This window comes from Streptococcus oralis subsp. dentisani, assembly GCF_007475365.1.
Lineage (GTDB): Bacteria > Bacillota > Bacilli > Lactobacillales > Streptococcaceae > Streptococcus > Streptococcus mitis_AX.
This window is the reverse complement of record NZ_CP034442.1, coordinates 342360-400030: the sequence shown is the minus strand read 5'-3', so window position 1 is coordinate 400030 and position 57671 is coordinate 342360. Positions and strand designations below refer to the sequence as shown.

Annotated in this window: 54 protein-coding genes, 1 tRNA gene and 3 pseudogenes (2 of these 58 cut by a window edge); 9 read left to right on the top strand and 49 right to left on the bottom strand. The window is 40.9% G+C overall.

The genetic code is table 11. The annotated features are described in order from the left end of the window. Positions 1-451 carry the start of a CPBP family intramembrane glutamic endopeptidase gene (locus EJF26_RS02145; RefSeq protein ID WP_000792129.1) on the bottom strand. It extends 503 nt beyond the left edge of the window, so 451 of the gene's 954 nt are visible here — the first part of the coding sequence; it begins with the start codon at positions 449-451; its stop codon lies beyond the left edge, outside the window. A gap of 163 nt (positions 452-614) precedes the next feature. On the opposite strand from EJF26_RS02145, the gene EJF26_RS02140 reads away from it, so the two are divergent. The 3 genes from EJF26_RS02140 (at position 615) to zwf (ending at position 4440) form a co-directional block, all read left to right on the top strand. Continuing rightward, on the top strand, positions 615-2063 hold the full coding sequence (locus EJF26_RS02140) for an amino acid ABC transporter substrate-binding protein/permease (RefSeq protein ID WP_000726980.1): 1449 nt from the start codon (positions 615-617) through the stop codon (positions 2061-2063). Then, entirely contained in the window at positions 2063-2803 is a 741-nt protein-coding gene (locus tag EJF26_RS02135; protein ID WP_001096336.1) for an amino acid ABC transporter ATP-binding protein, read from the top strand. Before EJF26_RS02140 ends, EJF26_RS02135 begins: the two co-directional genes overlap by 1 nt. 149 nt (positions 2804-2952) lie before the next feature. After that, entirely contained in the window at positions 2953-4440 is a 1488-nt protein-coding gene (gene zwf / locus EJF26_RS02130; protein WP_000096109.1) for a glucose-6-phosphate dehydrogenase, read from the top strand. Between the two features lie 44 nt (positions 4441-4484). Here the strand turns inward: zwf and ftsY are convergent, their stop codons facing one another. The 3 genes from ftsY to EJF26_RS02115 are packed head-to-tail and all read right to left on the bottom strand — an operon-like array spanning position 4485 to position 7393. Further along, complete coding sequence (ftsY, locus tag EJF26_RS02125; RefSeq protein ID WP_000522292.1) at positions 4485-5780, bottom strand: signal recognition particle-docking protein FtsY; 1296 nt, start codon at positions 5778-5780, stop codon at positions 4485-4487. 3 nt (positions 5781-5783) lie between these two features. After that, on the bottom strand, positions 5784-6602 hold the full coding sequence (locus EJF26_RS02120) for a Cof-type HAD-IIB family hydrolase (RefSeq protein ID WP_000763428.1): 819 nt from the start codon (positions 6600-6602) through the stop codon (positions 5784-5786). Beyond that, complete coding sequence (locus EJF26_RS02115) at positions 6602-7393, bottom strand: Cof-type HAD-IIB family hydrolase (protein ID WP_004246017.1); 792 nt, start codon at positions 7391-7393, stop codon at positions 6602-6604. Before EJF26_RS02115 ends, EJF26_RS02120 begins: the two co-directional genes overlap by 1 nt. 205 nt (positions 7394-7598) lie before the next feature. Here EJF26_RS02115 and EJF26_RS02110 point away from each other — a divergent pair, with 205 nt between their 5' ends. Beyond that, entirely contained in the window at positions 7599-8294 is a 696-nt protein-coding gene (locus tag EJF26_RS02110) for a VIT1/CCC1 transporter family protein (RefSeq protein WP_000137595.1), read from the top strand. A gap of 41 nt (positions 8295-8335) precedes the next feature. On the opposite strand, the gene EJF26_RS02105 is transcribed toward EJF26_RS02110, so the two are convergent. Further along, on the bottom strand, positions 8336-10324 hold the full coding sequence (locus EJF26_RS02105; protein ID WP_000489348.1) for an FtsX-like permease family protein: 1989 nt from the start codon (positions 10322-10324) through the stop codon (positions 8336-8338). Position 10325: 1 nt separating this feature from the next. Beyond that, the gene (locus EJF26_RS02100; RefSeq protein ID WP_000173369.1) at positions 10326-11084 is read right to left on the bottom strand and encodes an ABC transporter ATP-binding protein; all 759 of its coding nucleotides are present in this window, start codon (positions 11082-11084) and stop codon (positions 10326-10328) included. Positions 11085-11497: 413 nt separating this feature from the next. Here EJF26_RS02100 and EJF26_RS02095 point away from each other — a divergent pair, with 413 nt between their 5' ends. Both EJF26_RS02095 and EJF26_RS02090 read left to right on the top strand, forming a co-directional pair. Continuing rightward, a complete protein-coding gene (locus EJF26_RS02095) occupies positions 11498-13492 on the top strand; it encodes a DUF1430 domain-containing protein (protein ID WP_000832036.1) in 1995 nt (664 codons plus the stop codon). Between the two features lies 1 nt (position 13493). Then, the gene (locus EJF26_RS02090; protein ID WP_000571614.1) at positions 13494-14144 is read left to right on the top strand and encodes an ABC transporter ATP-binding protein; all 651 of its coding nucleotides are present in this window, start codon (positions 13494-13496) and stop codon (positions 14142-14144) included. A gap of 104 nt (positions 14145-14248) precedes the next feature. Here EJF26_RS02090 and EJF26_RS02085 read toward each other — a convergent pair whose 3' ends face one another. From EJF26_RS02085 to EJF26_RS02075, 3 genes are read right to left on the bottom strand one after another with little or no spacing between them, the layout of a single operon-like run. Beyond that, on the bottom strand, positions 14249-14521 hold the full coding sequence (locus EJF26_RS02085; RefSeq protein ID WP_001092789.1) for a PspC domain-containing protein: 273 nt from the start codon (positions 14519-14521) through the stop codon (positions 14249-14251). A 59-nt stretch (positions 14522-14580) separates the two neighbouring features. After that, entirely contained in the window at positions 14581-15024 is a 444-nt protein-coding gene (locus EJF26_RS02080) for a SprT family protein (protein ID WP_001054537.1), read from the bottom strand. Continuing rightward, on the bottom strand, positions 15011-17140 hold the full coding sequence (locus EJF26_RS02075; RefSeq protein WP_000359164.1) for a Tex family protein: 2130 nt from the start codon (positions 17138-17140) through the stop codon (positions 15011-15013). Before EJF26_RS02075 ends, EJF26_RS02080 begins: the two co-directional genes overlap by 14 nt. Before the next feature lie 136 nt (positions 17141-17276). Between EJF26_RS02075 and EJF26_RS09990 the strand changes: the two genes are divergently transcribed. From EJF26_RS09990 to EJF26_RS02060, 3 genes are read left to right on the top strand one after another with little or no spacing between them, the layout of a single operon-like run. Further along, positions 17277-17408: an SPJ_0845 family protein gene (locus EJF26_RS09990; protein WP_000268701.1), complete on the top strand. Its 132-nt coding sequence runs from the start codon at positions 17277-17279 to the stop codon at positions 17406-17408. Continuing rightward, positions 17409-18314 (top strand): permease, encoded by a 906-nt coding sequence (locus EJF26_RS02065; protein WP_000151881.1) that lies wholly within the window; start codon positions 17409-17411, stop codon positions 18312-18314. Continuing rightward, positions 18311-19129, top strand: coding sequence for a TIGR03943 family putative permease subunit (locus EJF26_RS02060; protein WP_000617740.1), 819 nt, complete (start codon positions 18311-18313; stop codon positions 19127-19129). The genes EJF26_RS02065 and EJF26_RS02060 overlap by 4 nt, the downstream gene beginning before the upstream one ends. Before the next feature lie 683 nt (positions 19130-19812). Here the strand turns inward: EJF26_RS02060 and EJF26_RS02055 are convergent. The 40 genes and pseudogenes from EJF26_RS02055 to truB all read right to left on the bottom strand — a co-directional run. Beyond that, positions 19813-20423: pseudogene (locus EJF26_RS02055) on the bottom strand (tetratricopeptide repeat protein). A gap of 17 nt (positions 20424-20440) precedes the next feature. Further along, positions 20441-20656, bottom strand: a pseudogene (locus tag EJF26_RS09985) (hypothetical protein); the annotation flags it as partial. Between the two features lie 186 nt (positions 20657-20842). Continuing rightward, positions 20843-21256 carry a type II toxin-antitoxin system death-on-curing family toxin gene (locus EJF26_RS02040; RefSeq protein WP_000219493.1) on the bottom strand — a complete coding sequence of 138 codons (414 nt, stop codon included), beginning with the start codon at positions 21254-21256 and terminating at the stop codon, positions 20843-20845. Beyond that, positions 21253-21489: an AbrB family transcriptional regulator gene (locus EJF26_RS02035; protein ID WP_000260599.1), complete on the bottom strand. Its 237-nt coding sequence runs from the start codon at positions 21487-21489 to the stop codon at positions 21253-21255. Before EJF26_RS02035 ends, EJF26_RS02040 begins: the two co-directional genes overlap by 4 nt. Positions 21490-21571: 82 nt before the next feature. Beyond that, on the bottom strand, positions 21572-21991 hold the full coding sequence (locus EJF26_RS02030; protein ID WP_080563330.1) for a restriction endonuclease subunit S: 420 nt from the start codon (positions 21989-21991) through the stop codon (positions 21572-21574). A gap of 739 nt (positions 21992-22730) precedes the next feature. After that, positions 22731-23045 carry a TfoX/Sxy family protein gene (locus EJF26_RS02020; RefSeq protein ID WP_001001834.1) on the bottom strand — a complete coding sequence of 105 codons (315 nt, stop codon included), beginning with the start codon at positions 23043-23045 and terminating at the stop codon, positions 22731-22733. 63 nt (positions 23046-23108) lie between these two features. After that, positions 23109-23537, bottom strand: a complete 429-nt coding sequence (locus EJF26_RS02015; protein ID WP_001033927.1) for a VOC family protein — start codon at positions 23535-23537, stop codon at positions 23109-23111. A 26-nt stretch (positions 23538-23563) separates the two neighbouring features. Next, on the bottom strand, positions 23564-23845 hold the full coding sequence (locus EJF26_RS02010) for a CD1845 family protein (protein ID WP_001267287.1): 282 nt from the start codon (positions 23843-23845) through the stop codon (positions 23564-23566). 125 nt (positions 23846-23970) lie between these two features. Further along, a pseudogene (locus tag EJF26_RS02005) lies at positions 23971-24579 on the bottom strand (type I restriction-modification system subunit M N-terminal domain-containing protein); the annotation flags it as partial. A gap of 192 nt (positions 24580-24771) precedes the next feature. After that, a complete protein-coding gene (locus EJF26_RS02000) occupies positions 24772-25698 on the bottom strand; it encodes a bifunctional riboflavin kinase/FAD synthetase (RefSeq protein ID WP_000633639.1) in 927 nt (308 codons plus the stop codon). Between the two features lie 143 nt (positions 25699-25841). Further along, a complete protein-coding gene (smc, locus tag EJF26_RS01995) occupies positions 25842-29381 on the bottom strand; it encodes a chromosome segregation protein SMC (protein ID WP_000280901.1) in 3540 nt (1179 codons plus the stop codon). Then, entirely contained in the window at positions 29372-30070 is a 699-nt protein-coding gene (gene rnc, locus EJF26_RS01990; RefSeq protein ID WP_000661467.1) for a ribonuclease III, read from the bottom strand. The genes smc and rnc overlap by 10 nt, the downstream gene beginning before the upstream one ends. Before the next feature lie 170 nt (positions 30071-30240). After that, positions 30241-30312, bottom strand: a tRNA-Arg gene (locus tag EJF26_RS01985). 67 nt (positions 30313-30379) lie between these two features. Then, positions 30380-31366 (bottom strand): GMP reductase, encoded by a 987-nt coding sequence (locus EJF26_RS01980; RefSeq protein ID WP_000931168.1) that lies wholly within the window; start codon positions 31364-31366, stop codon positions 30380-30382. A gap of 276 nt (positions 31367-31642) precedes the next feature. Continuing rightward, positions 31643-32365 (bottom strand): hypothetical protein, encoded by a 723-nt coding sequence (locus tag EJF26_RS01975; protein ID WP_000732828.1) that lies wholly within the window; start codon positions 32363-32365, stop codon positions 31643-31645. Positions 32366-32431: 66 nt separating this feature from the next. Next, positions 32432-33595, bottom strand: coding sequence for a TPM domain-containing protein (locus EJF26_RS01970; protein ID WP_000976313.1), 1164 nt, complete (start codon positions 33593-33595; stop codon positions 32432-32434). Positions 33596-33605: 10 nt separating this feature from the next. Further along, positions 33606-34691 carry a TFIIB-type zinc ribbon-containing protein gene (locus tag EJF26_RS01965; protein ID WP_000774772.1) on the bottom strand — a complete coding sequence of 362 codons (1086 nt, stop codon included), beginning with the start codon at positions 34689-34691 and terminating at the stop codon, positions 33606-33608. 48 nt (positions 34692-34739) lie between these two features. Beyond that, positions 34740-36056: an SPFH domain-containing protein gene (locus EJF26_RS01960; protein WP_000522980.1), complete on the bottom strand. Its 1317-nt coding sequence runs from the start codon at positions 36054-36056 to the stop codon at positions 34740-34742. Positions 36057-36774: 718 nt separating this feature from the next. Continuing rightward, entirely contained in the window at positions 36775-37554 is a 780-nt protein-coding gene (locus EJF26_RS01955) for an L-threonylcarbamoyladenylate synthase (RefSeq protein ID WP_000160498.1), read from the bottom strand. Positions 37555-37579: 25 nt separating this feature from the next. Next, positions 37580-38173, bottom strand: coding sequence for a 3-isopropylmalate dehydratase small subunit (gene leuD / locus EJF26_RS01950; protein WP_000410646.1), 594 nt, complete (start codon positions 38171-38173; stop codon positions 37580-37582). A 9-nt stretch (positions 38174-38182) separates the two neighbouring features. After that, a complete protein-coding gene (gene leuC, locus EJF26_RS01945) occupies positions 38183-39565 on the bottom strand; it encodes a 3-isopropylmalate dehydratase large subunit (RefSeq protein ID WP_000907571.1) in 1383 nt (460 codons plus the stop codon). A 3-nt stretch (positions 39566-39568) separates the two neighbouring features. Next, positions 39569-39838: a DUF1294 domain-containing protein gene (locus EJF26_RS01940; protein ID WP_000700087.1), complete on the bottom strand. Its 270-nt coding sequence runs from the start codon at positions 39836-39838 to the stop codon at positions 39569-39571. After that, entirely contained in the window at positions 39835-40872 is a 1038-nt protein-coding gene (gene leuB / locus EJF26_RS01935; protein WP_000162511.1) for a 3-isopropylmalate dehydrogenase, read from the bottom strand. Before leuB ends, EJF26_RS01940 begins: the two co-directional genes overlap by 4 nt. Positions 40873-40883: 11 nt before the next feature. After that, positions 40884-42446 carry a 2-isopropylmalate synthase gene (locus tag EJF26_RS01930; protein ID WP_001261077.1) on the bottom strand — a complete coding sequence of 521 codons (1563 nt, stop codon included), beginning with the start codon at positions 42444-42446 and terminating at the stop codon, positions 40884-40886. A 314-nt stretch (positions 42447-42760) separates the two neighbouring features. Beyond that, a complete protein-coding gene (locus tag EJF26_RS01925; protein WP_000461560.1) occupies positions 42761-43417 on the bottom strand; it encodes an MmcQ/YjbR family DNA-binding protein in 657 nt (218 codons plus the stop codon). Positions 43418-43460: 43 nt separating this feature from the next. Further along, complete coding sequence (locus tag EJF26_RS01920; protein ID WP_000638768.1) at positions 43461-44093, bottom strand: copper homeostasis protein CutC; 633 nt, start codon at positions 44091-44093, stop codon at positions 43461-43463. Positions 44094-44186: 93 nt separating this feature from the next. Continuing rightward, positions 44187-44546 (bottom strand): YbaN family protein, encoded by a 360-nt coding sequence (locus EJF26_RS01915; RefSeq protein WP_001211119.1) that lies wholly within the window; start codon positions 44544-44546, stop codon positions 44187-44189. Between the two features lie 105 nt (positions 44547-44651). Continuing rightward, complete coding sequence (gene topA, locus EJF26_RS01910; RefSeq protein ID WP_000179672.1) at positions 44652-46739, bottom strand: type I DNA topoisomerase; 2088 nt, start codon at positions 46737-46739, stop codon at positions 44652-44654. A gap of 117 nt (positions 46740-46856) precedes the next feature. Further along, positions 46857-47705: a DNA-processing protein DprA gene (gene dprA / locus EJF26_RS01905; protein WP_000705337.1), complete on the bottom strand. Its 849-nt coding sequence runs from the start codon at positions 47703-47705 to the stop codon at positions 46857-46859. Between the two features lie 80 nt (positions 47706-47785). Beyond that, a complete protein-coding gene (locus EJF26_RS01900) occupies positions 47786-48409 on the bottom strand; it encodes a hypothetical protein (protein WP_000734758.1) in 624 nt (207 codons plus the stop codon). A 150-nt stretch (positions 48410-48559) separates the two neighbouring features. Further along, a complete protein-coding gene (gene lepA / locus EJF26_RS01895) occupies positions 48560-50383 on the bottom strand; it encodes a translation elongation factor 4 (RefSeq protein ID WP_001047159.1) in 1824 nt (607 codons plus the stop codon). Positions 50384-50461: 78 nt separating this feature from the next. Beyond that, a complete protein-coding gene (locus EJF26_RS01890; RefSeq protein ID WP_000133318.1) occupies positions 50462-51190 on the bottom strand; it encodes a metallophosphoesterase family protein in 729 nt (242 codons plus the stop codon). A 1-nt stretch (position 51191) separates the two neighbouring features. After that, positions 51192-52859: a DNA repair protein RecN gene (gene recN / locus EJF26_RS01885; protein ID WP_000923605.1), complete on the bottom strand. Its 1668-nt coding sequence runs from the start codon at positions 52857-52859 to the stop codon at positions 51192-51194. A gap of 6 nt (positions 52860-52865) precedes the next feature. Then, positions 52866-53297 carry an arginine repressor gene (locus tag EJF26_RS01880; protein ID WP_001034389.1) on the bottom strand — a complete coding sequence of 144 codons (432 nt, stop codon included), beginning with the start codon at positions 53295-53297 and terminating at the stop codon, positions 52866-52868. Continuing rightward, complete coding sequence (locus EJF26_RS01875) at positions 53290-54105, bottom strand: TlyA family RNA methyltransferase (protein WP_001041050.1); 816 nt, start codon at positions 54103-54105, stop codon at positions 53290-53292. Before EJF26_RS01875 ends, EJF26_RS01880 begins: the two co-directional genes overlap by 8 nt. After that, positions 54098-54973 carry a polyprenyl synthetase family protein gene (locus tag EJF26_RS01870; protein WP_001231199.1) on the bottom strand — a complete coding sequence of 292 codons (876 nt, stop codon included), beginning with the start codon at positions 54971-54973 and terminating at the stop codon, positions 54098-54100. Before EJF26_RS01870 ends, EJF26_RS01875 begins: the two co-directional genes overlap by 8 nt. Further along, positions 54970-55182, bottom strand: a complete 213-nt coding sequence (locus tag EJF26_RS01865) for an exodeoxyribonuclease VII small subunit (RefSeq protein WP_000043226.1) — start codon at positions 55180-55182, stop codon at positions 54970-54972. The genes EJF26_RS01870 and EJF26_RS01865 overlap by 4 nt, the downstream gene beginning before the upstream one ends. Next, positions 55160-56500, bottom strand: coding sequence for an exodeoxyribonuclease VII large subunit (xseA, locus tag EJF26_RS01860; RefSeq protein ID WP_000417474.1), 1341 nt, complete (start codon positions 56498-56500; stop codon positions 55160-55162). Before xseA ends, EJF26_RS01865 begins: the two co-directional genes overlap by 23 nt. A 128-nt stretch (positions 56501-56628) precedes the next feature. After that, positions 56629-57267: a uridine kinase gene (gene udk, locus EJF26_RS01855; RefSeq protein ID WP_001181368.1), complete on the bottom strand. Its 639-nt coding sequence runs from the start codon at positions 57265-57267 to the stop codon at positions 56629-56631. A 114-nt stretch (positions 57268-57381) separates the two neighbouring features. Beyond that, on the bottom strand, positions 57382-57671 hold the 3' end of the coding sequence (gene truB / locus EJF26_RS01850; protein WP_001013289.1) for a tRNA pseudouridine(55) synthase TruB. It continues 589 nt past the right edge of the window; only the last 290 of its 879 coding nucleotides appear in the window; its start codon lies beyond the right edge, outside the window; its stop codon occupies positions 57382-57384.

The window sequence follows — 57671 nt, the reverse complement described above, 5'->3', positions numbered from 1 at the left end:
TGGATTCCAAACGATATTGCCCCAAGGCCACCAAACCTAACAAGGTCAGAAGAAAAAGTGCCAAACCTAGGCCAAATCCTTTCAGAAGACTGCTGAGGAAATTTTCTCTATAAAATCCCAAGGTTCTAATAGATCTTTTCTCAACTTTTTTAGTCCATCTGAACACAGTGTTGAGAATAAAACCAAAGGACAGCAATGCTAAAATTAAACGAAAGTCACTTGTTTTATCCGTCAAGCTCTCCTGTAAGGTTTGCAAGTAGGTTGCAAGATTTTGACCAGCCTCTCCAAAATTTCTAGCAAGTCCAATGAGAGCTAACAAGCTAATACCATACAAAGTATATGCAACAAACTCTCCTATAAAGACAAAAACAAAGGCTAACAAAGGACTTGTGTAAATATTTAAACTCATTTGGGAAGATTGGAAGTCTTTAAATATTCTTTTATTCTTCATGTTCCTGCCCTCATTTCTTCTATTATTATAGCACTTTGTAGTGGTAATTCAAGAAAGAAATAAAGGGTTTGTATGTTATATCTTCTAACATAGAAATCCTTAAAATTTGCCTTTTCTTCTTTTTTCTGATATAATGGGAAAATATTCGGAAAGGAGACTTAAAATGAAGAAAAAAATCCTAGCATTTTTGCTAATTTTATTTCCCATTTTCTCATTAGGAGTAGTAAAAGCTGACACAGTTAAACCTAAGTATGTTATTGCCAGTGATTCATCTTTTGCTCCCTTCGTATTTCAAAATTCAAGCAACGAGTACACTGGTATTGATATGGACTTGATCAAGGCTATTGCCAAAGATCAAGGTTTTGAAATTGAGATTACTAACCCAGGATTTGATGCAGCCATTAGCGCAGTTCAAGCGGGACAAGCTGATGGTATCATCGCTGGAATGTCTATTACGGACGCTCGTAAAGCAACGTTTGACTTCTCAGATTCCTACTACACTGCTAATACCATTCTAGGTGTAAAAGAATCCAGTACTATCGCTTCTTATGAAGACCTCAAGGACAAGACAGTTGGTGTAAAAAACGGGACTGCTTCTCAAACATTCCTTACTGAGAACCAAAGCAAATACGGCTATAAGATTAAAACCTTCGCAGATGGCGCTTCTATGTATGACAGTCTGAACACTGGCTCTATAGATGCTGTGATGGATGATGAGCCAGTTCTCAAATATTCTATCAGCCAAGGGCAAAAATTGAAAACGCCAATCGCTGGAACTCCAATCGGTGAAACAGCCTTTGCGGTTAAAAAAGGTACAAATCCAGAATTGATCCAGATGTTCAATAACGGACTTGCGAACCTCAAAGCTAACGGAGAATTCCAAAAGATTCTTGACAAGTATCTAGCTAGCGAAACTTCAACTGACTCTACAAGTACGGTTGACGAAACAACTATCTGGGGCTTGCTTCAAAACAACTACAAACAACTTCTTAGTGGACTTGGAATCACTCTTGCTCTAGCTCTTATCTCATTTGCAATTGCCATTGTCATCGGGATTATCTTCGGTATGTTTAGCGTTAGCCCATACAAATCTCTTCGTCTGATCTCTGAGATTTTCGTTGACGTTATCCGTGGTATTCCTTTGATGATTCTTGCAGCCTTCATCTTCTGGGGTATTCCAAACTTCATCGAGTCGATTACAGGCCAACAAAGTCCAATCAATGACTTTGTAGCTGGTACTATTGCCCTTTCACTTAATGCGGCAGCTTATATCGCTGAAATCGTTCGTGGTGGGATTCAAGCTGTTCCAGTTGGGCAAATGGAGGCCAGTCGCAGTCTTGGTATCTCTTATGGAAAAACCATGCGAAAGATTATCTTGCCACAAGCGACTAAATTGATGTTGCCAAACTTCGTCAACCAATTCGTTATCGCTCTTAAAGATACAACCATCGTGTCTGCTATCGGTCTGGTTGAACTTTTCCAAACTGGTAAGATCATCATTGCCCGTAACTACCAAAGTTTCAAGATGTATGCAATCCTTGCTATCTTCTATCTTGTAATTATCACGCTTTTGACTAGACTAGCGAAACGCTTAGAAAAGAGGATTCGTTAATGGCAAAACTAAAAATTGATGTAAATGATTTGCATAAGTATTATGGAAAAAATGAGGTTTTAAAAGGCATTACTACTAAGTTCTATGAAGGAGATGTTGTCTGTATCATCGGTCCTTCTGGTTCTGGTAAATCCACTTTCCTTCGCAGCCTTAACCTTCTCGAGGAGGTAACGAGTGGCCACATCACAGTGAATGGTTATGATTTGACTGAAAAGTCAACCAATGTCGACCATGTTCGTGAGAACGTAGGAATGGTCTTCCAACACTTCAACCTCTTCCCTCACATGTCCGTCCTAGAAAATATCACTTTTGCACCTATTGAACACAAACGGATGACCAAAGAAGAAGCTGAGAAATTGGGAATGGAACTGCTGGAGAAAGTCGGCCTTGCGGACAAAGCTAAGGCTAATCCAGATAGCCTTTCAGGTGGTCAGAAACAGCGTGTAGCTATCGCTCGTGGACTTGCCATGAATCCTGATATCATGCTCTTTGATGAGCCAACTTCTGCTCTTGACCCTGAAATGGTTGGAGATGTACTGAATGTTATGAAGGAATTGGCGGAACAAGGCATGACCATGATCATCGTAACCCATGAGATGGGATTTGCACGTCAGGTGGCCAACCGCGTTATCTTTACAGCTGATGGTGAATTCCTGGAAGATGGAACTCCAGATCAAATCTTCGACAACCCGCAACACCCTCGTCTAAAAGAGTTCTTGGATAAGGTATTAAATGTATAAAACAAAACTGTAAGGTTCTCCTTACAGTTTTTTAATTGCGTATTGGATTTTTTGATTTTTTTGAAAATTATGATAAAATAAAAACTATGACAATGAGGAAATCTCATCCCTAGTCCAACTAGGAAAAAATATAGAAATTAGGTAGCTAGATGTCATCAAAGGTTATTGTTACAATTTTCGGTGCGAGTGGAGATTTAGCTAAACGCAAACTCTACCCTTCCCTTTTCAGACTCTATAAATCAGGCAATCTCTCTGAGCATTTTGCAGTCATCGGAACAGCTCGTAGACCTTGGAGTAAGGAATATTTTGAATCTGTAGTTGTCGAGTCCATCCTTGATTTGGCAGATAGTACCGAGCAAGCCCAAGAATTTGCTAGCCACTTCTACTATCAAAGCCATGATGTGAATGATACGGAACATTACATTGCTTTGCGTCAATTACAAGCTGAGCTGAATGAAAAATACCAAGCTGAACACAATAAGCTCTTCTTCTTGTCTATGGCACCTCAGTTCTTTGGAACCATTGCCAAGCACCTCAAATCTGAAAACATTGTCGATGGTAAAGGTTTTGAGCGCTTGATCGTTGAGAAACCATTTGGTACAGACTACGAGACAGCTAGCAAACTGAATGAAGATCTCCTTGCGGCTTTTGATGAGGAGCAAATCTACCGTATTGACCATTACTTGGGGAAAGAGATGATTCAAAGTATCTTTGCGGTTCGTTTTGCCAACATGATCTTTGAGAATGTTTGGAATCGCGAACACATCGATAATGTTCAAATTACCTTTGCGGAACGTTTGGGAGTTGAGGAACGCGGTGGCTACTATGATCAATCTGGTGCCCTTCGTGATATGGTGCAAAACCATACTCTCCAACTTCTCTCTCTTCTAGCCATGGACAAACCAGCTAGCTTTACAAAAGATGAGATTCGTGCTGAAAAGATAAAGGTCTTTAAAAACCTCTATCATCCAACTGAGGAAGAATTGAAAGAACAGTTTATCCGTGGTCAGTACCGCTCTGGTAAAATCGATGGCATGAAATACATTTCCTATCGAAGCGAACCAAATGTCGATCCTGAATCTACAACAGAAACCTTTGCATCTGGTGCCTTCTTTGTAGACAGCGATCGCTTCCGTGGTGTTCCTTTCTTCTTCCGTACAGGGAAACGTCTGACTGAAAAAGGAACTCATGTCAATATCGTCTTTAAGCAAATGGACTCTATCTTTGGAGAACCATTAGCACCAAATATCTTGACCATCTATATCCAACCAACTGAAGGCTTCTCTCTCAGCCTCAATGGGAAGCAAGTCGGTGAAGAATTCAACCTGGCACCAAGCTCTCTGGATTACCGTACAGATGCTACTGCTACTGGAGCCTCACCAGACCCATACGAGAAATTAATCTACGATGTTTTGAACAACAACTCAACCAATTTTAGCCACTGGGATGAGGTAAGTGCTTCTTGGAAATTGATTGACCGTATCGAAGAGCTCTGGGCAGAAAACGGTGCTCCACTCTACGATTATAAAGCTGGAAGCATGGGACCACAAGCTAGCTTTGACTTACTTGAAAAGTATGGAGCCAAATGGACCTGGCAACCAGATATCGCCTATCGTGAAGATGGTCGTTTAGAATAGCAAAAATATCCTGCAAGTCAATCTTGCAGGATATTTATTTTGTATTAAATCAAGCCTTCTAAGAGACCCTTCATAAAGTTTTCGGAGTTGAATTCACCGATATCATCGATTTTTTCACCAAAACCAATCAATTTTACAGGGATATTGAGTTCTTCTCGAATTGCCAGAACGACACCACCACGGGCAGTTCCGTCAATCTTGGTCAATACAATACCGGTAACAGGGGTAATTTTCGAAAATTCTTTAGCTTGTACTAAGGCATTCTGCCCAGTTGATGCATCAAGGGCCAGGAAGGTTTCATGAGGTGCTTCAGGAACGACACGTTTGATAATACGGCCAATCTTTTCCAACTCGGCCATAAGATTGTCCTTGTTTTGCAGACGACCTGCTGTATCAATCATGAGAATATCAATCCCTTCGGCTACGGCGCGTTCCATCCCATCAAAGACCACACTTGCTGGATCAGCTTTTTCTGGTCCCGTCACAACAGGAACATCCACACGACGGCCCCATTCAGCTAGCTGGGCCACAGCACCCGCACGGAAGGTATCTGCCGCAACCAACATGACTTTCTTGCCAGCTTGTTTGTAGCGATGAGCTAGTTTCCCAATAGAGGTTGTTTTCCCAACACCATTGACTCCGACAAAGAGCATGACTGTCAAACCATCTTGGAAGTGGATTTGTTCATCGTAATTGCCATCCTTCTCATAAAGTTCAACCAATTTCTCGATAATGACTCGACGGAGTGCGTCTGGTTTCTTAGCGTTTTCGAGTTTAGCTTCATAACGTAGTTCTTCTGTTAAGTTTGAAGCGACCTGCACACCGACGTCGCTCATGATGAGCAGTTCTTCCAATTCCTCGAAGAACTCTTCATCGACTGAACGGAAGTTAGCAAAGAAGGCATTCAAGCGAGCTCCGAATCCTGTACGCGTCTTTTTGAGACTGCGGTCATATTTTTCCTGTACGGTTTCTTCAACCTGAGGAAGTTCTTCTTCTACAACTTCAGAAGCTAGCTCTTCTTCGAACTCTACAGTTTCTTGGTTCTCTTCTTCTAGAACTTCTTCTGCTTCTTGGAATTGTTCCAATTCATCAGATTCTAGCTCAAACTCTTCCTGAGAAGTTTCCTCGACTGCTTCTGGTTCAATGGCCTCATCTGTCGTAACCTGAGGAATTTCTTCTTGAGCAAATGTTTCTTCCACTTTGTCCGTCGCTGTTTCTTCGACTGCCGCTTGGCTTTCTTCAACCTCTTCTGACAAATCAAGATTTTCCAGAGCTTCTTTTACAACATCTTCGATTTTCGGCTCTTCTTTTTTCCCGAATAAACGGTCAAATAATCCCATATTCTAATTCTCCTTTAGCACGTATTCTTCGATAGCCCATGCAACGGCTTCCTCGTCGTTGGTCATAGGGGTAATCACATTGGCAACTTCCTTAACAGCAGGAACTGCATTTTGCATGGCAACTCCTAGACCTGCCCACTCAATCATGGAAAGGTCATTGGCCTCGTCCCCACAAGCCATGACTTGACTTTGGTCGATGCCTAGATGTTTAATTAATTTTGCTAAACCTGTTGCCTTGTGGACGTTTTTAGGGGACCATTCCAATAGCATTTCACGCGATTTGAAGATTTCATATTGGTCAAACAATTCTGGAGAAATCTGTTGAATCGCTGCATCCAAAGGTTCTTGGGCAAAAGCAGTCACACATTTATTATACGTCATCTGACTAGATAGATCTTCAAAAGCGATAGGCACGAAAGTCAAGGCAGGGTTGAACTGAGCATAGAGACTTTCTTGGTCCGACTGGATTTGATAGACTGTACCTTCTGAAATGGCATCTAAGGGGATTCCTAGTTTTTCAGTTTCTTCATAAATACGTGTCACATCATTAATTGAAAAGACTGTTTTATCAAGAATCTCACCTGTATTTTTCTGAACCAATCCACCGTTGAATGTGATAGTATATTCGTCATCATGGCCGTCTGTCCCAAGCTCTTTAAGGAAGAAATCCATAGCCTTGAGGGGACGTCCAGTTGTCAGTACTACTTTGACACCTTGTTCACGCGCAGCTTTTAGCACCGTCTTAGTACGATCTGTTAGCTTTTTATCCGTTGTCAGTAAGGTACCATCCAAATCAAGTGCAATCAATTTAATATCTGCCATTACAAGCCCTCCATATAAGCCATCACTGACTGGTCCTTGTGGTGACCAATCACTGTCTCTGCTAATTCTAATATCTCTGGTCGCGCATTTTCTGGAGCGATAGGGTGTCCTACAACCTGCATCATGTGAAGGTCATTGAGATTATCGCCAAACGCCATAACCTGATCCATGCTAAGACCAAGTTTTTTTGCCAGCTCAACAATAGCCACACCCTTATCAACATAGTCCAAGACAATATCGATGGATTCAAAACCTGTTGTCATGGCTTTCACACCAGGAACATTCTCGTTGACCCAGGCCTCTCCAGCTTCTATCGTTTCTTCAGTAAAGTTAGTAGTGAATTTAAAAATCTCATCTGTGATATCTTCTAAACTCGCTACTTTTTGAATGTTTTCATTGTAGTGACGACTAAACATCAGATAGGTCTCATCCACTGTATCCAAAACATAACAAGCTTTTTTCCCAGTCAGGAGCATTTTGCTTTCATCAAAATAAGGAGAATTCTTTAAAGCTTCAAAAGTGCTCAAGTAAAAGTCCCGAGACATAGTAGCCTCGTACATATCCTCTCCATGAAACTCAACATAGCTCCCATTTTCAGCTATAAAAATCACTTCATCACGCACATCCGCAAACAACTTTTTCAGGGACAGAATACCACGACCTGAAGCCACAGCAAAATAAATCCCCTTTTCCTTGTAGGAAACAAGCAAGTTTTTGAGGCGTTCCATATCAAACTGACCCTCTCCGTCAAGAAAGGTTCCATCCATATCGGTTGCTACAAGTTTAATCATAAAATCCTTCATACTCCAATTGATAAATCTACCTTCTATTATACCATAGATAAGCTGAAAAAGGACTAGTACAGTAGGATAGCAATACTTTTTCGGAGAAACTTCAAAGCGCTTAAAAATTAGAATCGTAGAACTTTTTTCAGATAGTTTAAAAAGTTTGTATTCCCCTACTCTTTTCTCTATAATGGAGAGAAAGGAGATGACTATGACAGAATTGAAACATGAAATTGATGCAAACTTTGCAGGACGACTCAATATCCTGCGTGCAGGTGTTCTCGGTGCCAATGATGGGATTATTTCCATCGCTGGAGTCGTTATCGGTGTAGCGAGTGCGACGAGCAATATCTGGATTATCTTTTTATCAGGATTGGCCGCTATTCTCGCTGGTGCTTTTTCTATGGCCGGTGGCGAATATGTCTCTGTATCCACTCAAAAAGACACGGAAGAAGCCGCTGTTGCCAGAGAACAGTTGCTCTTGGATAAGGACATCGAATCTGCAAAACTATCCCTCTATGCTGCTTACCTTCAAAATGGTGAGTGTGAAACGTCCGCCCAACTTTTGACCAACAAGGCCTTTTTAAAAAATCCACTCAAAGCCCTTGTCGAGGAAAAATACGGTATCGAGTACGAAGAATTTACCAATCCTTGGCATGCTGCTATCTCTAGCTTTATCGCCTTTATATTAGGAAGTCTTCCTCCTATGCTTTCGATTACCGTCTTTCCAAGTGACTATCGGATCCCTGCTACTGTCTTTATCGTAGCCCTTTCTCTTCTCATCACAGGCTATAGCAGTGCTAAACTAGGCAAGGCTCCTACGAAAACTGCTATGATCCGTAACCTCTGTATCGGACTTCTCACCATGGGTGTAACCTTCCTCTTGGGACAACTCTTTAGTATCTAAGATAAAAGAAATACCTCGACAAATATCGAGGTATCTTTTTTTTACATTTGCACAATCTTGCGATAGCTTCTTGAGGTAATCATAAAGATCAAGACGTAGACGATGAGGAAGATGGCGCAAATGGAAAGTGTAACGGTCAACATCATGGTCGCATCTAGTACCCCAATGACTTTTAGGATGAGGCTAAGCATATGATAGGCAAAGGCAAGGTGTAGGAAGGCAAATAGCAAGGGGAGGAAGAAAACAGTTAGGACCTGTTTATTGATGGTTTGCTTGATTTGCTTTTGATCAAGTCCGACCTTTTGCAAAATGATGAAGCGTTCACGGTCTTCATAACCCTCAGAGATTTGTTTGTAGTAGATAACGAGCACTGTTCCCACCATAAAGATGATAGAGAGGAAGATACCGATGAAGAAGACTCCACCATAGAGGGCACTGATTTGTGCACTGCTATCAGCCAGATTGCTTCCGTATACATAGCTTCCCTCTTTGTTTAATTCTCTATTAAAGTTATTAAGAAATTTTGAAAAATCGTCAGCGAGTTTGAGCTGTTCTTCCTCACTAGCTGTTACATTCATACCACCATAAAGTTGATCAAAGAGAGAGGAATCAGGATATTGATCAATAAAGGCTTGCAGATTAGGCACAACAAGATAATTGTAGTCAGATGTGAGGATGTTAAACTGATTTGGCACATGTTCCAGAACGAAATCATTTTTAATTTCTTCTTTAACAGTGTAAGTCTGGTCATTTAAAGTGAGTTCTTTCTGCCCTTCAAGTACCTTACTCTTGGTAAACAATCCAACTTCATTACCTGAAAGGGAGAGTTTTTGACCAGTCATGATTTCATAGTCTTTTTGGTCAAAGACCATGAAAATGGTTTTTGGTTGGACAAAGTTATTCCCCTTTTTAAAGATACGGAGTTTGGTTCCATCTTGACTTTCAATGCCAAAATTGCTGTGACGAAAGACTTCTTTTTTGGTGACAGTTAATCCCTTATCGCTAGCATACTGACTCAAAAGTTTATCTAAATCTTCTTTTTCGACATTTCGCCCTGAAATTCCAAAATCATGTGGATTCATGAATTTCTTGAAGGTTTCTGAAGCCTTGAAGATACTCGTTGCTGCAGACATGGTCACCAAGACCATGGTTGAAAGAATAGCAATCGTCGCAAGACCAACCGCATTTTTCTTCATACGAAAGATGAGATTGGATACAGAAATCATGTTGTTGGGTTGGTAATAATAACGCTTGTTTTTCTTCAAGATTTGTAAGAAAACTGTGATTCCTGCATTAAACAAGAGATAGGTACCAAGGATTACCAGCAAGACCGCTACAAAGAAAATCAGAACAGCAGAAAGTGGATTTTCAACTGTAACTGCTAGGTAATAACCAGCTCCCATACTAACCAAACCTAGAATAGTTTGAAGACTTAAGAAACGTCCTTTTTTCTCACCACTGGCCTTCTCACGAGAGAGCTGGAGGGCATTCATACGTGCAATCCGAAAGGCATTGATAAAAATCAAACCTAGGAAAATAGCTCCAAAGATAAGGATAACTAGGATAAAGACGGTTGGTTGGAAGGTTGCTACGAGCTCCACCTTCATATTCATCAGCTTCAGAAGCAGAGCAAAGATTAGCTTATCAAAGAGAGCTCCTAGGCCAAGTCCAGCTGTCAAGGTTAGGGAGCCAAAAATAAGAAGCTCCTTAAAGACCATACTGATCAAATGGCGCTTTTCGAGACCCAGCATACCGTAAATCCCTAGTTCTTTGGAACGGTTTTTCATGACGAAACTATTGGCATAAAAGACAATGATAGCTGAGGCAATAGTGACAATCACCATACCGAAACCAAGCGTCATGGAGATAGTTTCTCCCCCTCGAATCTTGCCAATATTGGGGTTGAGTGACAAGGAGTAAAAGAGATAAGTAATGGTCACAGCTAAGAGAACAGCTAAAGCAAAGGGATAGTAGAGTTTGCGGTTTTTGATTAAGTTGGACACCGCTAACTTATTGGTCAATCGGAACATACTAATTCACCTCGCTTGCCATGACAGTCAAGGTATCAGAGATTTCTTGGAACATCTGACGTTCTGTCTTGTCTCCACGGTAGATTTGGTTGTAGAGAATCCCATCCTTGATGAAAAGGACACGCTTGGCCCTGCTGGCTGCCGCGGTTGAGTGAGTCACCATGAGAATGGTTTGACCACGCTCATTGATTTCATCAAATACATCGAGAAGAGCTGCAGATGACTTGGAGTCAAGGGCTCCTGTTGGCTCATCCGCAAGGAGAATTTCAGGTTCAGTGATGATGGCGCGTGCTACTGCTACCCGCTGCTTTTGACCACCTGAGATCTCGTAAGGGTACTTCTCTTGCAATTGGTTGATACCCAAATTTTCAGCTGTCACTACCAATTTTTTCATCATCTCCGTGATGGGTTTTCGAGATAAAACTAGCGGAAGCAAGATATTGTCCTTAACAGACAAGGTATCTAGTAAGTTAAAATCTTGGAAGACAAAGCCCAACTTCTCACGACGGAAACTCGAAGCCTGTGAATTTTTAATAGTGGCTGTGTCTGTTCCGTTTAGGTAAACCTGCCCGCGAGTTGGTTTATCCAGCATAGCTAGGATATTGAGCAAGGTTGATTTACCAGAACCAGACTCACCCATGATGGCAACGTAGTCACCCTTTTCCACGGTAAAGTGAATATCTTTGAGTGCCTCTACTTGGTTGCCTTGAAAACGTGTTTTATAGATTTTTTGAACGTGTTTTACATCTAAAAGTGTCATGATTTTCTCCTTCTTAATATCCCATCAATTGAAACTGTGCTTGCATCATAGCGCATCCCAGCTGAACACGCTCGATATCTTTTTGACCTGGTTTTCTTCTTTTCTTTTGTAAGATTCTTTTCATGTTTTTGCTCCTTTGTTCTTTATGAGTCTAGTTTATCGCAAAAAAAGGCGGCCTGCCATAACCTAACCTTACAAAAGAGACTTTAATCTTACATTTTTGTAAGATTGAAGAATTTTTTTGAAAATAGCTACTATAAGAAGTCCTGTCATTGCTTGTTTTATTCTTAAAATAATAGTAAAATTAAATTATGAAAAGGCTTTCTGCTAATTATTTTTAAAAGTGCTAAACTATCATTCGTATCACTGCTATAAGGAGGGAGGTTCAGCCCCTCTTTTAGAAAGAGGTTCCTATGAAACGTGTTTTTCTCTTCATCAGCAATCTTCTTTTAACTTTCTTTCTCATTGCGACTCTGTCCTTTTGGAAAGAAGCTCTTCCTCAACGCCTATTTCCAGGTGTGGCTGTACACAGTGGACAAGCCGATTATACTACCCTCAAACAAGAATTAGACAGCCTTGCTAGAAAACATAATAGTCTCATCGCAAGAACCATTTGGGAAGTAGATAGTGATGGAAAATCAAGAACTCTCTACGAAGCTTTTGGAGATGGGCAACTCCCAGACTGGATGCCTCCAGCAAGTCAAGAAAGCATTCACAAGAGCGATCTTCTCAACAACTACAATATTATCAGCGGATCCCTAACTAGTCAAGAATTGGCTACTCATCTGAAAGAACTTGGACTAGAAAAAGCGAATGCATTTGAAAATGACAGAGTATCCTTCGTACTGGCCATCTTTACCCAACCTGATCAGCTCATCAGTATGTTAATCTTTTTGCTGACTTTCTTAGCTTTAATTGTTATCGGTCAGATTCAATCTCTTTCTCAGTCAGGGATTAGATTGATTTCTGGAGAGCGGCTGAGCTATCTCTTCTTTCGTTCTCTCGCAAGAGACGGACTTGATATCCTTCTTTTTGGTCTACCTGCTTTGCTGATAGCATGTATCTTGCTCATTTCCTTGGGATATCCTTATGAAGTTCAGACTTTTCTAGGAATACTTTTTATTCTTTACAATAGCCTACTTCTCTTACTTAGTCTTCTAATTGCCTTTCTTTTTACCATTTCTTTAAAAAAAGTCCATCTCCTCTCTATCATCAAAGGAAAATTACCAATCAAGTCAATTCTACGCATTCTCTACTTTGGTCAGGTACTTGCCATTCTACTGGTTATTGTAGGATTTGGACGTATGTCTACTTACTATCATATACTTGAGAAAAATGAGGCTGGACAAGCTACTTGGGAACAACGCTCCAATGTTATTACTCTTCAAACAGGGCGTTCCAGTCAGATGAAAAATTTAGATGAACTGCAGACAAATGCTGATAAATGGTTTGACTTTATTCAGCATGCTATAGATAATGAGAATGCCTTCCTTATTAAACATAATCTAGTTGAGCAAGCTCTTAAGCAAGCTACCTCAAATCATAATGAAACTGAAAATAACCCTTATGGTGTGGAAGGAAAAAATATTCTCTACGTCACGCCCAACTACTTCCAAAAGGAAGGTATGGACTTATCATCAGAAACCTTTCAAAAAATCAACAACCTAAAAGATAGACAGATTCTTGCCATACTCCCAGAAGAACTACAAAAAAATGAAAAAGATATAAAAGCAACCTTGCAACAAGAGTTAACCAACCGATTATACAGTAGCAAGTCTAATCAAACTTTCGAAGTTAGTATAACTTATACTGATCAAAAAAAAGATGTATTCATTTATAATACCACCCATATCGCTTATGATCAATGGTTATCAAATCCCATCTTTCTTGTGCTTTCTCCTAAAGCACTTGGTAAGGTTTCCTCCATCTTCTGGTTTACAAATCTAGAATATCTCTATTTTACAGACCTCCACCAGACACAAGAACTTTTGAAACACTATCAACTTGATCATATGGTCTCAAGGCTATCGCCTGCTAGGGAAACCTATCTCCAGTTAAATCAAAAAATTAAAATCGAAATTTTTAGTAACTTAGCGAGTGCTATGTTTGCTATTTTGACTTCAATTTTGCTGTTTACAAGTTTAAATCTGCTCTATTTTGAAGCCTTTCGCAAAACCATATTCTTGAAAAAAATCGCAGGCTATTATTTCTTTGAATTACACAATAGATATATCACTTCTCAAATAGCAGCTCTCTTTCTCGGAAGTGGTCTAGCTTTCATTATTTCTAAGAATATCTGGATTACCCTGATCCTATTTTTCAGCTTTTCAAGTTTAGCCGTTCTTCTATTGAAAATCTGTGATAAGAAGGAAAGTAAAACCTATGTTAGCATTATCAAAGGAGGATAGTATGATTGAATTGCAACATATTTGGAAACAATTTGGTTCTCGTATTATTTTTTCAGACTTGAATCTGAATTTTCAAAGTGGTATGGTGTATGCTTTGATAGGAGACAGTGGTTGTGGAAAAACCACTTTGCTCAATATGCTTGCAAAACTAGAGACTTTCGACAAAGGAGAAATAGTTTACAAAGGAAAGCCTTTAACTTCACTAAAAAATGAGGAATTCTATCGTAACGAGCTAGGTTATCTCTTCCAGAACTTCGGACTATTAGAAAGTCAGACCATTCGAGAAAATCTTGAGCTGGGACTGATTGGCAAAAAACAGAACAAGAAACAAGAAAAAGAGAGACTTCTTCTTCAAGCACTACAAGCTGTCAGACTAGATTATCTAAGTCTCAACCAAAAAATCTATGAATTATCTGGTGGTGAAGCTCAACGCGTAGCGCTTGCTAAGATTATCCTGAAAGATCCTCCTTTAATTTTAGCCGATGAGCCTACCGCCTCGCTAGATCCAAAAAATTCCAAGGAAATTATGGAAATTCTCCTTGAACTTCGTAATGCTAATAGAACAATTATCATCGCAACTCACAATCCTAGTATTTGGAAAATGGCTGATCAGGTAATTCATCTCTCTCAAGATGGAAAAGAATATACTTAAATACCAAAATCCCTTGTGGTTATTTAGCCACAAGGGATTTTCAGTCATTTATGCTGCTTCTTTTAAGTAACATAGTGCAAATAATAAATACTTCCTGTTAAATCTCACCAAAACCAGCCATCATTGTCATCAATAGCCTCGGCTTCCTTGCGTTTGCGTGGTCCTGTTCCGTACATTTCTGCTTCGATTTCTTCCTTAGTTGGCAGGATAGAGGCGAGGATGATGTAAATAATCACACCAATCCCAAAATTTGATATAGTAAAAATGGCGAAGAGAAAGCGGACTAGGGTTACATCAAGTTTCCACTTGTCTGATAGGCCAGCCAAAACTCCTGACACCATGCGATTTCGTCTCATTTTATAAAATTTTGTATTCATGATTTGTTCCTCTTTCGGTATTCTTACAAGTAGTATAGCATAAAACGGGAACAAGAACATCAGTCCTTAGGCCGATTTAAGACAACGAGTTTACCTCGACAGACGCCACAGCGGTAGCGTTTCGTGTCAATTTTCCTCTTGCGTTGATAGGTTTGCTGGCAAGATTGGCACTGATAGACTAGGTGACTATCCTGACTTTTCAAAGGTGGTACAAAGCGTAGTCCATCCACTTCTTTCAAAAGTTCCTTGAAATCTCGGTCCTTATGGCGATACCCCTTTTTCTGAAAATAAAGGTGATAGTGACAAAGCTCATGGCGCACGATTTTGCGAAAGACTTCCAAACCTAGTTCATTATAAACCTTGGGATTAAAATCCAAATGCCCATCCTTAGGGAAAAATCGCCCACCTGTCGTTCGCAAACGAGGATTCCACTGGGCTTGATGGGTAAAAGGCCTACCAAAGTCTTCGAGTGAAACAGACTGAACGTACTCAGTTAGATTCATCTGGAGCGAGGAGCGACAGATTGACTTTTTCACGTTCAGTATCGATTTTCTTAACCCAAACCGTTACCAAATCACCGACTGACACTACTTGACTGGGGTGTTTGATAAATTTGCGACTCATGTGGGAAATATGGATCAAACCGTCCTCGTGAATCCCAATATCAACGAATGCACCGAAGTCAACGACATTACGCACCACACCTTCCAGCTTCTGCCCAGCAACAAGATCTTTGATATCCAATACATCTTGACGAAGCACAGGTGCATCAAAGGAATCACGGAAGTCTCGACCTGGTTTGAGAAGGTCAGCAATGATATCTTTAAGCGTTTCTGGGCCGAGATTCAGTTCTTGCGACATCTCCTTAACTGAAAGGGACTTAAGCTTATTTTGTGCTTCTTCATTCAAATCCTTGATATCCAAGCGTTTGAAGAGCTCCTTAACCGCAGCGTAGTTTTCTGGGTGAACTCCTGTATTATCAAGGATATTACTACTTTCAGGAATACGGAGGAAACCAGCAGCCTGCTCAAAGGCTTTAGCTCCCAGGCGAGGAACTTTCTTAATTTGAGCGCGTGAAGTGATTTTTCCTTCTTCTTCACGGTATTTGACGATATTTTCAGAGATAGTTTTATTGAGTCCAGCTACGTGTGAAAGAAGAGCTGGGCTAGCGGTATTCACATTGACACCAACTTGGTTCACCACGGTATCGACGACAAAATCTAGACTCTCAGACAGTTTCTTCTGACTGACATCGTGCTGGTACTGACCGACACCGATTGACTTGGGATCGATTTTGACCAACTCAGCGAGGGGATCTTGCAAACGACGAGCGATAGAAATAGCAGAGCGTTTTTCAACAGTTAATTCTGGAAACTCCTGACGAGCAAGTTCACTGGCAGAGTAGACAGAAGCACCACTTTCATTGACGATGACATAGCTCACTTCTGGAAAATCTTTCAGAACTTCCGCCACAAAGGCTTCGCTTTCCCGACTGGCCGTCCCATTTCCAATGGCAATGATTTCCACGCTGTATTGACCAATCAAGTCTGCCAAATCTTTCTTGGCTTCTTCAATTTGACGAGCGGAGGCTGGTTTTACTGGATAAATGACTTGGGTCGTCAGCATTTTACCCGTCGCATCAACGACAGCCAGCTTGGCACCTGTACGAAAAGCAGGGTCAAATCCTAGAACCACGCGCCCTTTCAGCGGAGCAACCAAGAGGAGATTGCGCAGGTTGTCAGAAAAGAGTTGGATAGCTCCTTCTTCTGCTTTCTCAGTCAATTCTGTCCGAATGCGTCGTTCGATAGCAGGCAAGACCTTTTTCTTAACTGACTGTTGAACCACTTCATCTATATAGGCATTTTTGACTTTGAAACGAGCAGCAAAGAAAGATAAGATACGGTCTGTCGCATGTTCAAATCCGACTTTTAAGACACCTAGTTTCTCACCACGATTGAGAGCTAAGGTACGATAGCCCTGCATGTTGCCAACTGTCTCTGAGAAATCGTAATATATCTGAAAAACTTGCTTTTCATCGAGACTTTCGTCCTTGACTTGCGAAGTAATTTTAGAGTGTCTCAACACTTCCTGATAGGTCAGTGAGCGCAAGTTGACATCTTCCGATAAGGCTTCAACCAAGATATCAACCGCACCAGCCAAGGCTTCTTGACCAGTCGCAAATCCTTCACAGACAAACTTCTCAGCCTCTTTCTCTAAGTCAGCTATGTTTTGCAAAATCAAGCGTGCGAGAGGGAAGAGTCCAGCTTCACGGGCAATGGTTGCCTTGGTCCGTCGCTTTTCCTTGTATGGAAGGTAGAGTTCTTCTACGTCTGCTAGTTTTTCGGCAGCTAAGATAGCTTCTTCCAATTCCTTTGTTAGCTTGCCTTGCTCTTGAATCTTAGCCAAGACAGCTTCTTTACGGTCGTTGAGATTTGTCAGACTTTTATCCAAGTCGATAATAGCCTTAATCGCCACCTCATCCAAACTACCAGTCATATCCTTGCGATAACGTGCGATGAAGGGAATCGTCGCCCCTTCTGCCGTCAAACTTAGAACAGTATCGATTTGCTTTAAGGTTACACCCAAATTCTGGGAGATTTTTTCATATTTTTTATCCATAAACCTATTATACCATAAGGAACAAAGCTTGTTTCACCTTACCTATTTTTACCTCTTTGATTATCAAAATAAAAATAATCCCTTTTCCGCAAAATAATAGTATAATAGAGGTAGAATGTAGAAAAGAGGTAGGCCTATGGCTGTTAAATTTACAAAAACCGACGACTTGGACAAGATGTTTGAAAAGTTTGCCAAACTTCCTGACTTAACTCAGGTTACTTTTCCAGATAACAATGATAAAGAAGAAAAAGTTGAGAAGAAAAAATAGATGACGATTTTCCAATCTCTTCCTCCTAGTGTATTACAAGCGGGGGCTATTTTTCTCTCCATCATGATTGAAGCCCTTCCTTTTGTCTTGATTGGGAGTCTCATTTCGGGGTGGATTGAGGTCTATATCACACCTGATAAAGTGTATGAGTTTCTTCCTCGCAATCGTTGGGGAAGAATCTTTTTTGGTACCTTCATTGGCTTTCTCTTTCCTTCTTGCGAGTGTGGAATCGTCCCGATTATCAATCGTTTTCTGGAAAAGAAAGTCCCCAGCTACACGGCAGTTCCTTTTCTGGTGACTGCTCCCATCATCAATCCTATCGTTCTTTTCGCTACTTATTCTGCCTTTGGTAATTCAATAAAATTTGCCTTCTTGCGAGCTCTGGGAGCTATTGTGATTGCTTTGGTTCTGGGGATTTTCCTAGGATTTTTCTGGAAGGAACCCATTCAAAAAGAGAATTCTATTACTTGTCATGAACATGACTTTTCATACTTGACTCCTGCTGGAAAGGTCTTTCAGGTCTTTATACAAGCTATTGACGAGTTTTTCGATATGGGTCGTTACTTGGTCTTTGGCTGTCTCTTTGCGGCCATCGTACAAGTCTATGTCCCAACTCGGATCCTGACCTCTATCAGCGCAAGTCCAATACTTGCGATTCTCTTGCTAATGTTTCTAGCCTTTCTCCTCTCTCTTTGTAGCGAGGCGGACGCCTTTGTCGGAGCTTCTCTCCTCTCGAGCTTTGGCCTAGCACCAGTCCTTGCTTTTCTAGTCATTGGTCCCATGCTTGATATCAAAAATCTCCTCATGATGAAACACTATCTCAAGGCCAACTTCATCTGGCAATTCATGGGCATCGTGACTCTGCTTGTCTTGCTTTATTCTTACATGATAGGAGTGATGCTATGATTCGATTTTTCATTCTACTGGGCTATTTTGCTCTGACCCTTTACCTCAAGCTATCTGGCAAGCTTAGCCACTACATCAACCTCCACTATTCCTATCTAGTCTATATCTCCATGGTCCTTTCTCTTCTGTTGGCTCTGGTCCAATTCTACATCTGGATTAAGAAAATCAACTCTCACAGCCATATGGAAAGTCGGCGAACTAGACAAATCAGTATCCTTTTACTGTCTCTACCTCTCTTGATTGGAGTTGCCTTTCCGACAGTAAGTTTGGACTCGAGAACCGTATCTGCCAAAGGCTATCATTTCCCGCTTGCTGAGGGAATCGATACAACTATTCAGGCAAGCGAAGGTACATCCAGTCAATACCTCAAACCCGACACCAGTACCTATTTTTCCAAGTCTGCTTATGAAAAGGAAATGCGGACTACAGCTGATAAATACCTTGCCCAGCCAACCATTCAGGTTACAGACGAAAACTACATGGAAGTCATGGAAGTTCTCTATGATTATCCACAAGAGTTTGAAGGAAAGAAAATCGAGTTTACAGGCTTTGTCTATAACGATCCTAGCCATCCAGATAGCCAGTTCCTCTTTCGCTTTGGGATAATCCACTGTATAGCAGACTCTGGTGTATATGGACTCTTGACCAAGGGAAATTCACACCAGTATCCTGATAATACTTGGATTACCGCTAGGGGAACCCTGACCCTCCACTACCATAAAGAACTCAAACAAAAACTCCCAACACTGGAAGTTGAGAGTTTCACAAAAGTAGATAAACCAGAAAATCCTTATGTCTATCGTGTCTTTCAATAAAAAGTAACCCGACAACAGACAAATTACTTTTTAAAGTAGTTTGTCTTTTTTTGTTCTCCTAGTTCAACAAAATCAACAGACAACCTTTCAAACAATAGAAAAAGTCCCAAGAAATAAGATTTCTCGAGACCATAAAAATGTTAACAAGATAGGGTTGACAATTATCACATATCATAGCTTAACTGCAATAGAGTTGTGATAGAAAACGTTGATTTACTAGAAAAATAAAACTCATATTAAACTGAATATTTCAGTTTCTTACTGGCATAAAGCTATTTGAGTTTAATTTAACAACCACTAACCTCTATTAACGCCACCAAATGCTGAGCCAAAAACGGAAGTAGAATCCTAAGAACATAATGTGCACCTCCTTTTGAAAAACGTTTTTCCATCTCAACTATATTATATATTTTCTTGTGGAGAATTGCAAATTTTTTCAGTCAAATTACTAGCTTTTTTCAAAAAAATATGATAAAACACAAAATTTTATATTAAAAATAGTTATTTATTTTCGGTTTCTGTAAAATGAAGGCATAATATAAATGCACTAAGTCCCATAACTGGATTTTTTCTGTCAAACTTTTGAGGCTAGTTCATAACTTCCAGTTGTTGAAATTATGAACTAGCCTCTTTTGTGCGCCATGAATCTCCGCTTTTTACTGTTTTTCTTCAGCTCGGTTGGACTACTTTCCATTTTGTAATAAAGCTCTTACCTCGTCTGCTCCAATTTTATCCTCAGATTTTTCAAAGAGTTGAATAGATTGATAAAAATAATCTCGTGATTTATTTGAATTTTGCTTCAGATAAATCTCTCCCATCCCTCTATAGGAACAGGCTTGGGCAATGAAGTCCTCAGTTGTCAAAGCAAAATCTAGAGATTCTTGCATATAGCTTTCTGCCTCTTCTAGATTTCCCAACTTTAAACGAAGGTAGCCTTGTTCATAGTTGTTAACAGAAAATTTCAAAGCATCATTGGGAAAATACTTTTTTATAATTTGCATTTCCTGATCGATATAGAGTAGAGCTTTTTGAAAATGACCCATTTCCCTGTAGACCATCGCTAACTGATGATAACCAACATGTTCATTTTCTCGGTCACTTTTAATTCGGGCTAAGTCAATATAAGACTGGTAGATACTTAAGCACTCCTTATAATTTTGCTCTTCAAGATAGATATAGCCCATCAAATTTAATAAACTAAAATTAGTGCAAGTTTCCAAAGAAAAATCAGCTTCAACTAATTTTTTAACTTCTTCAACTTGCCCTCAAACAATAATTCCCATGCTTGATTCATGCTTATCCTCCTGCATCTTACGTTGTATAGAAATATATTGACAAATCGCTATCAGACTCGTATTTTTTCCAAGCTAAGCTGAAGCCATAATAATCTTCAAATTCAGGGTGCCAGTCATAATAAAGTGGGACACGACTATACTTTCTCGCGACTACTTCATCATCAAATTCTGGAGACTCCCCTGCAGTAATACCAAATTGGAGACCATTTAGTTCCCAGCTATTCCCCCAAATAGTAATTGTTCATTATTTAAAAGTAGTAACATTTCTTGCATGATAATTGTAACTTTTGATTCCATAAATTCTCACTTTCATTATTACTCATCAATAAAAAGAGGTAATATCAGTTTCTGTATTACAGAATTCTAATATTGCCTGTTCATTTATTTTCTTATGCTCATTTCAATCCAGCAAACTAGCTTACTTTTTGTTCTTTTCTCTGATAGAATGTTCAGAAATCCATTTAGAATAGCTTATCATTTTTTCATCAGTTAAAGCTTCTACCTCTATAGTCACACACATATCAACCGCTTCTTCCACAGAAACAGAAAAGTGATAACCATTTAATTGTAAAAATTTCACCAAAACATAAAAGGCTGTTCGTTTATTGGCATTGGCAAAAACATGCTTCTTTATCAATTGGACAAATAATATTGTTGCTTTATCAAAAATTGTTGGATAAAGAGGTTTGCCAAAAACAAATTGTTCTGGTAAGTTCACAATCATATTTAACGCTGAAGGACTAACTGTTTGAATTTGCTCATTTGGAGAATACCGTTGAATTGCTAAAGCATTGATTTTTTCAATTTGCTTTTCTATTAGATAGACTGTCATTTTTCCACCAAAGCTTTGAAAACATCGTCGTATTCATCAAAAATTGTATCCAATTTCAAGTCAAAGGCATCATCAGAAACATAAGAAACCTGATGATCCAATTCTTCAGGAGTAAAGATAATTTCGCCACTTGGTAACAATTTCGCTTCGTATTTAACACCACTTGGAATATTGAACTCACTTGGAATCGTAATGGTGATTGAATTTCCTTGCTTTCTTGTTTTTACTACCATCTGATTTCCTCCTTTGAAGTATTATAACAAATAATTACCGTAATTACAATGATAGTGTAAAACTGCTACTTCATCTCAAATCTTAACCGAAATACTCCTGCATAAGTGATTGTTTCAAGGTTTCCAATTTTTCCAGAGATTTTTGAATTGCCAATTGTGATTTGTCGACTTGAGCTACAAAGTCTGCGAATTCGTTTTGTAACTGAATTGGAGGTAAATGAACAATATAATTCATTATATCGGAAGATTTAATTGCAGGATAATTAGCTCCTGTAACAATATTAGTCATTTTATTCGTAAATCTATCAGAGCAAATTATTGCAAATAAATATTCTGGTAAACATTTCAAAGCTCTAAGCACACAGAATCCGCTGGAAGCTACCAAATTCTCATCATCTAGCTCCGTAATTGCTATATTTTTAAGATTTGGTCGGACGGTTGAGACAACAATGTCTCCTTTCCTAATATGTTGTTGAGCTCTCGATGGAGCTTGATTTAACATATATTCCTGAAAACCAGTCATTTTATAATTTTTATTATCATTGATGAAATATCAATGTATTTAATTGTATCGTGTTGATCAAATATTTTTTTCGCAGTTTCTATTCTATCGTCAACCAGTTCAGAAATACTTACCTTATCAAACTTCTTTGATCCAAATATCTCGTTAAATCGGGATTTGCATTAATCCGCTCATCAAGTCATATACTGTACATGCTAATTTCTTGCCGAAATCTTACACTAAAAATATCCAGAAAGCAAATAACATACATAAACATATTTAATTTATATACCAGACTTTTGCAACCACTTCTCAAGTTGTTCTATGGATATATCAGAAGATAAAATCAAGGTATCTTCATAATTTTCATCACATAGGAGAATACTTTTTTCTTTATTGAAGAACATGCTCAACCACATAATAAAATTAGCATAATCATAAATTCTATTATTGGAATTAAAATATTCTATGGAAAAGTAGTTCGCTTTCTAGCTATCATCAAGGTAAACTGATAGTGTTCTGAATAATTTTCCCAACAAATATCATAAGAAAATAACTTGTTATTGCTTATGATATTTGTTGTTTCAGTATACCTTCTTTCCATTTCTATATTGAATTTTTCCAAATCAAAATCATCATTTTTTATTTCATCTAAATGAAGAAATAATGTTATAGATATATATACTTCCACCTCGCAAGTTCTAATTTCTCTGTCTCTACAAACTGAAGCTGGTCTGTCTCATTTAGCTTTCTTGGGTTTCTTTTCAGGCAGTTCCGCATACATACCTTCCAGTAGTTCAGTAATCAAATCCGGATCCTCAAATCTGTCGAATACATACATCAATGTCTTTGAACCCTCATACGGATAACGCAATTCTGAGTCTGAAAGAAGTTTGTCAGATGTCGGCGTTCTCTTTAAAAATAATTCATTATTGCAAATGTCACCTATCAACTTACCGTTAAAATATATAAGGTATCCACCCATCATGGATTTTATGACAATATCACCTGCTGCGGAAAAAATCTCACGAACAAATTCGTTAAATTCATTCACTATGATTACCTCCTTCAAATTCAAATATTCCTTACTTGATGGTAACTCTTTCCCTATTTATCCTCAAAATTTCAGCAATCCATTTTCATCAAATTGAAAATTTGGTCCCCACGAAACTTCCCAGTAGTATCCATCTAAATCCGAAAAATACGCATGATATCCACCCCAGAAAACTTCCTGTGGCTCTTTTACAATTTTTCCACCTGCTTTTTTTACTAATTCAATTACACTATCAACATCTTCTTTATGTTCAACATTGTACGCTAATGTAATTTCGGAAAATCCATTTCCCTTTGGTGGATTATTCTCATCAATATCTTTTGCTAATTGTTCCAAAGGAAATAGTTCAAATTTTGTTCCTGGAGTATCGAAAAAACATACTGGCGGATTATTTTCTTTACAGTTAGTCTTATATCCTAAACCATCTCTATAAAACTTGATTGACCTTTCCATATCTCTAACACCTAAGCAGATACAAGTAATCTTATTCATTACTACCTCCCCAAATTCTAATTTGTCTACACCGCTTTTATCCTATCATTTATCAATTCGATAAACGCTATCACTGTTGCTCCTATCATAGGAAGTCCATAAGGACTAAACAGGAAACCGATAACCAATCCAGATATACCTATTCCGATTTCTCCTTGAACGAAAGAAGCTAATGCTCCAAATATGCAGAACACCATAACGATATACAGCAACGCCGTTCCAATACCAAGTAAAAATGTCAGAAAAGCTGTCAAAATTGATAAGACAAGACTAATCGGAAATAAGATAATTTTTAATATCCATCGCATACACTACCTCTTTTTCTCTTTGGTTTATGTGCTGCTTACAACTATTATTTTACTCGATAGTAGCTTTAAGCAACACATAAACTATCAGTTTCTTCAGTTTTTAACTTTGGTAGAAGCTTCAAAACCTTTGATTTTATTGAACTATTTGCCTCTGTCATTATTATGACACGAGACCCCATAGCAGGATCTGAGATAATATCCTTGATAGTTGGTTGCATCAACTCAACCATCATATCGATGATGTGACGAGGTGTACGAAATTGTCCATTTTTACCTGCGGTTGACAATTTTGATAGCAGATATTCATAGATGTCGCCAATATCATTAATCCCCTGTGTGTCACTATCAAAATCTATATCTGACCCTCTAGTTGGAAATTCGTCTAATATAGAAATCACCTTTTGGAGCGTAGCTGGTTTATTAATTTGAAAGATGGCTTCACGCATATAACGTGAAAAAGCTGTATCGTCAGTATCACCCTTAAGATTCTTAATAAATGGAAAAATCTCCTGTGTCATTAAACGATAGACTTCCTGAGCATCTCCCATATTTTTAAAAGTCGACCAACGGTATTCAGGTTTGTCTTTTGGAAAAATTCTCTCATAAGAAATTCCTAGAAACTCAGCATCGCTTTCGCGTCCAAGTTCGACACTATCCAAATCCTTCATAAACAGAAGATAAGTCAATTGTTCAATATTTGTTAGAGGATTTGCATTTCCTTCAGTCCACAGCATTTCCCACAGCTGATCAATTTTATTTTTTAATTCGCCTGTAATTACATTAGTCTCTTTTCTTTGGTTTCTAAAGTTATGAATATCACTATTTTAACAGATTTTCAATCAAGCTTCAATTATGTTTCTCTCTATAAAAATTTCTTTCAAAAATAAAAAAGCAAACACAAAATACGGTTCACTTTTTTAAATCTTCTACTCTCCACCCTTCCAGTTCCGAGCAATCTCTTCGTCTATCTTGAGTTGATCTACGAGCTCTTCGACGGTGTCAAATTTGATCATATCGCGGACACGGTCTAACCAGTAGACCATGACTGTCTCACCATAAATATCATCTGAAAAGTCAAAAATATTGACTTCAAAACGTGGCTCTTCTCCATCGAAAGTAACATTTTTCCCAACGCTTGCCATACCACGATATCTCTGACGTTGTACTTCCACATCAACTACGTAAACACCGTCTGCTGGCATATAAGTTCGATCTCTTAGGACTAGATTGGCTGTTGGGTAACCGATAGTCCGTCCACGAGCATTTCCGTGAACGACCATCCCACGGGTTGGGAGAGGTGTGCCTAGTAGATGGTTGACTTCCTTGACATCTCCATCAAGAATAGCTTGGCGAATCCGTGTGGAACTGATCTTGCCCTTTTCATCCTCGACCGGAGGAACAATGATAATCTCTCCATCAAAATAATCCTTCAAGTCATCTGCAGTTTTCTTATCTGAGCCAAACGTGTAATCAAATCCTGCTACGATAATAGCTGGTTTTAAAGCTCTAACATAAGTATCAAAGAATTCCTGCCCTGTTAGATTAGCGAACTTGCTACTAAAGTCCAGTAGGAAAAGAGCTTCTACCCCGTGCCACTTCATCTTGTGCTCCCGCTCCTCATGATTAACGATGTGAAGCATGAGCTCAGGTTGATAAGGTTGTAAGGCAAGTTTTGGCGACTCTGTAAAGGTCATCACAACAACTGGTAGATAGTCCTTCATCGAAGCCTTGCTGGCCACTTCAAAAAGTTTCTGATGCCCCTTGTGGATGCCATCAAAATAACCTAGTACAAGGACTGTTTTCCCCGGTACTGCAATATCTTTTTCGTTCTTAATAGGTACTGTTGTAATCATGAAACTATTATATCATAGAGAAAGTCTTTTCGCTAAGAGGAAATCCCAAATGTCGTTTTTTACGCCTGAACTGACCTTAAGAGAAAATTTAGCACTTTAGTTTTAAAAAATAGCACCTCCTAAGAGATGCTATCGTTTGGTAACTAGTCTACTGTTTCTTCAATGTCTTTTAACTTAACCGAAACAATCTTGGAAACACCTGATTCTTGCATGGTAACTCCATAGATAGAATCCGCTGCCGCCATCGTCCCCTTACGGTGGGTTACGACGATAAACTGACTATCCTTGTCAAAGCGGTTAAGGTAATCCCCAAAACGTTTGACATTGGCTTCGTCCAATGCCGCCTCTACCTCGTCCAAGATGACAAAAGGAATGGTCTTGACACGGATAATGGAGAAGAGCAGAGCCAGAGCTGATAGGGCTTTTTCCCCACCACTCATGAGGTTGAGAGATTGGATTTTCTTACCTGGTGGTTGGACAGAAATCTCCACACCAGCTGTTAAAAGATCGCCCTCAGTCAATATCAAGTCTGCTTGACCTCCGCCAAACATCTGTCTAAAGGTCACTTTAAAGGACTCACGAATAGCCTCAAAGGTTGATTTGAAGCGCTCCTTAACCTCATCATTCATCTCTGTGATGGTCTCAAGGAGTAGGTTTTTCGCAGACAAAATATCATCTCGTTGACTATTGAGGAAATCCAGACGGTTGTAAACTTCTTCGTACTGGTCAATAGCGTCCAAGTTGACAGGACCCAGCAAGCGAATAGCCTTCTCTAAGTCCTTAACCTCTTGCTCCGCCAGAGTGAGATTTTCCAGTTCATGAGCCTTTTCTAGAGCCTCATTGTAGCTAATCTGGTACTGGTCTGTTAATTGAGCTTGTAGATAGCGCAAGCGTTCGCTGACTTTTTCCTTCTTAGCTTCAGCACGTGTTTGTTTACGAATCCACTCCTCGTTCTGCTGGCGAGCTTGATCCAAATGACTGGCAATATCATCCAGCTGACCTTCAATATCATCCAACTCAAACTGCTTGCGAATCAGACCTTGTTGAAGATTGGCTTTCTGAGTTTTGGCCTCTTCCTCCTGCTGGCTTAGCAAAGCCGTATCCACTTTCTCAAGATTATCGACCTTTTCTTGGAGAAGACGCTGAATTTCCTCTTGTTCGATATCCAGATCATCCAGCTCCTTGCCTAAGCGTTCTATATCAGTTACTTCGTAACGTTTTTGTCCCTGTAGTTCCGACTTAAGCAAGCGTGCTTGAGCTACCTCTTCCTGCAAGTTTTGATAACGTTCTTGAATAGCGTTTTTGTTAGACTTAATTTCTTCAATTTCAGCTTCCAGATTTTGCTTTTCACTGGCGATAGTAGCAAGGCGCTCTTGGCATTTTTCCTTGTCCGCTTGCCAATCTCCTTCAGAAAGACGATTTAATTCCTCTTCTTGAAGTTTCCAAAGAGTTTCCAGTTCTTCGACCTGCTGATTGGTTTGCTGATAAGCTAGGGACAAACCTTGCTCCTGTATACGAGCTTGCTCACCTTGTGATTTGATAGCTTCTAATCTTTCTGCCAATAACGCTATCTCATCTTGCAAGGTCTTCAAACTCGCTTCATCTGACCGCAAGTCAGCTTCTTCTTCAGCAATTTCTTTTTGTAATTGTTCCAGCTCTGGCTTGATGAAAATACTGTTGTTTTGACGATTGGCACCACCCGCGTAGGAACCACCTGTACGCAACTCTGTCCCATCCAGTGTCACCATACGAACCTGATAGCGAACTTGGCGAGCTGCCGTACGCGCATGTTCTACAGTATCAAAAATTGCTGTCGTAGCTAGCAAGTTCTTGAAAATGGCTTCTAGTCTCTTGTCAAACGACACCAACTCATCAGCCATGCCCAGAAATCCTGGACTTGCAGCGATAGCATCTTGATTCTGACTAGAGATTGTACGCGCCTTAATCGTTGTCAAAGGAAGGAAGGTTGCACGACCAGCTCTGTTACGTTTTAGGAAATCAATCGCCTTTGTTGCCGCGTTTTCATCTTCTACAATGATATGCTGACTGCTAGCTCCAAGTGCAATCTCCAAGGCAGTTTGATAATGCACATCAAAGGTCAAATGTTCACTGACTGCACCAATGATCCCACCAAGACGGTCTTTTTCTTGGAGAACACTCTTAACACCCGCGTAAAAGTTGCTATGATTTCTAAGAATGTTCTCTAAACTTTGGGCTCTAGCCTGCTTGTTTTTGAGACTATCCAGACGGTCAAAGAGTTGGCTCTGCTGGGCTTGGTAAGAAACTTTCTGCTCCTCTTGCTCCTTGGCACTAGCTTGGTAGTCAGCCAATAATTTCTGAACCTGCCCCTTGGCAGTTTCAAGCTCAGCCTCTTGCTGACTTGCCTTTTCTTTCGCTGTAGCCAGTTGTTCTTTCAGTTTCTCAAGTTGATCTGCTTGTTTTTGAGATAGCTGACGGCTGTTTTCCAACTCATTCTCGATGCGAGTCAGTTGGTTTGAGACATCCGCTTCTTCCTGTAAAAGAGCGACAAAGCGTTCGCGCAAGAGCTCGATCATCTGGTCAGGATCATCTGAAAAAGCTAGCAATTCTGCCTCTAAACGATTGAGTTCCTTGTTGTTTTCAGCTAGACTTTCCTCTAACTGTGCCAAGTTTGCTTCTTTTTCCGCCTTCTCTTTACTAAGAGTCTTTCTCTTATCTTCCAAAGATGCCAAACGGGCTTGTGCTTCTTGTTGATTGAGGGCTACCTGCTCAGATTCCAACTTCGATAGGGCTAATTTTCGCTCTAAATCACTTATCAGATTCGTCAGATCCATCAAGCTCCCTTGGTCTTTGGACATTTGAGCTTGGAGCTCCTGGCGTTTCTTTTTAAGACTTTGATTTTCCTCTTCTAACTCTTCACGCTTTTGGTAATAACTAGTCAAAAGTTCCTGAACCTGAGTTAGTTCTTCTTCTGTTAGCTCTAGTTCTGCCTTGTTTTCCTTGATTTGGGCAACCAGCACATCCAAGTAAATAGCCTTGCGTTGACCATCCAAGTCTAGAAACTTACGAGCATTCTCGGCTTGTTTGGCAAGAGGCTTGATTTGATTGTCCAACTCATAGATAATATCCTCTAAACGATCTAAATTGTCCTGAGTTTGTTGCAGTTTGCTTTCTGTTTCTTTTCTACGAGTTTTGTATTTCAAAACCCCAGCTGCTTCTTCAAAAATAGCTCGACGCTCTTCAGGCTTGGAATTAAAAATCTCCTCAACCTTCCCTTGGGAAATGATAGAGAAGGAATCCCGTCCCAAACCTGTATCCAAGAAAAGGTCATGTACATCGCGCAGACGGACTTTCTTGCCATCAATTCGATACTCACTATCTCCACTACGATAGATATGGCGTTCTACCTTGATTTCTTGTCCTGCATCCTTGATAAAGCCATCTTCATTATCCAAGGTCACGACAACAGAGGCATAATTGAGCGGTTTACGACTTTCAGTCCCAGCAAAAATGACATCGGGCATCTTGCCACCACGAAGGCTTTTGACACTAGACTCCCCCAAGGCCCATCGCAGACTTTCTGTGATATTTGATTTTCCAGATCCATTTGGCCCAACGACAGCTGTCACACCTTGGTCAAAGACGACTTTGGTCTTATCAGCAAAGGACTTGAATCCCTGAATCTCAATTTCCTTTAAATACATGAATCCAGCCCCTTCTCAACGGCATTTTTGGCAGCCTCTTGCTCTGCTAATTTTTTAGAACGGCCTTGGCCTTTTCCGATGCTCTTTCCTTCAACTAGAACTTCTACATCAAAAACCTTATCATGAGCAGGTCCTGTCTCAGAGATAACCTGGTAGCGAATGTCCACATCTCCATTGACCTGGAGTAACTCTTGCAGGTGTGTCTTATAATCCTTAATCATTTCAAAGTCACCTGCTTCAACCTTGGGAATCATGACCTGATAGATAAACTCTTTTACCTTAGCCACATCTTTGTCTAAAAGCAAAGCACCCAGAAAGGCTTCAAAAGCATCACCAAGAATGGTGTCACGATTGCGCCCACCAGACTTTTCTTCCCCTTTTCCTAGCTTGATAAACTGATCAAACTGGCAATCGCGCGCAAAACCAGCCAAACTCTCCTCACGGACAATCATGGCACGGAGCTTGGACAAATCACCCTCTGGTTTCTTAGGATATTTTTTATACAGGTATTCTGAAATCAATAATTGCAGAACAGCGTCTCCTAAAAATTCCAAGCGCTCATTGTGTGAAATTTTTAAGAGGCGATGCTCATTGGCATAACTCGTATGAGTAAAGGCCGTTTCCAGTAGCTTTTTGTCTGCAAATTCGATTGCAAAACGCTTCTTCAGTACAGTTTGTAATTCTTTCATACCAACCTCTTTCTAATAATTACGATCCTTTCTATTATAACAAAAAAAGCCCCCTGAGTCACTTTAAAACGAGACTAAAGAAAATTTAGCTTTTTTAGAAGAAAATTTTCAATTTTAGGAAAAATTTAAAGAAAAAAGCCTTATTTAAAGGCTTTCTTAAGCTATTTACATCCACCCTGAGGGAATCGAACCCCCATCTCAAGAACCGGAATCTTACGTGATATCCATTACACTAAGGGTGGAAACTTGTCTTATTATAACAGAAATTTGCTTTAATAACAAGTTTTTTATGGATGGAGTATGCGTCCATTAGTGGGAAGCATCCCCGTTCCAGATAGAGTTTTTCACGATAACATAATCAACGTGCTTGAGGTCAGCAACCTTGCGTCCCCCTGCGTAGGAAATGGCACTCTGCAGATCTTGCTCCATCTCGGTAAGGGTATCTTGCAAATGCCCTTTTGCAGGAAGTAAGATGCGTTTTCCTTCCACGTTTTTATAAGCACCCTTTTGATATTGTGAAGCTGAACCATAGTATTCTTTGAACTGTTCGCCGTCGACTTCAATCGTCTTTCCTGGGCTTTCGATATGTCCTGCAAATAGGGAACCAATCATGACCATGCTAGCACCGAAACGGATTGACTTGGCAATATCACCATGAGTACGAATCCCACCATCAGCAATAATCGGTTTACGCGCAGCCTTGGCACACCAGCGTAGGGCAGCCAATTGCCAACCGCCTGTACCAAAACCAGTCTTGACCTTGGTGATACAAACCTTACCAGGACCGATTCCAACCTTAGTTGCATCCGCACCAGCATTTTCCAATTCACGCACAGCTTCTGGTGTCCCTACATTCCCAGCAATGACAAAAGTTTCTGGTAATTCCTTCTTGATGTGTTGAATCATAGAAATCACGCTATCAGCATGTCCATGAGCGATGTCAATCGTGATATATTCAGGAGCATCAGCCTTGAGCTGACTAACAAAGTCATACTCGTAATCCTTGACACCGACAGAAATGGAAGCAATGAGGCCCTGGTCGTGCATGCGCTTGATAAAAGGAATGCGCCCCGCCTCATCAAAACGGTGCATAATGTAGAAGTATCCGCCTTTAGCCAATTGCTCTGCAACATTCTCATCCAAAATCGTCTGCATATTTGCTGGCACAACAGGTAGTTTGAAAGTGTGATTTCCAAGTGTGACACTTGTATCCGCTTCTGCACGGCTTTTAATGACACATTTATTAGGGATCAACTGAATATCTTCGTAATCAAAAATTGGAAATTCATTTAACATATCGATGTCTCGTTTCTTTTGTAATGACCTACCTATGCCTTCGCATCACTACGCCTTTTCCGACGTTTCCTTAACTAATTCTACACCAAAGTACAGGTTTTGTCAATTTTTAAAACAAACCTTCTGTAAACGTTCGTTTTTATCGCAATCAAAATCTTCTGAAAATCACTAAAAATTATTAGATTCGTAAATTATAGTTGATAACTACCTTAGCCAATCCAAAAGTGCGATGACAGTTCCATACCATCACCGCACTGATTTAGCCCATTTATTATTCTAATCTCCTTTAGATGATTTCATTGTAAAGGTATAATACTTATCTCCGCTATAAGTTATTTTAAAGACCCCATCTTTTTGTTCGCTGTATAGACTCGCATTTCCAGCAACCTTACCGTCAAATATAATGGTACCCGTCACATAACTCCATTTAGGAGTGGCAATTACTTCTCCTTTATAGGTGATTGTAGCAGTATGATCTGCCTTTAAAGTCGCCTTCAAGGAATCTGGTGCTATTTCTCCAGATGCGTCTGCATCCATTACATCCGCTACAGACGCGCCTACCCAGTCTCCTAAGAGGGCTTTCTCTTCTTCTGGTAAGAAGTTCTCAGGTTTGGCTGCATCTGTTCCTTCTTTTGCAAGTTTCACATCCATTGAAGTTCCGACAAGCTCTTTCAAGATGCTTTCAAATGTAATCGTATCCTTACCAAGCTTGCCAACCATATCAGTATTTTCAATAGTAAGAGTTAACGTGTTATCATCATTTTTCCATTTACCTTCTGCAGTTGTTCCTTCTACGTTTAGTTTCGCCTTGCCTCCACTCATCAATTCGAGTTTGAAGCCAGCCATATCATCACCAGAGAGGGTTACTCCCATGGCCGTTCCACTAACAGCTACGTATTTGCCCACTAAGGCATCGTCCGCTCTTCCACCTGATTTTCCACAAGCTCCAAGCGTGATAAGTAACAGAAGTGCCAATATCAAGCTAAATAATTTTTTCATTTTGAAACCTTCCCTTTCCCCTAAAATAGATTTGAAAGTCTATCTCATTCACTCATCTACTTCTAATTAAAACTTGCCTCCTGCACCACCGTGAGTTCTTCCTGATGAAGATGTGTGAGTACTGCTACCTCCAGAAGAAGATTTACTCTCTTTGGGACGCGCCACCTTATCAACCGTTTTATATAGAAACTTTTCTTCTGCTTGAGTGACAGTAAGACTATTTTCTACAATATAATTTGTCGCTGCCACATCTGGCTCAACACTTTTGAGTTGGCCAGCCATACTTGAAACAACTACAAAGGCTGTGACAAGACCTACACCTAGAGATAGGGGCACCCATATCCAACTTAGCGGTTCCTTAGGAAGATTCCCTTTGTCATAAGGTTTATCTGTCTTAGCCTGCGTTAAGAACTTATCGCTCAGTTCTGCAAAACTGCTAAATGCTTGCTCATATTCTCCGTTGCTTAGTTTCGGAACGAACCGATCAGACATATATTCTAAACCTGCATCGGTAAATGCTCGAATCGCATAACCTGTTGTGGTGATATGCCAATCCCGTTCCTTCATACTTAACAACAACAATAAACCACTATAGTCCTCACCCTGACCATAACCATTATAGTCAAAATAATCATCTGCAAAGGCTTCTGGTGTCTTCCCTCCCAGATCCTTGACAGTCACAATAACAAGGTCACATTTCTGCCGCTCACTAATCTCATCAAGTTTACTTAATAAATCTTTTTCTTCTGCATCACTCAGTAAATCCGCTTCATCCACGAGACGCTTCAGGGGTCCAAACTTAGCAGCAATAGCAGTCAAACTACGGTGGGCACTGTCATACCAACTACTATTGCTATGATAAACTCCTTTGATAAAGGTATCCCAAAAATCTCCCAGAAGCTCTTTTGCTTTTCCCTTGTAGCAGATAGTTCTATAATCTTTAGACTTCCCTATTATCAGAAGAATAGCATCTTCCTTCCCTTTCTTGAAGAAATCCGTTGTATATTGAGTTACATCATCATAAGTGTCAGCAATGAGCAGATAAGATTTGAACTGATGCTCTTTGTAAATAGCTTGTGCTTCTTCTTCTAGTTTGCTTTTCTCATTGGATGATAGGAGGCCGGCCTCATCATAAATTAAAGTTTGACTTGACATGTCAGCTGACACAATCCCAATCAAGGTAAAAGCGAGAAAAACCGCAAGAAGGAATGATAGTAGTTTTTTCATCATATCTTCCTCCTTACATTAGATAAATCAACCAAACAATGCCATAGCAAACAGTAGAAGTAAATGCTGCAATCGTCATAAAATAGCGCCAGTAGACTCGTTTATCCAAGGGAAGATTACCTACAAATTTTCCTGTTTGACCATTCATAGCAAAAACGTACTTCTCATTATTCCAAGTTGTGTTTAACAACCAGACTGGATAAAGGACATACTTGGCTTTGCTATTTTTAAACTCAACATGGCTACTTTCTGGAGTTACCATTGTAAAGCCTTTAACTGTTTCCGCAAATCTATCTTCAGTACTCCTTTTAGCCCGTTTATTAGCATGGGTGATACTTTCTTCTGCCGTCACATCATAACGCTCGGCCAAATAACCTGCTAAATAGGCTGTTTGAAAGTCAACTGCTTTTGAAACATCAAAAGGTTCAATGGATTCCATCAAGGTATTGTCCATACTTTTAGAACCGTCAACAGGTAGATGAGAAAAGGCTAACTGACCAGAACGAAGGACAGAGTAAAATTCAGTTTGGGTGTAATTGTAATCTTTGTCACTCCAAGTCGTTATCCTAGTTGCTTTGTACTTAATATCCGCATCCGCTTCTGTATTAAATAACCAAAATGGCACGTAAACACCCTTTACTTCATCAATATGGTTCTGATCCTTAAAAATTTTTGGCAATAAACGCTTGCCGAGAAGGTGCTTGTTAAGCGCTTCTCTGGCAGCTTTTTTATCCAGTTTAAACGGAATAACCAACTCTGGTTTCAAATCACCTACCAGACGTTCCTTGAGAACAACTGGATTGTCACAATAAGGGCAAGTTGTCGCAGCAGTATTTTCATCAGCAATCAATTGTCCACCACAGGAATTGCAAATAAAGACGTTCAGCTGTTCATCATCCTCTTGCCATTCTGTAGCAGAATCCGTTGCTAGAGATGGCTCTGAAACAGACTGGGCTTCATCCAAATGCTCGTCCATGTGCTTGAGACTTTCCATTTCATATTCAGAGTCACAGTAAGGACACTTCATTTTTTGGATTTTCGTATCAAAGGCTAAAGCACCACCGTAACAAGGACATTTGTATTCTAAATTATCAGCCATGTCATCATCTCCTCTCCCGACACTAAGCCAATCTAGAGTTGTCCTGTTCTAAAACGTTGACCCGCATTCAGGACAGAATTTCGGTGCCTGGCCAGAATCTGGAACTTTCCAACCACAGTTACTACAATGTTTTGCTTGATGAACTATCGGTTTTGGACTGCCACAATTTGAACAGAATTTACCTGTATTTACTGTGCCACATGAACAAGTCCAGCTATTGTCCACTGGTTTTGGACTGCCACACTCTGGACAGAATTTGCCCATAGCCTCATGTCCATTTGGACAAATCCACTTATTGACATTCGGAGTGGCAGTTGCTGCTTGATTGGTTGCTTGTGCTTGGTTAGCAGCCTGTTCTTGTCCCATAGCAAAGAGATTTTGTGCATTCATGCCACCGCCTGCATTGGCTGCCATGCCAAAGCCCATAAATCCAGTCATAGCTCCTGCTTCATTGCTTGCGGCTGCCTTCATAGCGTCTGCCTGTGCACCAACTAAGGTTGCGGCCGCCATAGTCGGATCTTTCATAATAGCAGTACGTTGAGCCTGCTTAATCATTTCGGCATCTTCTTCTGGGAGAGTAACAGAGCCGAGTGCAATGCTAATGACTTTAAGACCACGAAGTTGACCCCATTTTTCTGAGAGAGTTTCATTGAGGGCATTTTCTAATTCTGTATTGTGGCTGACAATTTGATTCGGTCTCAATTCCATATCAGATAACTTAGCAAAAGAAGGTTGCAAGGCGCTGATAAATTCAGTTTTCAACTGTGAGTCAATTTCTTCACGCAAATACTCTCTTTCAACATTTCCACAAACATTTGTATAAAATAAAAGCGGGTCAACAATCTTGTAAGAATAAACACCTGAGCATCGAACAGAAACGTCAAGGTCTAAACCAATCTTAGAATCTACCACACGAAATGGAATTGGGTTTGGTGTACCGAATTTATTATCAATCAATTCTTTTGTATTAAAATAATAAATACGCTGATCTTTGCCAGTATCGCCTCCATAAGTGAAACGTTTCCCAATTTGTTTGAAAGTATCCTTGATAGAATTTCCAAGATTTCCTGTAAAAATACTTGGTTCACTGGAGGCATCATAAGTGAACTCACCTGGTTCGGCACAAACCTCTACAACCTTACCTTGCTCAACAATCATCATACACTGACCATCAGCTACCGCAATACCTGAACCATTGGAAATAATATTATCACTACCCTTGGTATTGGATGAACGTCCAGATACCCTCTTTTGGCCTTTGACAACCATGACAGATTTGTCCATAGACTCACAATAGAAAAATTCTTTCCATTGATCGGCTAATAAACCACCTACAGCTCCTGCACCTGCTCTAATAAGTCCCATAATGCGCCTCTTTTCTTTTTATCAGTGAGCCATTAATAACTCACTTGCCTACCGCCTTTCTATTTAAATAATCCTTTCCACCTCCCATTCATTGTGATTACTGGTATGAGCGATTCTAGGCATATCGACTATTAAAAATATTGTTGATAACTAATCAATTATAACTCAAAAAAGCCCACTTAAACCCCGACTGCAAGTAGCAAAACATGCGAAGGGAGTCTAAATGAGCCACTTACAGTATAATTCTAGCTGTCATCAGCTACAACTCTCAGTAAGCTAACAAGGAGAGTGTAGAAAGCAAAAGAACGACGTTAAATGGATAATTCTAATATTTATATGATGATGGTGAGGTTCTATCAACTTGTTTTCAGTAGACAAACTACTCGTAAAACCTCTTAAACAGTATCTTGGACTTTTAAGCACTCAAATGCCACTTAGTCTTTATATATTATGAGTTACATTAAGCGAATGGTAATCTGTATAAATCAGGGTCTCCTAATGATAAATTCCACTAATAAACCACCTTACTTCAAACTCACTTTAAAATGTAACCGCTACCAATTTCTATCCTTGTTTTACCTTTTTTTCTAGGATTTTGCATGTTCTATACTGAATTTTTAAAAATTTTAGACGATTGTTTTCATTATGTCTAATTAATTCTCAGAAATCACTATATATAAAAACATGTGAAAGGATAGCCGTTTAGGGGCTACTCAGCTTAATAATATTCACCCTGACGGTAGTCCCATGAGTTAAAGGTATCTGACAGGTGCATCATGATTTTATCAATGTCAAGCCCTTTACGGATTACAACCGGTGCTGGTGAAGTTGAACGTGCTCCTCCTTGTTCTGGGATGAGTTTTCCGTCCTTATCGACCATAGAAACCATCACACCTTGCTCGTAGCGAGTTTCGATTGTTTTGTCAGGTTGGATGGATGCCACGTAGTCGTCTGCCTCGATGACAAGGTCCACTGCTCCTTCGATACGTTCTCCGATACCTTCCACCTTACCGCGATTTCCTTTACCAGATGGGTTAGCTGATGAGGCGTAGACCATTTTACCTTCTTCCCAAAGTTTAGCAGCCAACTGTTCACCAGCTTTACCAAACTTGATGACAAAACAGCTAGTACCACGAACGTCTGTCATGAGCTCTTCACGGCCATCACCGTATGCTTTAAGTTTTTCAAAAGCTTCTGGTTTCCATGGAAGGATACAACCGAGGAGAATGTCTTCGTCCCAATGTTTTTGGTAGAAGGCTTCAATTTCTGGGTTAAGTTGTGCTAGAGCACGAAGCTCGTCCATGCTTCCACAAAGTACAACACCTGGTTTGTTACGGTTACGTTCTTTGGCTGCGAACTTACGTTCAAGACCTGCCTTGTCGCTAGTCATGATAATGTAACCAACTTTTGTAGGACAAACAATACATCCGCCCTCACCTTTTAAAATGTCATAGCCTTCTTGAGAAAGTGTTCCGTTCCATTGAATGTGTTTTGTCATAGTTCTATTTCCTTTTCTATTTTTTCTAATCCTGCCAGTAGGCTGGTCGTTGTTTTTCATAGGCAGCAATCAAGTCTTCATACTGCAAAGTAATACCGATATCATCCAAACCATTTAAGAGCTTGTGTTTCCACTCACTGTCGATCTCAAAGGAGAATTCTCCAACTGGTGAGATGATTATTTGTTGTTCCAAGTCCACAGTTACCTGGTCGGTTGGTTTTAGCTGGGCTAGTTTCTCTCTAACCTCCTTGGGCTGAACGATAGGCAACATACCATTATTGAGTTCATTATTGTAATGAATGTCCCCGAAAGATCCTGCAATCACGACCTTAAAACCATAGTCAGCTAGTGCCCAAGCTGCGTGTTCTCTCGAAGAACCTGCCCCAAAGTTATCCCCTGAGATGAGGATACTGGCTTTACGATATTCAGGTCGGTTAAAGACAAAGTCTGGATTCTCAGTGTAGTTATCGTCCAGATAACGCCAAGCATACATGAGGTACTTACCAAAGCCTTTTTTATCAATCAACTTGAGAAACTGCTTGGGGAGGATTTGGTCAGTATCAATGTTATCATTCATAAGAGGAACGGTCGTTCCCGTATAAACTGTAAATTTCTCCATATCCTCTCCTTACTGGGCCTCTGGCATTTGCCGAACATCTACGAAACGCCCTGCAATAGCTGCCGCCGCTGCCATGGCTGGACTGCAGAGATGGGTTTTAGCACCAAATCCTTGTCTGTCTTCAAAGTTGCGGTTACTGGTTGAGGCACAGTGGACCCCATCAGGGACCTTGTCAGGATTCATCCCTAGGCACATTGAGCAACCAGGGTCTCGCCACTCAAAGCCAGCGTCTAAGAATACTTTATCCAAGCCCAACTTCTCCGCAGCTCGTTTGACAGGACGAGAGCCTGGCACTACGATTGCTGTTAGATTGGGAGCAATCTTCTTCCCTTTGACAAATCGCGCAGCCAGTTGCAAGTCACTGAGCCGAGCATTGGTACAAGACCCGATAAAAATATAGCCTAGCTCAATATCCGCTGGCTTTTGACCAGGCTCCAAGTTCATGTAATGATAAGCTCGTTCATCGTTCATATCCTTAATTTCTGGAAAACTACTGTCAAAGTCGACGCCCATAGCAGGATTGGTTCCCCAGGTCACCATAGGAGCCAAGTCTGAGACATCCATCCGGATAACCTTATCATAAACAGCATCATCATCGCTGACTAGGGTTTTCCAATCCGCCACAGCCTCCTCAAAAGCTTCGGGAACGCATTCCCGTCCCTTGAGATAGTCATAAGTCGTCTGATCCGGATTCATGATTCCCATTTTAGAGCCAAACTCGATAGACATATTGCAGATAGTCATTCTCTCTTCCATGGTCAGAGCATCAATCGCTTGCCCACGATATTCCACCACATAGCCTACACCACAAGCAACGCCATACTTGGCAATCAAGGCTAAAATGTAATCCTTAGAATAAACTCCTTTTTGAGGAACACCAGTGAATTCTACCAACATTTTCTTGGGTTTAACCTGCCAGAGGGTCTGTGTAGCAAAGACATGCTCGACTTCACTGGTCCCAATCCCAAAAGCGATAGCTCCGAAAGCTCCGTGAGTAGCTGTGTGGCTGTCTCCACAGACGATGAATTTTCCTGGTTGCGTCCGTCCTGTTTCTGGACCTACCATGTGAACGATTCCCTGCTTTTCAGAACCATGAGCTGCATGTTCAATCCCAAACTCCTCAACATTTTCAGCTAGCTTATCGATTTGGGCCTTAGAAATTACATCTCGAATATCGTAGATATTGACAGTCGGAACATTATGATCAAAGGTTCCAAATGTCAAGTCTGGTCGTCTCAATCTGCGACCTGCATCTCGTAATCCTTGAAAAGCTTGGGGACTGGTCACCTCATGAATATAGTGCTGATCCACGTACATGAGTTGGGGTTGCCCTTCTTCTCCTGTGATGACATGGCGGTCCCATAATTTATCAAAAATCGATTTTCCTGCCATCCATTACCTCCAAATAAAATATAAGGCCACTAGTGTGGTCACCATCCCGAGAAACCAAACTGTTTTAAAATACCATTTTCTAGTCTTGTGGTGAAAGGTGATTCCTGCCAACCAGGCACCAAAACCACCACAAGTAAGGGCTAAAATGAGTAAGATTTTCTCTGGGATGCGCCAAGCACCTCTCCTTGCCTTGGATTTGTCAATGCCATAAATCAAGAAAATCAGTAAATTCCAAATCAAGAGGGCAAGCGTGATTCCTTCATTTATCTTCATAATCTTTCAATGATGGCTTCTGTCATTTCCTTGGTCGAAGCCTGTCCTCCAATATCTCTAGTTAAAACACCAGCCGCTAAACTAGTTTCAACAGCACGCTCGATACGCTCTGCATCCTCATAACGTCCGAAACTATCTCTCAACATCATGGCAACTGACAAAATCATGGAGATAGGATTGGCAATTCCTTGACCTGCAATATCAGGTGCCGAACCGTGAATGGGCTCATAAAGACTTGGCCCCTTTTCAGAATGACTGGCTGATGGCATAACACCCAGAGTGCCTGATAGAACGCTTGATTCATCAGATAAGATATCTCCGAAAAGATTCTCCGTCACGATGACATCGAACTTAGCAGGATTGGTAATCATAAGCATGGCAGCTGAGTCCACCAACTGGTGTTCCAAGGTAACATCTGGGAAATCTTGCGCGACTTCCTCAGCTACTCTCCGCCAGAGTTTTGATGTCGCTAGAACATTTTGCTTATCGATGCTGGTAAGGATTTTTCTCCGACTTCTTGCGATTTCAAAGGCCTTACGAATAATCCGCTCTACTTCCTCATAGCTGTAGTCGTTGATATCACGCGCTTTTCGATCTTCAAGAATATGATCTCCAAAGTAAATCCCACCTGTCAACTCACGTACCACGACAAAGTCTACACCAGCAATTCGTTCTGGTTTAAGTGGTGATAAATGCTTGAGACTGTCAAAAATCTTTACAGGTCGAATATTGGCATAGAGATTGAGTTCCTTACGAAGAGCCAGCAAGCTTTGTTCAGGCCGAATCGCTGCCCCATCATACTGAGGACTACCGATAGCCGCAAGGAGAATAGCATCTGCTTCTCTACATGCCTTGAGGGTTTCATCAGGTAAGGGATGCCCCACAGCATCAATACCTGCACCTCCAAAGGGGCGTCTGTCTATCTCATAGTCAAAACCTGTTTTTGAAGCTAGAGCTTCCAGAACTGCTAAACCAGCTTCCATGATTTCTGGACCGATTCCATCCCCTGCTAGTGCTACTATTTTCTTTGTCATAGCCTTCTCCTTTACACACTAGGCATGTCTCGGTAGGAAACGCTACGCCCCATCTCACCTGCATTCTCTTTTTGAACAAAAGTATTGGCATTGATATAAGCAATAGCCGAAGCCTTCAATACATCGAAATCAAGACCTGCTGCGTTAAAGATGGTTTCTGTATCTCTGTTTTCAACAGTAACCAAGACCCGAGCTTGAGCATCAATTCCATCCGTTACCGCGTCAATAGTGTAGGACACCAAGCGGACAGATTGGTTAAAGAACTTATCGATAGCGTTAAAGATCGCTTCAACGGAACCTTGCCCTGTTGCATTGAACTCGACTTTTTCACCATCCATATTAGCTAGGCTAACGAGCGCTTCAATGTCATTATCTGCATGGGTTTGAAGTTGCAAATCATCAAAGTGGAAGCCTTCTGGGTTTTCAACCATGGTTCCAGCTACCAGAGCTCGAATATCTGCATCTGTGATTTCTTGTTTCTTGTCCGCTAGTGCCTTGAACTTAGCGAAGAGTGGTTTGATATCCTCTTCTGTAAAATCTAGGGCCAGTTCTCTTAGTTTTTCAACAAAGGCATGGCGACCAGACAATTTTCCAAGCGGAAGACTATTACTCTTAACACCAACCAATTCAGGAGTGATGATCTCATAAGTGAGAGGATTTTTAAGGACTCCATCTTGGTGAATACCAGATTCGTGAGAGAAGGCATTGCCACCAACGACAGCCTTGTTTTTAGGAACTGGAATACCAGAGAAGCGAGAAACCATTTCTGACGTATTCATTGTTTCATCCAAAACAATATCACTAGTTGCTTGGAAGAAATCCTCACGAATCTTCAAAGCAACAGCTACTTCTTCAAGAGCAACATTACCTGCGCGTTCACCAATACCATTAATAGTTCCCTGGACACGTCCAGCACCGTGTTTAATTGCTGTCAAAGTATTTGCAGTTGCCATACCGAGATCATCGTGACAGTGAACACCAAAGACAACTTTATGATCTGATTTAATATTTTCAGTCAAGTGATCAAAGATGCGTGCAAACTCTTCTGGAGTCGTAAAGCCAACTGTGTCAGGGATATTGATATAAGATGCACCTGCATCGACCGCTGTTTGAACGACTTGTAAGAGGAAATCCAACTCTGTTCTAGTCGCATCTTCAGGAGAGAACTCGACAACCTCAAACTTAGAACGTGCATAAGAAACATGCTCCTTAATAGCTTCTAAAATCTCTTCCTTACTCTTATTGAGCTTATACTTGCGGTGAATCGGACTGGTAGCGATAAAGACATGAATTTGTGGATACTTGGCATCCTTAAGAGCCTCATAACAAGCATCAATATCAGATTTTACAGAACGAGCTAATCCTGTCACTGCTGTTTTTTTCATGGCTCTAGCAATTTTTTGAACGGCTATAAATGAATCTGGACTAGCAGCAGGAAAACCAGCTTCAATTACAGAAATTCCCCATTTCTCCAGCTGCCTTGCAATGGAAACTTTTTCCTTTATTGAGAAGTTAACACCAGGAGTTTGTTCTCCATCACGAAGACTTGTATCAAAAAATTCAACTGTTCGCATAAGATTTCCCCTTTTCCAAATGTGGTTTTAAAAAAACATCTCGCTCGGGAACCCAAGCGAGATGTTGATTTACTCCCGCTTGGTAAGCCAAACAGGACTAATGCTTCTGCACTAGCCCGAGTACCTCAACAACAAAGCAAATTGATTAAACTTAGCTGTTTTCATGTTTGACTTTCTCCTTCGTTTGATATCTTGTTTAGTATTTTAGCATAGCCAAAAACACTTGTCAAGAAAAAATCCATTATTTTCTGAAAATTTCTTCAGTAAAGAATATTTTGTTAATTAAAAGTATTTGAAAATACAAAGGAATTTCCTTACTTTTTCAAAGTCAAATTCCAACTAGTTTCCAGCAAATCTAGAACTTCTTCATCAGATAAAGTACCATCAAGAGCCAGACTAATCCAGTAGCGTTTGTTCATATGAAAGGCTGGGTAAATTCCCTTTTGCGAAAGCAAGGTAGCTACTTGGTCATGTTTGAGGTTGACTGCTTCCACTAGCCCTTCTCTCCCCTTATCTAGCCTATCCCAAGGAATTCTCATTAAAACAGCATACCACTTTTGATTGCCTTCATGGCGCAATACAGCTGTATCAGGCGACTTTTCCCACAGATACTCCAACTGATTACCATACTTTTCCTGAACTTGAGCCATGATACGCTTAGTCTGAGGACAGATAAAATCCTGCACATCAAAACAAGCCTTCCGAATCTGGTAGAGAATTTCCAAACAAGCATCACGGACACTTCCGACAAAACTTCCCCGCATACTTTCCATGTGTACTTGAGGATAGAGGTCGCCCGTTTCCTGGTCAAAGACCTGAAAACTCACATCATCAGTAGTGATAGAGACTGTCATGAAAAAGTCACCCTGCAAAATCTGGCAACTGTAAGTCCAGACTTCCTCATTTTCTACAAAACCATAGGCATGGGCTTTTTCTTTATTAAACTGATAGGATTTAAAAATTTCAAACATATGTGAAAACTGCTACCCAAAGCTAGCAGTTCCTTTCTATTTTTTAAAAGACAACCTTGGTTCCATGAAGTTGTGTCACACCCAGTTGATCGATAAAGGTTTGACGGTTGTCAAGGTCAATCCCCCCACCTGGTAGAATTTCAATCTTACCTTTAGCATGTTCCAAAATTCTTTGATAGTGAGCGAAACGTTTCTCTAGCGAGTCCCCAGACACTCCAGCACGAGTCAAGATACGAGTGACACCAGCTTGACTTAGCCAGTCAATGGCTTCCAACTGGTCTTCATCGCTTAATTCATCAAAGGCCATGTGGAAGACGATTTCCATTCCTTTAGATGCGGCAATCAGCTTCTCAAGATTAGCCTTATCCAACTTTTTATCAGCAGTTAAAGCCCCAAATACAACCCCTTGACTTCCAGCCTGCGCAGTCAAACGAATGTCTTCCAGCATAATTGCTATTTCAAGATCAGTATAGACAAAGTCGCCACCACGGGGACGAATCATGGTCATAATGGTGCTATCATAGTTAGCTGCCAGTTCAACCGCTGCCTTGGTCACTCCATAGCTTGGTGTTGTCCCACCAACTGCTAGATTGTCACAAAGTTCGATTCGATGAGCTCCAGCCTGCATCGCTTTTTCAAGCAAGGTCACATTTTCAGCGCAAAATTCGTAAATCATTTGATTCTCCTTGATGTTTTCTTTGAATTTATTATATCATATTATTTTAAATATGCTTTCATTTTTATCAAGGTAAATAACTACTATTTTTATCTATTCTTTGTCAGGAATGACTTTAAAGAGATAGTAGGTGATAAAGACAGTTAAGGCTCCCAGACCGATTTTGAGTGGCAAAAGAGGGGCAAAATAAATAGAAATCCCCATCAAGATATAGATAGATACGATAATTTTTTTCTTTCGTTCACGCGCGATTGACTTGGTTTCCCGAAAGTCCGCTACATAAGTCTGATAAAGCTTTGTATGATAAAGCCAGTCTTCAAAACGCTTAGAAGATTTTGAAAAGCAAGCGATAGACAGCAAAAGAAAGGGAGTTGTTGGTAAGAGCGGCAGGACAACACCTACAAGAGCTAGAGCCAAAGAAATAAAACCAAAACTAAGATAAATAAAGCGCATGTCTTCTCCTAATAAAATAATCTTCTACTAGTTTCCCACAAAATGAGGAAATTTGTCAAGCTTAAACTAAAAAGAGCCTGAAATTCATTTTCAGGACTCTTCATTTTATTTAATCTTCTCCTCTTCGTAGTCACCATTACTACATACAACCTGCTTGCCACCACCACGAACTTTTTTCTCCACAAGGAAGTGTCCGCATTTCGGACAATCACGTCCAATTGGTTTGTCCCAGGAAGTAAATTCGCATTCTGGGTAACGGTTGCAACCATAGAAGATACGATTGCGCTTGGTTTTGCGTTCGATGATTTGTCCTTGATGGCAGCTTGGACACTCGACACCAATCTCTTTGACAATCGCTTGTGTGTGACGACAGTCTGGGAAATTACTACAAGCATAGAATTTACCAAAACGACCGAGCTTAATTACCATTGGACTGCCACAAACTTCACAGTCAAATCCAGCTGGCTCATCCTTGATCTGGATTTTTTCCATTTCGGATTCAGCCTTGGCCACTTCTTTAGAGAATGGTTTGTAAAAGGCATCAATGACACGTTGCCACTGCTCTTTACCAACTTCGACATCATCCAGTTTCCCTTCCATCTCAGCTGTGAAGGTCACATTGACGATGTCTGGGAAGTATTCAACAATAAGTTTATTGACAATTTCTCCCAGTTCTGTCGGTTCAAAGCGTTTGGCTGCCAAACGAACATAGTAACGTTTTTGGATGGTTTCAATGGTCGGAGCATAGGTTGACGGGCGTCCAACCCCATTTTCCTCCAAAGTCTTGATTAGTGTTGCTTCCGAATAGCGAGCAGGTGGTTGGGTGAAATGTTGCTCTGGCTTGCTATTGACCTGCTTGACCACATCTCCTACTGCCATATCTGGCAACATCTTGTTCTTGTCAGAGTCATTGTAAATAGCAAGATAACCATCAAACTTAACTTGGCTTCCATTTGCCGCGAATTGGACTCCATTTTGAGAAAGCTTAACAGCCATGGTATCAAAGATAGCGCCTGTCATCTGGCTTGCCACAAAACGGTTCCAGATAAGGGTATAAAGTTTGAGCTGGTCTTTGTCCAAGTACTTAGCGATGCTTTCAGGTGTGTTAAAGACACTAGATGGACGAATGGCTTCGTGGGCATCCTGAGCACCTGAGGCATTCTTGACCTTGCTACCATGCTTGGAATACTTGCTACCAAAACGGTCGTTAATGTAGCTTGCCGCTTCGTTCTGAGCCACAGGACTGATACGAGTCGAGTCTGTACGCATATAGGTAATCAAACCTTGCACGCCTGATCCGATATTGATCCCTTCATAGAGCTGTTGAGCCACCATCATGGTCTTTCGAGTACGGAAATTAATTTTGTTAGCCGCATCCATTTGCATGGTTGAAGTCGTATAAGGTAGGGGCGCATTGCGTTTGCGTTCTTTCTTATCTACCTGGTCAACTGTGAAATCTTTACTAGTCAAATGGGACAAGACTTCTTTGACCTCTTCGTTGGTGGTCAATTTCATCTTTTTGCCATTCATACCATAGAATGAAGCCTGAAATTGCTTGGTTCCCTTCTTAAAAACACCATCAATTGTCCAGTATTCTTCCGGTTGGAAGGCATTGATTTCATTTTCACGGTCAATGATGAGCTTAAGGGCAACTGACTGCACACGCCCTGCTGATAAGCCCTTCTTGACCTTTTTCCACAAAATTGGCGAAATTGAATACCCTACCAAGCGGTCTAAGACTCGACGAGCTTGTTGGGCGTCGACCAAGTCCATATCAATCTTACGAGGTTCTTTAAAGGCATTTTTTACTGCGTCTTTGGTGATTTCATTAAAGACTACACGGTTGTCATCATTCTCATCCAAGTTGAGAATGTGAGCCAAATGCCAGGAAATTGCTTCTCCTTCACGGTCCGGGTCACTCGCCAGAAAGACTTTATTGGCCTTTTTAGCTTCTTTTTTTAAGTCATTGATGAGAGGGCCTTTTCCTCGGATATTGATATACTGTGGTTCATAGTTATTTTCAATGTCGACTGACATACTGGATTTTTTCAAATCACGGATATGCCCGACACTGGCTAAAACTTTGTAATTTCTGCCTAGATATTTCTCAATCGTTTTCGCTTTAGCAGGCGACTCCACGATGACTAGATTTTTTTTAACTGTTGATTTTTTCTTCTTTGTTGCCGTAGCCACACTATCACACCTTTTCAAAGTAATAAACTTTATAAAGTGTAAACCATTTTTCTATAGCTGTCAAGACCTAACTCCTATATATAGAAGAAAAGTTTATCTGAGTGAACAAATTTCTCCTTAAAATTCAAACTCAGCCAGCACATCTTGACCACTGCTAATAAGCTTTGCTCCCTCTTGGATCAGGTGGTGACAGCCATCTGAATGGCCATCTAAAATGTTTCCTGGAATGGCAAAGACATCACGCCCTTCCTCCATAGCTCGCTCACAAGTAATAAGACTACCAGAACGCATCCTTGCCTCTGCTACAATCACACCACGGCAAAGGCCAGCAATGATGCGATTACGAGCTGGAAAGTGAAATTTCAAGGGTTCCTCACCAGGTCCGTACTCGCTAAGTACCAAATGGTGATTGCCAATGTGTTCCTGCAAACGTTTATTGGCTCGGGGATAAAAAACATCCAACCCTGTTCCAATGACAGCAATTGTTCTTCCTCCATTCTGAAGTGCAGCCATATGGGCAGCCGTATCAATCCCTTTAGCTAAACCACTGACCACGATTAACTCGTTTTCCAAACCTTGAATGACTTTCTGAACCGACTTTGCCCCCTGACTAGAACATGAACGACTCCCTACAACAGCAACCTTTGGAAACTTCAACAAGTCCAGATTTCCTTTATAAAACAAGAGCACTGGAGCATCATAAATTTCACTCAGATCCCAAGGAAAACAGTCATCAAGAATCGAGAAGGATGGAAATTTTTGGAACTCCTTCTCCAACTGTGTATCATCTATCTGGAAATAACGTTCCATAAAGACCGCAGGATTACGGCATCCTGAAATTTCTGCAATATCACCTAGCAAGAGCTCCTGATCTACAGTCTCGTCATATTCAAGAACAGTTAAAATTTGTTGATTGGTCAGCCCAGCTTTTCTCAATTTGTAAATCTCATAGTTTGTAATCTTCATATACAACTCCGTTTCTTTTTCTACTCATCTATCTATTCGTTAAAAAATAAAAAGAAGACCAAGGATCTTCTTTTTTTTATTTATTCAGATTTAGTAGTTGACCAGCTACTTTCAACCATCGGTAAGATTGTTTTTAAAGTTTCCCCATCCCCTTCAAGTGAAACATAGCGGATTTTACCATCATTTGATCGGAAAACCCAGGTAACGAGATATTTCCCTGACTTAGCAATTGCATTGACAACATAGGCTTCATAACCTCCAATGGTCGATTTGGAGCCCCAAACCTTACTGAAATCAGAGCTTTGTTCTTTGGAAGTTAAAATACTAGATGAGACAGTCACAACATCCAGTTTAGCATATTCTTCTTCGCTGATATTAAACTGCTCAGCCTTGAAGGTATTCAGCGTAACAATGTTGATATCTGTTCCATCGCAATACTGTATATCATTTCCACCTTCTACTTCATGGAATCGAACCCATGATTTGGGTACCTTGACAAAACCATATTCATTCGAACCGATAATTTGCGTCTCTTCCTTTTTCGCTTCAGAAACGGCAGAGCTAGAGCTACTCGTTTCCTGACTGCTCGAAGAACTAACAACTGCAGACGAACTTTCTTCGGTTGCTGTTTGTGATTTATTGGAGCATGAAGCTAGAAAAACACTAGCAGTAACAACAGTTCCTAAAATTAATAATTTTTTCATCCTACCACCTTTCCATCTGCATTATAAGAAAAATAAGGACTTCTGTCAAATTCTAACCTAACCTAATCTATTCTGTTAGCTTCCGATTTTATCGCTCTCATTTAAAGCAAAAACTCTTGAGAAATCTTCAAGAGTTTGTGTTTCAACTTTCTATTCTTCATCCATGCTCAAGACGCTAAGGAAGGCTTCTTGAGGAACTTCGACAGAACCAATGGCTTTCATACGCTTCTTACCAGCTTTTTGTTTTTCAAGAAGTTTGCGTTTACGCGAAACGTCACCACCATAACACTTGGCAAGTACGTTTTTACGAAGGGCCTTGATATCCGTACGAGCCACAATCTTGTGCCCGATTGCTGCTTGAATTGGAACCTCAAATTGTTGACGAGGGATGATTTTCTTGAGCTTATCAACGATGAGTTTCCCACGTTCGTAGGCAAAATCCTTGTGAACGATAAAGCTGAGGGCATCCACCTTGTCTCCATTGAGAAGGATATCCATTTTGACTAGCTTAGATGGGCGGTACTCTGACAATTCGTAGTCAAAGCTTGCATAACCACGTGTCGAAGACTTGAGCTTATCAAAGAAGTCAAAGACGATTTCAGCAAGTGGAATTTGATAGATAACATTGACACGATTATCATCAATATAGTCCATGGTCACAAAGTCTCCACGTTTACGCTGAGCTAGTTCCATCACTGCTCCGACGAACTCCTGCGGTACCATGATTTGTGCCTTAACATAAGGTTCTTCAATAGTCGCAATCTTGGTTGGGTCTGGAAATTCAGAGGGGTTAGACACATCCATAGATTCACCATCAGTTTGGTTAACCTTATAGATAACAGATGGAGCTGTCATGATGAGATCAATGTTGAACTCGCGCTCTAAACGCTCTTGGATAACATCCATATGGAGAAGTCCAAGGAATCCACAACGGAAACCAAATCCAAGGGCCTGTGATGTTTCTGGTTCGAACTGCAAGCTGGCATCGTTGAGTTGCAATTTTTCTAGGGCTTCACGAAGGTCATTGTACTTGTTGGACTCGATTGGATAAAGCCCTGCAAAGACCATAGGATTCATCTGCTTGTAGCCATCTAGTGGTTCTGCTGCAGGATTACTTGCTAGGGTCACTGTATCACCAACACGCGTATCTTGAACCGTCTTGATAGAAGCCGCAATATAACCAACGTCACCTGTCGCAAGGAAATCACGACCAACTGCTTTCGGTGTAAAAATTCCGACCTCCGTCACATCAAAGGTCTTACCATTGCTCATGAGCTGAATCTTATCGCCAGGTTTGACCACTCCATCCATAACACGTACTTGAAGGATAACCCCACGATAGGCATCATAAACTGAGTCAAAAATCAAAGCTTTTAATGGAGCTGAAACATCACCAGTTGGAGCTGGCACTTTTTCAACAATCTGCTCAAGAATTTCTTCAATACCAATACCATCTTTGGCTGAAGCTAAGACCGCTTCGCTGGCATCCAGTCCGATGACATCCTCAATCTCTGTACGTACACGCTCTGGATCAGCTGCTGGAAGGTCAATCTTGTTAATGACTGGCAGAATTTCCAAATCATTGTCCAAGGCTAGATAAACGTTGGCAAGTGTTTGAGCCTCAATCCCTTGGGCCGCATCAACCACCAAAATCGCTCCTTCACAGGCAGCTAGCGAACGCGACACTTCATAGGTAAAGTCCACGTGCCCTGGCGTGTCAATCAAGTGGAAAATATAGGTCTCCCCATCTTTTGCAGTATAATTCAGCTCGATGGCATTCAACTTGATGGTAATCCCACGTTCCCGTTCTAAATCCATGCTATCCAAAAGCTGGGCTTGCATTTCACGACTTGAAACCGTCTCTGTCTTTTCCAAAATGCGGTCTGCTAGCGTTGACTTACCGTGGTCAATATGGGCAATAATAGAGAAGTTCCGAATCTTCTCCTGTCGTTTTTTCAAATCTTCTAAGTTCATGATGCTCTTCCTTTCAGGGTATCTATTAATTATAAATTGTTTTTAACATTTTGACAAGACCATACCCTGCTAGGAGTACTAATCTTCGGCAACAAAACCATCATTCTCGATAAAGTGGTGTTCTGTCATTCCTTGGTCTGTAAAGACGATTCCATGAAGGACACCACCATAGACAGCTCCTCCATCCATGCCAATCTTGCCATCTTCTGTCATCCAAAGCTCAGCTGTACCTCGGTCTTGCTTGAGCAAACCATAAACCGGTGTATGCCCAAAGACAATGGTTTTTCCTGTATGATTGGCCGCTTCGTGGAATGGTTTTCTGAGCCAGACTTTCTTGTAATCAGTCGTTTCATGCCAATCATCCAAGGTCAAATCAATACCCGCATGAACAAAGATATACTTGTCTGTCTCTACTACAAATGGCATTTGACGAATAAATTCCACCAAGTCTGCTGCTTCTGTCGCAACCCGTTTGGCATCTTCTACGCCATCAACTGGTGCATCCAAAGGACGACCTAGGATAGAGTTAATGGTTGTATCACCACCATTGCGACGATAATGGTCATAGCTTTCCTCTGGATCATCGAGCCAAGTCAGAAACATATACTCGTGGTTTCCTGATAGACAGATAGCCCCTTGATTGTCAACCAAGTCTTTGACCATTTCTAGAACACGGCGACTATCTTCACCTCGGTCAATCAAATCCCCTAGAAAAAGCAACTGGGTGTGACCATCCCAGGTTTTGAGCAGATCTTCTAGCATACCTGCTTTTCCGTGAACATCTCCAATTACATAATAGTCTGTCATCTTACTTCTCCCTCGTTTGCAATAATTCTCTAGCTTGGGTAAGAGCCGCTTCGGTTACATTTTCCCCAGCCAACATTTTGGCTACTTCCTCTACTCGCTCTTCTAAAGTCAAAAGGCGAACCGTTGACACCGTTGAGTGCTCATCGCTAATCTTCTCAATAAAGAATTGATAGTCCGCAATGGCAATCACTTGTGGTAAGTGAGAAATAGCTAAAACCTGACCATATTGGCCAATCTTGTGAATCTTTTGAGCAATAGCTTGGGCAACACGACCTGAAACTCCCGTATCCACCTCATCAAAGACAATACTGGTCTTACCTTCCTTACGTGAAAAGGCAGACTTGATAGCTAACATGAGACGGGATAATTCCCCACCGGACGCAACTTTGACCAAAGGTTTAAAGTCCTCACCTGGGTTAGTAGAAATGTAAAACTCAACTGCTTCATTTCCTTCACGGCTGAATTTGCTCTTACTAAAGCGAACTTGAAATTGAGCCTTCTCCATATAGAGGTCTTGCAATTCTTGCTTAATCTCAGCTTCAAGCTGCTGGGCTAAATTATGACGAGCAGATGCAAGCTGACCTGCCAAGTCGACAAGCTTGACTTCCAATTTTTTGAGCTCTGCTTCCATGTCTTCGGAAGAAAGGTTATTCCCTGTCAAGAGATTGTACTCATCCGTAATCTTGGCAAAATAAAGCAAAACATCGTCCACAGTCCCACCGTACTTGCGGGTAATAGTATTTAGAAGGTCTAAGCGATTCTCAACCTGCATGAGGCGATTGCCATCAAAATCTAGATTTTCAATGATATCTTCCAAACGCTTGGTAATATCTTCTAGAACATAGTAGGTCTCTGATAGAGAACTTGAAATTTCACGGTATTCAGGATCGTATTCTTCGACACTTTCCATGTCATTCATGGCCGAACGGACATTTGCTAGGCTGGAAAACTCCTCATTGTCCAACATAGTGTAGGCATTTGTCAAGGTATCTGCTATATTCTTGTGGTTTAGGAGTTTATCTCGTTCTTGGTTGAGAGCTAAGTCTTCACCAGCCTGCAAGTTTGCAGCCTCAATCTCTGCCATTTGAAATTCCAACATCTCAATACGAGCCTTATGTTCCTGCTGGTTTTTCTTGACTTCCAGAACTTGTTTACGCATTTTGCGGTAGGTGTCAAAGCTTGTTTGATAGGCTTGTTTAAGCTCCAAAAATGCTGCATCACCAAATTCATCCAACATTTGGATATGAAGTTGTGGACGCATTAACTCTTCTTGGTCATGTTGCCCATGAATATCGACAAGATGCTGGCCGATTGCACGCAGGACAGAAAGATTGACCATCTGTCCATTAACGCGACTAACACTTCGTCCATTTTGAAGAATTTCACGACGGATGATAATCTCATCCCCCAATTCCAAGCCTTGCTCTTCAAAGAGTTCTTGTAAAGAACGACTATTCTCAACAGAGAAAAGCCCTTCAATCTCGGCCTTGGGAGCACCATGACGAATAACATCTGTAGTCGCTCTAGCTCCTAACATCATGTTCATAGCATCGATGATGATCGATTTCCCAGCACCTGTTTCACCAGTTAAGACTGTCATGCCTTTTTCAAAATTGAGCGAAATCGCCTCTATAATGGCAAAGTTTTTTATCGAAATTTCAAGTAACATATAAACCTACCAATTTTTTACTTGTTCAAACATTTCCTTGGCGTCTTCTTCATTTCTCAAGATAATCAAAATTGAGTTGTCGTCTGCCAGACAGTTGAAAATTCTCTCTGAGAAAGTATTCATCAGCTGACTCTTGACAAAGGCAGTATTCCCAGGAATGACATCCAGATTGATCATATTTCCCATGCGCTCAGAACCTACTATGTTATTCTCAGCCAACTGCAAACTTCTTACAATTGTTTTTGGCAATTCATAGATGTATTTATTGTTCTTCAAGGGAATTTTTACGATGCCCAGTTCCTTAATATCTCGTGACACCGTCGCTTGAGTGGCAGAGATACCTGCTTCTTTTAAATGCTCAACGATTTCTTCCTGTGTTCCGATTTGGTAATCTGTTACAAATCTTCTAATTTTTTCAAGTCTTTCTTTTTTATTCATCTTTAAATTCTCTATGTGCTCTCTCTACAACTTTTTCTATTTCAGGGGCAACTTGGTTACTTGCTCCCTCTTCCTTTTTCAAATATGCCAGAAATTCGATATTTCCATGTCCACCTTGGATTGGTGAATAGTCTAATCCAAGCACTGAAAAACCTTGAGCAACTGCCATAGCAGTGACAGATTCAAGGACATTCTGATGGACCTTGGCATCGCGAATGATTCCATTCTTCCCAATCTGCTCACGACCTGCTTCAAACTGGGGTTTGACAAGTGCTACCACCTGACCTTGTTTAGCCAACACACGATGCAAGGCTGGTAAGATCAGACTAAGGGAAATGAAACTCACATCAATACTGGCAAAACTTGGTTCCTGCTCAAAATCGGTCTTTTCAGCATAGCGGAAATTAAATTGCTCCATGCTGATAACTCGTGGATCTTGACGCAATTTCCAAGCCAACTGATTGGTACCAACATCCACTGCAAAGACCAACTCAGCACCATTTTGTAGCATGACATCGGTAAATCCTCCAGTGGAGGCCCCAATATCAATCGTTGTTGCGCCATCCACTGATAAATCAAAGACCTCCAGGGCCTTTTCTAGTTTCAAGCCACCCCGACTAACATACTTGAGTTTTTCACCCTTGAGTTTTAACTCAGTGTCATCTGGGATTTTCTCTCCTGGTTTGTCAAAACGCTCCCCATTAAGGACTGCTACGACTAGACCTGCCATGACACCGCGCTTGGCCTGTTCTCGCGTTTCAAACAAGCCCTGTTTATAAGCTAGTACATCCACTCTTTCCTTAGCCATTGATTCTCAAACTTTCTACTACTTTCACAATCGACGCCGTTTCAAAGCTGACTTGCTGGGCGATTTCTTCTAATTTTGCCTTGGCTTGATCCAGAGTTTGGTTACAAAAGGCAATGGCCTCCTCCAAGCCCAACAAGGCAGGATAGGTTGACTTTTCTGCCTGCAAATCCTTTTGCGGCGTCTTGCCAATTTCCTCGAAACTAGCGGTTACATCCAGCACATCATCTCGAACTTGAAAGGCCAGCCCAATCAATTCACCCACAGTTTTCAATTTTACTTGGATCTCTGGTGCTAATTCAGCTATGATAGCAGCTGCTTGAAAAGGAAAGGCTAGCAATTTCCCAGTTTTATTGGCATGAATGATCTGGAGTGCGTCCAAAGACAAGTGCTGGTGTTCGCCCTCCATGTCCAGAACCTGCCCTGCCACCATGCCCAGACTTCCTGAAGCTAGGGATAGATTGGCAATCAAGTCCACCTTGATCTGACTTGGCAAATCTGCCAGAGCTATCAAGGCGTAAGGATCTAGGAACAAGGCATCTCCTGCCAAAATAGCCATTGCTTCACCAAATTTCTTGTGGTTGGTCAAGCGCCCCCGACGGTAATCATCATCATCCATGGCAGGAAGATCATCGTGAATCAAACTTCCTGTATGAATCATTTCCAAGGCCGCAGCCACCTGCGCATGAGCTGGTTGGATTGCGACCTGCAAGGCTTCCAGAACTTCTAGCAAGAGAAAAGGACGAATACGCTTGCCACCAGCATGAATGGAATAGAGAACAGACTCTCGTAAACTAGAAGCAAACTGCTGGTCTCCATAAAAATCTTCCAAAGCCGACTCGACAAGAGCTAGTTTTTCTTGCTTCCTCATTCAAAATCACTTTCTGTTCCGTCTTCTTGCATGACCTTGACCAAGGTCTTTTCAGCCTTATCCAGCGTCGCTTGGAGCTCTTTTGACAAGACCATGCCTTTTTGAAAGGCAGCAATCGCATCTTCCAAAGCGATTTCACCATTTTCTAAACTTTGGACAATGGTCTCCAGTTCTGCTAGATTTTCCTCAAATTTCTTTTGTTTTGACATCTTTAACCTCTAATTCTACTTGACCATCTCGCATTAAAAGCGTTACTTGGTCTTTTTTCTTCAACATCTTAACCGAATCGACTACTGACTCTTCTTTTTTGACAATTGCATAACCACGCGCCACGATTCGACTGGTATCCAACATCAGCAAGGCTTCTGAAAGTCGCTTCACTTCAGCAACCTTGGCGTCATAAACCAGCGCCATTTGGCTGCGTAGGAGCTTGTCCAACTGACTTAGACGGTCTTGATAACGCTGGATTTTGGTAACAGGTGATAATTGGACCAGTTGATGCGTCCTTGCTTGGACTAATTGGTTGCTATCAGAAATCCGTGTTCGCAAACTTTGTTTTAAGCGCAGTTGCAGTTGGTCCAAGCGTTGCAAATAACCATCATACAAGCGCTCTGGTTGTCTAAAGATGACTGACTGACTGCATTTTTTCAGAGCTTCTTTTTTTCTTGACAGGACATTCTGAACTGCTGTCGCCATCCGCTTTTCTTGATTTTGCAAATGGGTCAGAAGATCCAACTTGGTTACAGGTGTTGCCAGTTCAGCTGCAGCTGTTGGCGTTGCAGCACGGCGATCAGCCACAAAATCCGCCAAGGTCACATCCGTCTCATGCCCAACACTGGAGATAACTGGCAAACGGGATTCAAAAATAGCCCGTACCACAATCTCTTCGTTAAAAGCCCAGAGATCCTCGATGGAACCCCCACCACGACCAATAATCAGCAAGTCCAAATCGTCACGTTGATTAGCACGCGCAATATTTCGAGCAATTTCCTCCGCGGCTCCATCACCTTGTACTTTTGTCGGATAGAGGAGGATGTCAACACCAGGGAAACGTCTGCTGACGGTCGTGATAATATCTCGAATAACGGCTCCACTACGACTGGTTACTACGCCGATACGCTTAGCAAACTGGGGAAGAGGTTGCTTGAATCTCTCTTGAAACAGGCCTTCTTCCGTCAGTTTTTTCTTGAGTTGTTCAAACTGAATCGCAAGCGCCCCGACCCCATCAGGTTCAGCCTTCTCAATGATGATAGAGTAGCTCCCGCTCGGTTCATAGACCTGCACACGCCCAATCACATTGATCTTCATCCCCTCTTCGAGGTCGAAACCTAATTTCTGATAAATCCCAGACCAGATGGTCGCTTGAATAACCGCATGGTCATCTTTTAGGGAGAAATATTGGTGAGTAGGTCGTTTACGAAAGTTGGAAACTTGACCAGTTAAATAGACCCGTTCCAAGTAAGGGTCTTTATCGAATTTCATTTTCAGATACTTGGTCAAAGTTGTTACCGATAAATACTTTTCCATCTCCACCTACTATTCATTTTCTTGCTTTTCCATGAGTATTATTATACCAAAAACATGCTTAAAAATCACCTTTTTCCTACTGAAACTAAAGGAAAAATAGAAAAAGGAGGCTAGGCCTCCTCATCTGATTATTTGCTGTTACGAGCTTCTTCCAAAATCTTTGCAATCTTGGTGGTCAAAAGGTCGATAGCAACGGAATTGCTGACTCCTTCAGGAATGACGATATCGGCATACCGCTTGGTCGGCTCAATAAACTGATGATACATGGGTTTGACCACACCCAAATACTGATCAATAACGCTATCTAGACTACGGCCGCGCTCTTCCATATCACGCTTGATACGACGAATAATGCGCACATCATCATCTGTATCCACAAAAATCTTGATGTCCATCAAATCGCGCAGACGTTTGTCCTCCAAGACCAGAATCCCCTCAACGATAAAGACATCCTGAGGCTCCTGACGATAGGTCTTGCTACTCCGTGTATGCGCTGTATAGTCATAAGTTGGAATATCCACCGGGCGCCCTGCCAACAATTCCTTAATCTGCTCGATCATCAAGTCTGTATCAAAGGCAAATGGATGGTCATAGTTGGTTTTGACACGCTCTTCAAAAGTCAAGTGAGACTGATCCTTGTAGTATGAGTCGTGCTCAATCATGGAAATCTTTTCATCAGGGAAGTGCGATAAAATGGCTCTTGAAACACTGGTTTTTCCTCCACCAGAACCACCTGTCACTCCGATAATGATTGGTCTATTTTGCATGCTATCCTCCGTTTTTTTATCCGTCGTCTATTCTATCATATTTTTTGCAAAATTTATAGTCTGATTTTGGATAGATTATGGGTGACACAATTCTAATACTTACACCCAGTTAGACTAGCCAAAAACCTTCCTTGGTTTGTAGAAATTGTCCCTTTTTTCTAGAATAGCTAGCAATTTATCTCCTTCAAAGGCAGCCAATTCTTTGTCCGTTTGGTCTAACTCAATAAAACGACCAAAGCGCACTTCTGTAGCCTCTTCTGGAGTTAGGATAACTTTAACAAGGTCCCCTGTTCCAATCTCTAACGGATAAAGAAAGTCCAGCTGACCAGCCCCCACTTTTTCAGCAATTTCGTCCAAGGTAAGAGCATCCTCCAGTTGTAAACCTGCTGCACTCGTCCGAGTCA

What these genes read in the sequence shown, in the direction of transcription:
- EJF26_RS02140 (WP_000726980.1), top strand. Translation starts at nt 615, where the DNA reads ATGAAGAAAAAAATCCTAGCATTTTTGCTAATTTTATTTCCCATTTTC.
- EJF26_RS02135 (WP_001096336.1), top strand. Translation starts at nt 2,063, where the DNA reads ATGGCAAAACTAAAAATTGATGTAAATGATTTGCATAAGTATTATGGA.
- zwf (WP_000096109.1), top strand. Translation starts at nt 2,953, where the DNA reads ATGTCATCAAAGGTTATTGTTACAATTTTCGGTGCGAGTGGAGATTTA.
- ftsY (WP_000522292.1), bottom strand. Translation starts at nt 5,780, where the DNA reads ATGGGATTATTTGACCGTTTATTCGGGAAAAAAGAAGAGCCGAAAATC.
- EJF26_RS02120 (WP_000763428.1), bottom strand. Translation starts at nt 6,602, where the DNA reads ATGGCAGATATTAAATTGATTGCACTTGATTTGGATGGTACCTTACTG.
- EJF26_RS02115 (WP_004246017.1), bottom strand. Translation starts at nt 7,393, where the DNA reads ATGATTAAACTTGTAGCAACCGATATGGATGGAACCTTTCTTGACGGA.
- EJF26_RS02110 (WP_000137595.1), top strand. Translation starts at nt 7,599, where the DNA reads ATGACAGAATTGAAACATGAAATTGATGCAAACTTTGCAGGACGACTC.
- EJF26_RS02105 (WP_000489348.1), bottom strand. Translation starts at nt 10,324, where the DNA reads ATGTTCCGATTGACCAATAAGTTAGCGGTGTCCAACTTAATCAAAAAC.
- EJF26_RS02100 (WP_000173369.1), bottom strand. Translation starts at nt 11,084, where the DNA reads ATGACACTTTTAGATGTAAAACACGTTCAAAAAATCTATAAAACACGT.
- EJF26_RS02095 (WP_000832036.1), top strand. Translation starts at nt 11,498, where the DNA reads ATGAAACGTGTTTTTCTCTTCATCAGCAATCTTCTTTTAACTTTCTTT.
- EJF26_RS02090 (WP_000571614.1), top strand. Translation starts at nt 13,494, where the DNA reads ATGATTGAATTGCAACATATTTGGAAACAATTTGGTTCTCGTATTATT.
- EJF26_RS02085 (WP_001092789.1), bottom strand. Translation starts at nt 14,521, where the DNA reads ATGAATACAAAATTTTATAAAATGAGACGAAATCGCATGGTGTCAGGA.
- EJF26_RS02080 (WP_001054537.1), bottom strand. Translation starts at nt 15,024, where the DNA reads ATGAATCTAACTGAGTACGTTCAGTCTGTTTCACTCGAAGACTTTGGT.
- EJF26_RS02075 (WP_000359164.1), bottom strand. Translation starts at nt 17,140, where the DNA reads ATGGATAAAAAATATGAAAAAATCTCCCAGAATTTGGGTGTAACCTTA.
- EJF26_RS09990 (WP_000268701.1), top strand. Translation starts at nt 17,277, where the DNA reads ATGGCTGTTAAATTTACAAAAACCGACGACTTGGACAAGATGTTTGAA.
- EJF26_RS02065 (WP_000151881.1), top strand. Translation starts at nt 17,409, where the DNA reads ATGACGATTTTCCAATCTCTTCCTCCTAGTGTATTACAAGCGGGGGCT.
- EJF26_RS02060 (WP_000617740.1), top strand. Translation starts at nt 18,311, where the DNA reads ATGATTCGATTTTTCATTCTACTGGGCTATTTTGCTCTGACCCTTTAC.
- EJF26_RS02040 (WP_000219493.1), bottom strand. Translation starts at nt 21,256, where the DNA reads ATGACAGTCTATCTAATAGAAAAGCAAATTGAAAAAATCAATGCTTTA.
- EJF26_RS02035 (WP_000260599.1), bottom strand. Translation starts at nt 21,489, where the DNA reads ATGGTAGTAAAAACAAGAAAGCAAGGAAATTCAATCACCATTACGATT.
- EJF26_RS02030 (WP_080563330.1), bottom strand. Translation starts at nt 21,991, where the DNA reads ATGTTAAATCAAGCTCCATCGAGAGCTCAACAACATATTAGGAAAGGA.
- EJF26_RS02015 (WP_001033927.1), bottom strand. Translation starts at nt 23,537, where the DNA reads ATGAATAAGATTACTTGTATCTGCTTAGGTGTTAGAGATATGGAAAGG.
- EJF26_RS02010 (WP_001267287.1), bottom strand. Translation starts at nt 23,845, where the DNA reads ATGCGATGGATATTAAAAATTATCTTATTTCCGATTAGTCTTGTCTTA.
- EJF26_RS02000 (WP_000633639.1), bottom strand. Translation starts at nt 25,698, where the DNA reads ATGATTACAACAGTACCTATTAAGAACGAAAAAGATATTGCAGTACCG.
- smc (WP_000280901.1), bottom strand. Translation starts at nt 29,381, where the DNA reads ATGTATTTAAAGGAAATTGAGATTCAGGGATTCAAGTCCTTTGCTGAT.
- rnc (WP_000661467.1), bottom strand. Translation starts at nt 30,070, where the DNA reads ATGAAAGAATTACAAACTGTACTGAAGAAGCGTTTTGCAATCGAATTT.
- EJF26_RS01980 (WP_000931168.1), bottom strand. Translation starts at nt 31,366, where the DNA reads ATGTTAAATGAATTTCCAATTTTTGATTACGAAGATATTCAGTTGATC.
- EJF26_RS01975 (WP_000732828.1), bottom strand. Translation starts at nt 32,365, where the DNA reads ATGAAAAAATTATTTAGCTTGATATTGGCACTTCTGTTACTTATCACG.
- EJF26_RS01970 (WP_000976313.1), bottom strand. Translation starts at nt 33,595, where the DNA reads ATGATGAAAAAACTACTATCATTCCTTCTTGCGGTTTTTCTCGCTTTT.
- EJF26_RS01965 (WP_000774772.1), bottom strand. Translation starts at nt 34,691, where the DNA reads ATGGCTGATAATTTAGAATACAAATGTCCTTGTTACGGTGGTGCTTTA.
- EJF26_RS01960 (WP_000522980.1), bottom strand. Translation starts at nt 36,056, where the DNA reads ATGGGACTTATTAGAGCAGGTGCAGGAGCTGTAGGTGGTTTATTAGCC.
- EJF26_RS01955 (WP_000160498.1), bottom strand. Translation starts at nt 37,554, where the DNA reads ATGACAAAACACATTCAATGGAACGGAACACTTTCTCAAGAAGGCTAT.
- leuD (WP_000410646.1), bottom strand. Translation starts at nt 38,173, where the DNA reads ATGGAGAAATTTACAGTTTATACGGGAACGACCGTTCCTCTTATGAAT.
- leuC (WP_000907571.1), bottom strand. Translation starts at nt 39,565, where the DNA reads ATGGCAGGAAAATCGATTTTTGATAAATTATGGGACCGCCATGTCATC.
- EJF26_RS01940 (WP_000700087.1), bottom strand. Translation starts at nt 39,838, where the DNA reads ATGAAGATAAATGAAGGAATCACGCTTGCCCTCTTGATTTGGAATTTA.
- leuB (WP_000162511.1), bottom strand. Translation starts at nt 40,872, where the DNA reads ATGACAAAGAAAATAGTAGCACTAGCAGGGGATGGAATCGGTCCAGAA.
- EJF26_RS01930 (WP_001261077.1), bottom strand. Translation starts at nt 42,446, where the DNA reads ATGCGAACAGTTGAATTTTTTGATACAAGTCTTCGTGATGGAGAACAA.
- EJF26_RS01925 (WP_000461560.1), bottom strand. Translation starts at nt 43,417, where the DNA reads ATGTTTGAAATTTTTAAATCCTATCAGTTTAATAAAGAAAAAGCCCAT.
- EJF26_RS01920 (WP_000638768.1), bottom strand. Translation starts at nt 44,093, where the DNA reads ATGATTTACGAATTTTGCGCTGAAAATGTGACCTTGCTTGAAAAAGCG.
- EJF26_RS01915 (WP_001211119.1), bottom strand. Translation starts at nt 44,546, where the DNA reads ATGCGCTTTATTTATCTTAGTTTTGGTTTTATTTCTTTGGCTCTAGCT.
- dprA (WP_000705337.1), bottom strand. Translation starts at nt 47,705, where the DNA reads ATGAAGATTACAAACTATGAGATTTACAAATTGAGAAAAGCTGGGCTG.
- EJF26_RS01900 (WP_000734758.1), bottom strand. Translation starts at nt 48,409, where the DNA reads ATGAAAAAATTATTAATTTTAGGAACTGTTGTTACTGCTAGTGTTTTT.
- lepA (WP_001047159.1), bottom strand. Translation starts at nt 50,383, where the DNA reads ATGAACTTAGAAGATTTGAAAAAACGACAGGAGAAGATTCGGAACTTC.
- EJF26_RS01890 (WP_000133318.1), bottom strand. Translation starts at nt 51,190, where the DNA reads ATGACAGACTATTATGTAATTGGAGATGTTCACGGAAAAGCAGGTATG.
- recN (WP_000923605.1), bottom strand. Translation starts at nt 52,859, where the DNA reads ATGTTACTTGAAATTTCGATAAAAAACTTTGCCATTATAGAGGCGATT.
- EJF26_RS01880 (WP_001034389.1), bottom strand. Translation starts at nt 53,297, where the DNA reads ATGAATAAAAAAGAAAGACTTGAAAAAATTAGAAGATTTGTAACAGAT.
- EJF26_RS01875 (WP_001041050.1), bottom strand. Translation starts at nt 54,105, where the DNA reads ATGGCTAAGGAAAGAGTGGATGTACTAGCTTATAAACAGGGCTTGTTT.
- EJF26_RS01870 (WP_001231199.1), bottom strand. Translation starts at nt 54,973, where the DNA reads ATGAGGAAGCAAGAAAAACTAGCTCTTGTCGAGTCGGCTTTGGAAGAT.
- EJF26_RS01865 (WP_000043226.1), bottom strand. Translation starts at nt 55,182, where the DNA reads ATGTCAAAACAAAAGAAATTTGAGGAAAATCTAGCAGAACTGGAGACC.
- xseA (WP_000417474.1), bottom strand. Translation starts at nt 56,500, where the DNA reads ATGGAAAAGTATTTATCGGTAACAACTTTGACCAAGTATCTGAAAATG.
- udk (WP_001181368.1), bottom strand. Translation starts at nt 57,267, where the DNA reads ATGCAAAATAGACCAATCATTATCGGAGTGACAGGTGGTTCTGGTGGA.